This is a genomic window from Mycoplasma testudinis ATCC 43263, from assembly GCF_000687795.1.
In the GTDB taxonomy this organism is placed as follows: domain Bacteria; phylum Bacillota_I; class Bacilli_A; order Mycoplasmatales; family Mycoplasmoidaceae; genus Mycoplasmoides; species Mycoplasmoides testudinis.
Window position 1 is genome coordinate 1 of the sequence record NZ_JHXT01000008.1, and the last position, 57,671, is coordinate 57,671.

A 57,671-nucleotide genomic window follows, 5' to 3' on the forward strand; every position below is an offset into this window, starting at 1 on the left:
TGTTAATAATAAAGCAATTCTAAAAATTGTTTATTTAGGCATCATGAATTACGAACGCGACGATAGGCAAATGAAAGTTCGTAATTGGCAAAGTATAATTCAGCAACTCGAAATTCTATTTGATATAGATTTGCAACCAGAATAAATACAAACACTTAATTTATTGTTCAATCTTGACCAAGAGTCAAAGATTTGCGCGTTTAAATAATGATAAAAACGGAAAATTGCGAAAGCGTTTCCGTTTTTTAGTATACTTTTAATAACACGATGTCAATGGTTTCAAAGAAATCTAGACATTAACACACTTAAATCATTACTTCCAAAGATGATGATGAAATGTTGTCTTCTTCAAACTTTCTAAAAATAATTTTTTTATTTAATCAATTTTAAAAACGTTTCAAATTTAAAAAAACTAATTAATCAAAAATTTAAGTTTTTTAAACCAAGGAGTTTGATTAGATATAAAAGTTTTATTTGATAAATAAGCCAATTTAGGAAACTTTTCAGAATCAATTTCTGGAAACTCTATTTTATATGCATGTAATGCTTGATATTTAAATTGCTTATTTAAATCACGATATTGTGGTTGTGTGTATTTTGTTTCGCCAACTAACGGATATCCAATAAAATTGAAATGTGCCCGAATTTGATGGGTTCGTCCAGTTTTTAAATCAACATCTAAAAGGCTCATTTGCGCTTTAGTATATAGCTTAATAACTTTATATCCAGTTATAATTTCTTTTGCACCAACAAAAGTTGATTTTGATATCCTAACTAAATTTTGATCACTATTTTTTAATAAATAAGCTTTTAAAATCGCCTGATTTGGAGAAACTAACCCATAAACTAAACATTCATATTTTTTTTGAATTATTCGTTGCTTTAGTAATTCATGCATTTCTTGTAAGGCTAGACCATTTTTTGCAGCAATCACTAATCCAGTAGTATTCTGGTCTAAACGATGACAAATACTTGGTACAAACGTCGTTGATAAATCTAATTCGTTTTTAGAATATAAGTATTTTAAAAATAGGTTTTGCAAAGTTTGAATCGCTTCATCTTCACTAGGCTGGCAAAGTAAGTTAACGGGTTTGTCTAAAATTGTTATGTTTTCATCTTCGTAAACAATATTAAGAGCGCCTTTTGCTTTTAAAAAAGGAAGTTCTTTTTGAAGAACACGCTCTTGTTTAGAAGGAAAATTAAGATGGTGAAAAATTTCAATCTGATCATTTGCTTGAACGGTGTTACCAATTTTCGTTCTCACACCATTGATTTTTACTTTTTTAAGACGAATCAGCTTAAAAATAAATGGTCTAGAAAAATCAGGAAATTTTTTTAACAAATAATTTTCAATTCGCTGAATTCCTTCACAAGCATTGACAACAATTTTTTTACTCATTTTAGTTTATTTTCTGATTCAGTTGATATAAAACAATCGCGCTAGTAGCAGCCACGTTTAAAGACTCAACTTTTGGATTTATAGAAATTCAAGTTTTAGCATCTGCGGCTTTTAAAACTCGTTCGCTTAACCCGTGTCCTTCGTTTCCAAAAGCAATCATTAAACCTTTTTTGTTAGCAAGCGAAACTAATGGTGTAGTATTTGCATCGTTCGTAGTCACAATTAATTTAATTTTCTTTTGTTGATACACTTTTACAAAATTATTTCAGTCATCAATCACACTAACAGGCAATGTAAAAATTGTTCCCGCACTAGCGCGAACTAATCGGGGATTCCATAAATTAGTTCCGTTTAAACTAAATACTCCAGCAATATTAAATGCTGCGGCATTGCGCATGATGGTTCCAAAATTATTGGGGTCTTGCACGTTATCACACAGAATGTAATTATAGTGTTCGTTAAAAATAAAACTAGGTTGCACTAAAGTCTTTTTAGGATAATAAAAAAAGATATCATTTCCATTGCCGATATCATTAGCTTGATTAGTTAAAGATTCACTTAATTGAATTCAACGAATTTTTTGGTTTTTTGTTAAAATTTTAATTTGAGTCACAATCTTAGGATTAACTTTCAAACCGATAAAAACCGAATGAGGTAATCAATTAGATTGCAAAGCAGTTAAATTATTTTTTCAACCAGCTACACAAAATAAATCATTAAAGTTTTTATTTTCGCCATTTTTAATAAATATTTTTAAATCCTTATAAATAGGATTAGAAGCAGCGTTAATTAAATGAAATTTGAACATGGTCTTTATCTTTATTGAGAGTTTTTAAGTAATCGTTTAAAACGTTTATAAGTTTTTTAAAATCGTTTTTATTGTCTAAACTGAAGCCAGATGCAAATTTATGACCGCCGCCGTTAAACATTGCCGCGAACTGGTTAATTGGCAAATCCCGACTGCGGATTGAACCCTTCCATTTACCTGAAGGTTCATCATAATATAAAGCCGTTCAGATACGAACTCCTGAAATATTATTTAAAGCGTGAACCATTGTCATGGGTGATTCAATCCCAAAACGTTTATGTGAACCTTTTTTTAAGGAAACATAAGCTAAACCTTCTGGCGTAATTTTGGCGTGATTAACAACGTAAGAATAATACTTATGTTCAAGTATTGGCTTGTTATAAACAGCGTCATGAATTGATAAGCGATTAAATCCGGTTTTTAACAAATCTGAAGTCAATTCGTATGTGCTGGGTGTTGATGTTAAATACAAATAACGACCAGTATCGGTAATAATGCCAGCATATATGTATTTTGCCATTTCCGCTGTTAATTTATATTCTAAAGCTTTAATAAATCATCCAACCATTTCTGCAGCAGAAGAATAAGTTGGATCAACTCATTCAATCATTGCAATCTCTTCGGTTTTAGGGTGATGATCAATGCGAATTAATTCTTTGGCGTTTTTATGTCTTCCAGTTAAGACGCGTGCGGCATTAGCCGTATCAAAAATAATCCCTAACGAAGATGTCAAAAAAGCTTCATCAACTTCGTGGGTTTCAAACGGAAAAACATCTGCTCCAAAACTAGGATGCAACTTATATGTACCCATAACATAGGCTTTTTTATCGGGAAAATATTCGCTTAAAAACGCCTTAAAAGCAAAAGCGGAACCCAAAGCATCAAAATCTGGACGTTCGTGAACATATAAAGTGATATTTTCAAATTCTTTAACTTTGTTAATAATTTGTTTTTGAACTGGTGTTAAGGTCACTGTCTAAATCCTTTACTTTAAAAATAGTTGTATGCTTTTGCACCACCGTCGGAATTAGTATATCAATTAAATTCAGCTCTTGTTCGATTTTAGTTGCGATTGCAACTTTGGGATGAGTAACTGGATTTTTGGGCGCAAACAAACTACAGGCATCAGAATACGGTAAAATTGAAGTTTCGTACGTTCCGATACTTCGAGCATAATTAATTATCTCATTTTTATCGAATCCAAGCAAGGGTCTTAATATTAATAAATTAGGTGTAACCTGACTAATTGTTTTTAAACTCGTGATGGTCTGAGAAGCGACTTGTCCTAAAGCGTCTCCGGTTGCCACAGCATCATAACCGTACTGCTGACATAAATTTTCAGCGATTTTTAAAAAATAACGGCGCATCATCGTGATTTTATAACTTTCGGGATTGCAATGATTTAATTCGTGCAAAATAGAAGAAAAATTACAAACATATAATAAAGAAGAACAAAGGGTTCCGTTTTGAGTCACAATTTTAGTTAAGACTTTTGTTTTTTCTACTGCTTGCTTGGAAGTATGCGGTGGAGTTATGAAAGTTAAAAAATCAATATGTAAGCCCCGTTTCATTAATTGGTGGGCTGCTACTGGGCTATCGATTCCACCAGATAATAACACTAAAACCTTTCCACTTGTTCCAACTGGTAAACCATTTAAACCGCGATATTTGTGAGCGAAGACCAAAAACGTTTGTTTAGTTACTTCAATCGCAATTGTTACTTCGGGGTGATTTAAGTTAATTTTCATGTTTTGGTGGTTTCTTAAAACACTACTTGCAACCGTTTTCTTAATTTCAAGCGAATCGTATTGATAACTTTTATCTTTTCTTTTGCACTCTATAGAAAAAACTGATCCATCGTTAATGATTCCGTTGACACAAGTTTTTAAAAGTTCCAAATCTCGTTCGATTTTATAACCCAGATGTATAACACTAATACCGGGAATCTGCTGCAATTCAGTTATAATAATATTCAAATTTTCTAACGAAAAATCTTCAATTTCTAAATAATCGAAATAAGCTTTAACGCGCAATGTGTATGGCTTTAAAACATATAAAATATTTTTTTGTAATTGACTAACAAAAGTAGGTTGATTTTTACCTTTTAAAGACAATTCGCCATATTTAACAACGATAATCGGACAATTAGTTTTAACTTCCATATTTATACTTTCAAATACTGTTGTAACCAAACTTCATCTTCGTTAGATAAAAGTGGACTAACTCCTTGGCGGATATATTGTTCATATCACTCTTTAGCCTTAGTAATAAATTTAACAATATTATCTCGTTTCATATGTAAGCTCACGAGGTGAACCTCACGTTTATGAACATCACATTTTTCTGGGTTTTGATAATCTTGCGTTTCTAAAAAACAGATGGCAAACAAACCGTTTTCAATTTTTCTTAAATATAAATACAAACCTAATTGCAACTTGTATTCATTCGGAATCACAATTTTATTTTGATCATTAAATCAACTTTCTTTTTTTCCTCCGGGTTTTTTAACTAACGGCATTCCATTTTCATCTAAAATCATACGCATTTCGCCATTGATTTGTTTATATACAAGACTGTCAACAGAGGTGGTTTTAATTTCTAACATTGGTTGATTTGGATAATCTAAAGTACCGTCTTTTGTGATGGGTTCACCATCAGGAATTCCCCCAAAAATATCACTTTCTTTTGCAAAAACATCCCAATGAACTTTCATCGGATCATAAACTCGAAAGTTAATTTTGGTTTTTTGTGAAACATATTCACGAATTTTTGGTTCAACAGCATTACCAACTTTAGATAAAATCGGGTCCATCGTATCTTTAAAAATACCAACCATATTAGCTCATGTTTGGACTGGGGTTGTATATTTATTGAAACCTAAAATACTAGACAAACGAGTTCCCGTAATTTTTTTAAAACGGGATTTTTGACTTGCTAAATATCCTGGTGATAATTCAAGACGATTGTTGATTATTTTGAAATCAACATTTAACTTTTTAGTGAATGGCATTTTGTGTAATAATTGTAACATTATTACTAAAACAAAAACGATCAATTAATCAAGTAAACGTCAATCATATAAGATCTTTATTTTAGATTTTTCTTAATGTTAAATTTTAAATACAGCACTGAAGTTTTTGAAAACAGTAGTTTACTAAAGAAAACAGATATAATTATTAAAAAGCAATAAACTTGGAGAAGTAGTAATGTTTCGTGAATATTATCAGATTAATAGTTTTTATGGTTTGCGAAAAATTGACTGACGTGATTTCAACGAAATTTATAAACTAACAAAAAGTAATCTTAAATTTTTACCTTTTTTAAAATGAGCTAAAAATAATAATTATAGTGAAGCAAATGCCTTTCAAAATATTGCTACTAATTTAATTCAATGACAAGAAAACAAGGCTTGAAATTATGAAATTCTGCGGTTAGATAAAATCATTGGTAGGTTTGAAATACGAACCACAAAAATTTTAGACAGTGTCGAGTTAGGATATTGAATAGATCTAAAACATCGTTTACAAGGTATTACTAAAACAATAATTAATTTTATTTTTCAACAGTGCAGAATTTTAAATGTCAAATCAATTGTAGTTGTAATTAATCCCCAAAATATTCCTGCTATAAATTTAGCCAAATCATTAGGATTTACTTTATTTAATTCACCATCTAATCCTTATAATGAAGCATCTAATATGGCAACATTTATCAAGTACTTATAAGTTCATAAATAGGTTGATACTAAAGATTTTATTTATAATTTTATCCTCATGAACGATTAAAATAATATGAGCACAACATATCAAGAATTTTATCAAATTAATGAAAATTTTTCGTTACGTAAAATTGATTTGCGTGACAGTTTAGAAATTTATCAATTAACGAAATCAAACTTAAGACACTTGCAATATCTTGAATGAAGTCATTTACCAAATTATAATGAAACCAATGCAACTTTTGGAATTACCAATGCCTTACTCAAATGAGATGCAGGCAAACAGTGAACATATGAAATTTTAGAGCACAATAAAATCATTGGAGACTTTCAAATTCGCCCTACCGCACTTGAAGAAGCCTTTGAAATGGGATATTGAATTGATTATAAACATCGCTTACAAGGAATTGTAACAAGAGTCATAAACTACGTTTGCCAAATTAATAAAAAGATGGGCAAAAAAATTGCTGTTCTTTTGATTCGGCCCGATAATATTCCGTCAATTAAATTAGCTTATTCACTAGGATTTATCCAATACACAAACCAAAATAACCCATTTGCTTTGGCTTCTTACAACACTTTTGTTAAACAAATTTAAATTTATTTAACTGAAATAGTTGGTTCTGATAAATCATGAATTTTTAAGTATTTAAAATCAATTTGAGTTACAGAAATTAATCGTTTAGCACGGTCTTCGGGAATATTGTTAAATAATAAAGTAAGAGCAAACTCAGGAAATAATTTATTTAAGACATTACAAATCTGTAAAATGGTCCAACGTGCATCGTCACTAAAAATTTCCATATTTTCGACAAGACAAAATGGTGGAACTTTTTTGATTTTGCCTTTAATAATTAATTTTTCAATTTTTTCTAAAGTATTTTTTTTGACATTTTTTTGAGCGTTGATAAATTTTTCCCAATTCAAAATAAAACTTGTTTTGTAAATCACATAATCTTTTAAAGAATATTTTTTATTAACTGCAACAACTTTACGAATCAAATACAAATAAAACATTGCGATTCCAAAAGTCACAAATGCAAAAACTAATAAAACAATTGCTGTTGGATTACCAAAACTTTTATTTAATTCTTCGGTTACACTGTTCAAATTAAAACGAATGGCTTGAGTGATAGCTGCAGCAATTGGTTGTGCAATTCCAGAAATTAAACAACCAATAAATGCAAATAGACATAACCAACAAAAAATATCAACAAATCAAACCCAAAAAGGTTTTCCGTTAACGATGTCTGTTGAATGTTTGTAATTAGATGAACGGAACAAAAACGCCACCATAAAAAATAAAAAACGTGAATACTTTCGTAAGTTTAATTCCAAATAATCATTAACGATAGTATAAACCCGATCCTCACTAAATGCATGACCATAATCACGAGCAGATTTTAATAACTGATCAGTTGATAATTCGATTTTCTTTCCAGTAATTAATATTTTCATATGTTTAACAAAAATTTAAATAATAAATTGATAAAACTTTCTTGTTTAAAATCATTATGTAATGATTGAACTGCACAACAATAAAGGAAGTGTGCAATTAACTAACGTATATTATATTTTCATTATTAAAAATTAGCAAAATTTGTTCACAAATTAAAAATAAAAAACAATTTATCATTTAATTGTTGGACGAAAAAAGTTATAATATAACACGATGTGCGCCCATAGCTCAATGGATAGAGCGTCTGGCTTCGGACCAGAAGGTTATGAGTTCGAGTCTTATTGGGCGCGCCATTATAATTAAAAAAGCAAGCCTCGCGGATTGCTTTTTTTCATAATAATACCCAAACTAATGGATAAAAACTTTATTTGTCTGCAAAGATATCAGCTGCTGCATCTTCATCAAATTGAGATAACCAATCATCTGCGTTTACGCTATCTGTATCAATTCCCTTAAAGATTGGAACATCGTTAGTGATGTCATAATCTTTAGCGGCTTCTTCGTCACGTTCGTATACTGATCAGTTTCCTTCTTCATCAAAGTCTCCTTCATATCAGTTTCATTCTTTGTTTTCGTCGTAATATCCAAAGTTTTCGTTACCAACATATTTATCGAAATCAATCTGACCGTTTTCATCAGCACTAATAAAGTTTTCACCCTCAATAGCTTCAATAATTTCATCTTCAGGTTGTTCAAATTCTTCTTCACCTTCAGCTGCTGGTTCTTCATCATCTGTAGGTTCTTCAAGTTGGGCTTCAACTTCTGGTTCAGGTTGAGTTTCAACTGCAGGTTCTGATTGAGCTTCAACTACTGGTTCTTCGGGTTGAGCTTCAACTTCTGGTTCTTCAGGTTGAGTTTGAACTTCTGGTTCAGGTTGTTGTTCAACTACTGGTTCTTCAGGTTGGGTTTCGACTTCTGGTTCAGGTTGAGTTTCAACTACAGGTTCTTCAGGTTGAATTTCGGCTTCTGGTAGTTGTTCAACTTCTGGTTCTGGTTGAGTTTCAACAGCTGGTTCTTCTTCTATCACTGGTTCTTCAGGTTGGGTTTCAACTGCAGGTTCTTCAGGTTGAGCTTCAACTACTGGTTCTTCTTCTACCACCGGTTCTTCAGATTGAGTTTCAACTTCTGGCTCTGGTTGAGTTTCAACTACAGCTTCTTCAGGTTGAGTTTCAACTACTGGTTCTGGTTGAACTTCAACTGCTGGTTCTTCTTCTACCACCGGTTCTTCTGGTTGGGTTTCAACAGATTGTTCATTAGGAACTCATGTGTGGTTTTCATCTTCTTCAAAGTAACCGTCTCATTGTCAATCACCCGCATCGTCGTAATGACCATAATCATTGTTGCCAACATATTGTTCTCAGAATGCAACCTCTTCGGCTTCTGGTTCAGGTTGAGCTTCAACTACTGGTTCTTCTTCTACCACAGGTTCAGGTTGAGTTTCAACTTCTGGTTCAGGTTCAGCTTCAACTTCGGGTTTTTCTTCTACCACTGGTTCAGATTGGGTTTCAGCTTCTGGTTCAGGTTGAGCCTCAACTATTGGTTGTTGTTCAACTTCTGGTTCTGGTTGAGTTTCAATAGCTGGTTCTTCTATCACTGGTTCTTCAGGTTGGGTTTCAACCACTGGTTCTTCAGGTTCTTGAGGCTGATCAATTTCTTCTTGATGACTATCTTGCAAATCACCAAAAGTTTCTTCAGCATTTTGGTTAGATTCAAATGCATCTAAACCAGAATCAAACACCGGTTCTTCTGGAACGTTATCAAACATCGCTTGGGTGTTTTCTTCAATCGAAGGTTCTTTAAATTCTTCTTGTTCAATTACTTCTGATTGAGGCAAAGATTCATCTGATTGTTGTTGTTTTTCAGAAACCCATGTGTGGTTTTCGTCATCTTGGAAATAACCATCTCATTGTCAATCGTTTGATTCATCAAAATGACCGTATTCAGGATTACCAACATATTGTTCCCAAAAAGCTACTTGTTCAGGTTCTGGTTGTTGTTCAACCGCAGGTTCTTGAAGTTCAGCTTCAACTTCTGGTTCAGGTTGGGTTTCAACTTCTGGTTGTTGTTCAACCGCAGGTTCTTGAAGTTGAGCTTCAACTGCCGGTTCTTCTGGTTGTTGTTCAACTGCAGATTCTTCAGGTTGAGCTTCAACTGCCGGTTCTTCTGGTTGGAGTTCAATTTCTGGTTCAGTTTGTTGTTCAACCACAGGTTCTTCAAGTTGAACTTCAACTACAGGTTCTTCAGGTTGCGTTTCAACTTCTGGTTCAGGTTGAGCTTCAACTTCAGATTGAACTTGCTGTTCAACTGTTGAGTGATCAACATTATTTTCGTGGAATGGGATAAATTCTTCGTCAACTGGTTCACTAAGTTGTTCTTGAACTGTAACGTCTGAATCTAATTGCTGTTCAACTACATCAACAGGTGCAGAACTGATTGTTTGTTGATTATCTGGGACAAATGTATGTTCTTCATTATCTTCAAAATACCCGTCTCATTGTCAATCATTATTGTCATCATAATGACCGTACCCTGGATTACCTATAAATGATGTTCAGAAAGGTTCATCTGCTGGAACATCAGTTGATTCAACATTTTCTTGAATTTCGTCAGCGTTTTCTTGACTAATCGATTCAATTTCAGATGCTTGTTCATGAACTACATCAATTGGTTCTGATTCAGGGTGTTGGATCGGAACTAAAACTTCATCAATTGGTTCTTGTTCAGAAACTGCAACTGATTGTTCAATTGGAACTAAAACTTCTTGAACAGGTTCTTGTTCATCGTGAGATTGAACTGGTTCATGAAGCGGGATTAAAACTTCTTCAACAGGTTGTGCTAAATCAGTCGCTTGGGCTTGAGATTGCTGTTCAGTAACTGCTTCTTCTGGTTGAGTTTCAACTTCTGGTTGCTGTTCAGATTCAGTCAACGATGGAGTTACTTCTTTATTAACTGATTCGTGAGTCTCAATAACTTGTTCGTCTGCTTTTTGAGAAGGTTGATTCGGAACTCAAGTATGTTGTTCATCGTCTTCGAAATAACCATTTCATTGTCATTCACCGTTCGCATCAAATTCACCATATTCACGATTGCCAATAAACGGTTCTCAGAAAGCAACTTCTTGTTTTTCTTCGGCAACTTCTTCAGCTTCTTTTTCAAACGGAACAAAATTTTCGTTTTCATCAAACGCGCCATGTCAAATTCATTCGTTATCACTGTTCACATGCCCGTATTTTGGATCTCCGACATATTTTTGTCAGAATGGAGCATCTTCATCAACTTGTTGCTGTGTAGCTTCTTGAAGCGGTGTTTCGTGTTCATCAATGACATCTACAACAACGTTATCAACTTGTTGTTCACTTACTTCAAAAGACACATTTTCAGATTCAACTGCTTGTTCAACTGGTTGTTGATGTTCACCAGCTGGCATCATTTCAGTTTGTTCATCTTCTAATTCGATAACTTTATCTGGTAAGAAAATTGGTTCAATAACATTACTAGTTGACGAAGTTGCATCTAATGTAACTTGTGGTTCATGATGCATTTGATCTTGGTGCTTAGCAATAAATTCTTGAGCAGCCTTCATCAATTGTTCATCGTTTTTCACGTAAACAATTGGATTGTATGCGTCTGGTTGATCAAGTTGCGGATGATTTGCAATAAATTTATCTGTATCTTTAATTAATTGTTCATCTTTTTCAACACTAACAACAGGGGTATAAGGTTCAAGTTGATTAATTGGTAAGCTTTCACTTGATACTGAAACTGATTGTTCTTCTTGAACTTGGACATCAACGTAATATTGTTCAACTTCTTGTTGAGAAACTACTGGAACATAAGCGAGGTCTTCATCATCTGCTAAATGAACAGAGTCAGCATAGTCTTCTTGTTCAAGTTCAACAACTTCATCAGCTTTAATTTCGGGTTCAATATTGTCTGATTCAAGTTGTTCTTGAGCAACAAGATTTTGTTCATCACTAGGTGTTTCAAAAACACTTTCATAATGTTTTTCAGAAACGATTGAATCATCAATAATTTCTGGTTCAGCGGCTTGTTCACTATGTTCAACTTGGAAGTTTTCATCGTGGTGGGGAATAAATGAAGGAACATGTTCTAATGATTCATCTTTTTCATGTCATTGATTTTCTTCATCGAAATAACCGTGTCAGATTCAAACATGGTTGTCGTCGTAGTATCCGTATTTTGGGTTACCTTCATTCAATTTTCAAACTGAATCTTGGTCTTGTTCAAGAAGAGAGTCATCTTTTTGTTCAACTATTTCTGCTTCGATTGCTTTAGTTTTAAATTCGACTGGTTGACTTTCTTCAACAACCGCAAACAATTCAGTTTGTTCAGCATCTTTTTGATCTGCTACATTGCTAAATTCACTTTGGCCACTATCTTGTTCTAATATAGTTTCTTGTTCAACTTTTTCATCCAAAACAGGTAATGGAGGTAAATCAACAACTTGTGGTTCAACTGAGAGTGCATGCTTATCGTTAGTTGGTTTGGCTTTTTTAAGTTTTAAAACTGGTTTAGCTGGAGTGAACGCATCCATATCAAAAATCGGTTTTGCTGTTTGTTCAACAATATCAAAGTTGATGCGGCGGTATGAAGATGTTTCTTCTTGTTTTTGACTTGAAATTTTTTCTTCTGATAAAACTTCAATTGTATGGTCTTTAGTTTCACCATCGTCATGTCACTTTTCATTTTCATCAAAATAACCATCCCAAATCCAATTATGATTTTCATCATAATGACCATAAGCTTGGTTACCTTCGAAACGAGATCAGAAAGGAAGATTTGATGGTGAAGCTGTCAATTCGTCATTAACAACATCATTTTTTTCTTCTACGATTTGAACTTCTTGTGAATCGAAACTAGCATCTAAAGGCTGAGTATCAACGTGATGTTCGTAATTTACTTCAATTTCTGGTTTTTGATCAGATTCGTCAGTATCTTCATCTAACATTGGTTCAGCACTAATACCAACAGAAGGAATTGGTTCGGTTGTTGATGGTTCAAAACCAATATCAGTAGTTTCAACTGGTAACAAAGTATAATCTTCATCCATTTTAGGTTGAACTTCAGTTGTTTTTACATCACTAATGGCTTTAGTTTCAAAACCAACATTGCTATTTTCAACAATTACATCATATTTGAAAATATCTTCATGTTCATTAGTTGCTTTAACAGATTCTTCAGCACGTTTAGATTTAGATTCTGGTTGAATAACATGAAACAAGTCATTTTCGTGGGTTTCACTAGAAGTTTCATGATTTAAATTAATTGCAGCTTGATCTAAATTTGTTGTTGGCTTGTGGTCTGGAATAAAAGTTCCATCTAAAGCAAATGTTCCGGTCCAAACTCATGTGTGGTCGTCATCGTAATATCCATAGTATTCATCACCGATAAATTCACTATATAGATCGTTGGTGTTGTCAGGTTCTTGATGGTTTTGAACTGCTTCATTTTCATCAACTTTTTCTTGTTCATTTTCTGTTTGTAGATTAACTGGTTCTTCAGGTTTTTTAGTTTCCACAACGTGAATAACCTTGTCTAAAGTTGGGTCAGGGATTCAGTTTAAATTTTGATCAAAGACTCCGTCCCAAACTCAAATTCCGCTTTCACGATGACCATAGTCAAGATTATCAACTAATTTTTTTCAGAAGGTTGCTTTATCAGCCTTAGTTTGAATTAAAATTGCATGAGCTGTTGGAACTTTTGGAGCAAGTTCAGCATCCTTATACGGAATCCAGTTCATTAAACGATCAAAATAACCTGTTCAATTCCAAGATTTATTATTGTAAAAACCATACTTAATTTCGCCAACTAAAGTTTCTCAAAAGCGCTTATTCGGACTTAGTTTTTGTGATTGAGCACCAACTGGAGTGATAGCACTTTCTGGAATTTCTTTTTTAGTCACATCTTGTGCATCAAGTTCTAAGATATCATCTAATGGTTTACCAATATCTTCAGTTTTAAATTCATCGGTTAAGAATTCGGTGTATTCTTCATCTTCATCTTCTTCGTCTTCATCAACTTCTTCCAAATTTTCTGTATTCAAAGGAACTTCAGCACTTTGAGCCGCTTCAAACGCTGCTAGTGAATCACTTAATTCATCAGTAATTAAATCGGTATATGCTTTATCATCAGCAACAATTTTTTCTGTTGAAAGCTTTTCTTCTTCACCAAAAACATTATCACCTGATTCTTCGACAATTGTGGCTTCTTCTAAATCTGATTCTTCATTAACATCATGATCTGCAAAGTCTGTATATTCAACAAGTTCAGTTGGAGTTTCTTCGCTGTTTTGTTCTTGTTCATGATGAACTGGAGAAGGAGCTACGAATTCTTCAACATTTTGTTCGGCTTGTTTCGCTTTTTGGATTTTTTCTAAATCAGCAATTTTTTCAGTTAAAGCTAAATCAATCAAGCGCTTAACTTGATCTGGAGATATTCCTGGTTTAGATACAGATACTGGTTCAGCTGGTTTTGAAACTTCAGCTGCTGGAGTTTGAACTCTAGGTTGTTCACTAACAGTTTGTTGTTCGGGTTCGTTAAGTTGTTGTTCTAGTGTATCTAAGAAATCAGATGATTCAACTTCAGGACCTTCATTATCTTCAAGATTGAAATCATTTACTTCATTTTGTTCAATAATTTTTGTTTGTAAACGTTCAATCATTTCTTGCTGACGTTCAACTTGAGATTGTTGGCGTTCAAGAATTATTTGTTGAGTAGCAGCTTGACGTTGAAAAACGTCAATTAAGCGAGAAATTTGATCGTCAGACCCGATTTGAGAAGGGACAACTAATTGATTTGCGTTTTCAGCTTTAGACAGACCCGGTTTATAAGACGCGTAATCTAATGGATCAAAGTCGAGTAATTGTCGCGTACTAGGGTCGGCATTATTTCAAGGATTAACAGGAGAAGTAGGAATTAAAGCATTTGGATTGTTGTAGTTAAATTCAGGGAAATTTGAATTAACTGGATAAGCATTTTGAAGAAATGGTTTAGGATAACCAAAAGGCGGCCGAACAAAACCATTTGCTTGGTTAGCAAAAGGATTTTGTTGAGGCCGATAGATATTTGAAGGACGGAAATTTTGTGAGGGATTATAAAACCCATTAGGTTGGTTTTGAAATTGTGGAAATTGTTGAGGTCCATAATATCCTGGTTGGATATTTTTAGCAAAAACGTTAGGGTTAATTGGCTGTGCTGGCATTCCGTAAGTATTGGGACGAACGTAACCTGGCTGATTTACATAAGCATTAGGCACATTTTGGGGGCGTTGGTTATATTGTTGCGGAGCAATAGGTTGATTTCCATATGCACCAAATTGTGGAGCATTTGCTGGCGAAAATGGGCGAGCTTGGGGTCCAAAAGCAACTGCTTGATGTGGAGGAACTTTAGGTCCAGAGAAAACTTGTTGAGTTGGTAAATTGACGGGAGCTTCTGGCAAAATCTTAGCAGTCGCTGCACCTGGAGTTACAAAATGTTTACCATACGGATTAGTTGCTACTTCGTGTGTATAACTAATAGGTTCAGAACGTCCAAAAAGACGGCCTGAAGTTTGCTTAGGTGCACCAAAACCGCCACTCTTCTTGGCAAAAGGTGATGATTTTTTCGTTTTTGGAGCACTCTTTTTAGATTCGACATAGGTCTTATAGTAATCAGAATACGATAAATCCTTTAGTCCTTTTTCAGATACTTCTTTTTTAGTTCCGCCTAAGTTAATTACTGCAGGAGAAGTTTTATCTGCAGTTCTCTTTGCATTACCAAAGACTTTTTTTGCTTTCTTCGCAGTAGATTCACTACTAGAAGAAGTTTTGTTTTTCTTTTGAGCCATTTTAATTCCTCTTGGTCCACTTCAAAAGCACCGTCCTAATTGGCGTGTTCGAAGTCAATATATGAATACAATTATAAATTTAAGAACTGTAAAGTCATATAAAAAAGGGCTTATTTATGTGGATAACTATAAAAATTTGTGGAAAATTAAGTAATAAGACCTTGAAAAATGACCAATTAAGGCTTTGGGGAGGCTAATTTTGAGAGTTTTGCTTTTTCTCAAAAGACAAACGGGAGGAGTTTTTCTTGTATTTTTTAAGTAAATTTTGTTTAATTTGGCGCTCAATTGCGGCATGTTTTGCTTTTTGCTTAATTTTTTTAATTTTTAATTTTAGTTTTTTTTGATGATTTGGTTGGACTCGTGAATCTTTAGTTGCTCGTAAAAAGTTAATTTGATTTTGCATTTTCGGGTCTAAAGTTGGTTTTTTCGGCTTTTTGAAAACGATTTGAAACTTGCTAAAAGTTTCATCTCGATTCACTTTTAAAGGGATTCAAATAATCCCTTTTCGTTCAAGTCGTTGGAGTTGAAAATCATCTTTAGGATCATACAAAACATATGATTCACCTTCATAGTTAGCCCGACTAGTTCGTCCAGAACGGTGGACGTATCAAATGTCGTCATTAGGCAAATTCCACGAGATAACATGACTAACACCTTCAATATCAAGGCCCCGAGATCCTAAATCAGTAGTTATTAGGTATTTTTGTTGACTATTATGAACTGCTTTAAAAGCTTGCTTCCGAGCCGTTGGTGACAGTTTTCCATGCAAAACAAGTGGAGTAATGTTTTGGGTATGAAATCATGCCTCAATTTCTTTAATGTGCTTTGAATCGTTAACAAAAATTAAACACAAATAAGGATTTATTTGTTTAACTATAGCACCAAGACTACTAAACTTGTCCATGCTTTTATTAGTTATTAAATAATGTTTAATTTTAGTGTGAACTCAAATTGAATCTGTGACATCAATAATTTTGGCATTTTTAATTACTTTTTGAATTTGATCTGTAATTGCTTGATGCAATGTTGCACTAAAAGCAGCTTGAACCGGGTTTGATTTAGTTAAACGTTGCTGGATTTTTTCTAACGAATTTCAAAAACCTGTATCAATTAACATATCAGCTTCATCATAAACAAGATATTTTAAAGTGTCAAAATTTCAGTTAAATCCTGTTTTAAAAGTATCAATTATTCGTTGGGGAGTTGCAACAATAATTTGACCTTGAGAAAAAGTTAGTTGTTTCAATTGCTTATTGTAATCGCTTCCACCCACAAGCAAGCGACAAACTAAACGTTTTTCGTATTTCATAAAACGGATAATAACATTTTTAATTTGACTTGCCAATTCCCGCGTCGGACTTATGATCACGGCTTGAGGATAAGGATTTTTGAAATCTAAATTTTCCAAAATAGGCAATAAATAAGCTAAAGTTTTACCCGTACCAGTTTGCGATACTCCAATAATGTTTTGCTTTTTTAAAAGATTTGGAATAACCTGTTCTTGAATTTTTGTTAGTTTTTTAATTTTGAGGTCATCAAGACCTTCTTGAATATATTTTTTTCATTCCATTATTATTACCTGTTTTTTAGTTGTCTTTATTATAAAAAAAGACTGGCAGTCTGTAACCACAAACTGTCAGCCCTTTTTTAAAAAAATAAAATATTTATTTTTTAACTAAAGTTGGTTTAATGTTCTTGAAAGTCTTTCATCCCAAGTATTTAGCACGTTTACCTAATTCTAGTTCAATACGTAACAAGCGGTTGTATTTAGCGATCCGTTCTGAACGAGACATAGATCCGGTTTTAATTTGACCAGTTTGCAAACCTACTGATAAATCAGCAATGGTTGTGTCTTCTGTTTCACCTGAACGGTGTGAAACAACAGCGGCTCATTTTGTATTGTGGGCTAAACTAATTGTTTTTAAAGTTTCAGTAACTGTTCCGATTTGGTTTAACTTAACTAATACAGCATTAGTTGTTTTCGCTTTAATTCCCTTTTCAACAATCTTTGGATTAGTACAATATGTATCATCACCAACGATTTGCACAGCACCACCAATTTCTTTAGTTAACAAAGCCATTCCTTCTCAATCGGTTTCACTTAAGCCATCTTCGATTGAAACAATCGGATAAGTTTTCACTAATTTCTTTAAATAATCAATCATTTGTCGTGAAGTAAATGTGGCTTCTTTTTCTGACAAGATTTTAGCTTTCAAGGCTTTCTTTAAAATATAAACTTTTTTAGTTTCATCATAGAATTCACTAGAAGCGCAATCCAAAGCGAATGCAACATCTTTTCCGGGTACATATCCAGCCTTTTTAACTGCTTCTACCATGAAGTCTAAAGCTTCTTCAGCATGTTTTAAGTTTGGCGCAAAGCCACCTTCATCACCTTTATTAGTGTTGAATTTATTTGCTTTTAGAATACTTTGTAAACTGTGGAAGCATTCACTAGCCATTCGCAATGCAGCAGTCAATGTTTTAGCGCCTAAAGGCATAAACATAAATTCTTGGAAATCAATAGTGTTGTCTGCGTGAGCTCCACCGTTAATAACATTTAGCATTGGAACTGGTAAAACATAAGTTTCGGTTGAAGTCTTCTTAAGATCTTTAGCGAAATAACGGTATAATTCTACACCTAATGCACTTGCAGCTGCTTTAGCAACAGCAATTGAAACTGCTAATGTTGCGTTTGCTCCGAGTTTTCCTTTGTTTGGTGTACCATCAATTTTTAACATGATGTTATCAATTTCTTCTTGCTTGCTAGCATCTTTACCAATTAGTTTAGGAGCAATTAATTTGTTAACGTTACTAACTGCTTTAGAAACACCTTTACCATTGTATTTTGACTTATCACCATCGCGAAGTTCTAAAGCTTCTTTTTCTCCGGTTGAAGCACCAGATGGAACCATCGCTTCACCTTTATGACCGCTTGCTAATTCAACTACACAAGCAACAGTGGGAAACCCGCGAGAATCGAATACTTCATAAGCAAAAATTTTCGCAATTTCTAATGATTTTTTTTTCATAATTATTCCTTATATTTTTTAAATTTATTTTTCTTAAAACTTAAATAATTAACAAAATTATAATATGCAAAAAATAAAATATTACGAAAATCAATAAAAATATTAAGGCAATGATTTTTCAAATTTTTTTTAAGAAAAATATTAGTTCAATTTATAAATTAAAACGAAACAAAATAATGTCAGCTATTTTTGTTTTAGCTGACATTAAAAAATTAAATTAGTTATAAGTTTTTGTGAAACAAATAATCTTTCTATTTCGAAGGTACAAAAGGATTATTTTGCAATTGATTTTCAGATTTATGAAGATGCAAAGCTTGTTCTAAACCATGTTGCTGAATGGCTTCAGGGGTTGGTAAATTGTGGTGCATTGCTTCTTCTGTGAAATATCTAACTTCTAACATTGCTAATTTTGTTTTCTTTTTAGGTTTCGCCAAAATTTCAGGTTTCATATTGTGGTATAAGAAACGAATCGACATTCCAAAAATAGCAGAACCCGAAATCAAAGCACTCATCGCATACCCAGAAACAAAAACTCATTTGCTAGTATTATCAGTTGGTGGTAACGATCTTCCAACTGCAATACTAATTCCATAAAAAATGCCAAAGATGATATAAGCAACAAAGAAACCTTCCATCGAAGTTGAAATTGTCGACCGGGGAATATTGCTTGTTCCTTGAAATAATGTCATTCCTGGTAAAGCAACCGCAAAGAATAAGGCTCGAAGCATTAAGATTCTTAAGTATTCAGCAGCATTATAAATATTTTGAGCATTATTAAATTGTACGGTGCTACCTGCAGCAGGAGGATATTGGAACCCGAAAATAGTTAAAAATGGTTCGGCCGCTGAAGCAACAATAACATAAGCCAAAATTGCATAAGAAAACGAAACAATCATCGTTCATCAGTAAACTTGACGACACCGCTCAATATTTCGCAGCGAATAGTTATATGACATTGCCGGCCTTGCGCCATCTGAAACCCCAAATAAAGCATAAAAGAACAAGGTCATAATCGGTAGTGAAGACGCATGATAAACTTGGAAATCTTGACCCGCAATATTGATCAAAATCTGGTTATAAGCAATAACTATTATGGCAAATCCGATTGTTCTTAAAAATGAAGACCCACCTAAAGCAATACTTGGAAAAACAATTTTTGAATTAAAATGGAATTTAAAAATACTAGAGACTGATAATCATGTTTTATTTCGTCTGTACGCATAAAGGATATAAGAAACATAAGCAAACAACAATACAATTCACCCACATAAAGTGGCTAATCCACTTCCTAAAGATCCAAGATTTGCATAACGAATGAACACAAAATCTAAAATAACATTAATTACATTAGAAATTAAAGCTCAATAAGTAACGAAATTGTTTTTTCCTTCAGCTCGAATGAAATAACTTAAAACCGAATAAGTACCAGCAATTACTAAACCACCAGAATAAACATAACTGAATTCTTGACCTCAACGCCCTGAAATATCAGCAACATCATTTTGGTAATTGCCAATGGCTTGAACGTATACAGAACTATTAACAGTTGGTGTCGTCTGACTTAGCTCGCTTAGAACCGAAGTTCCGCCAGCGGTTGTTCCACTTCCAAAAACATTATCTAAATTAACCGTCCCAACCATTGCTCGTTGGAAAGAAAAACCAGTCATTAATAATGTTATTAACGAACCTATCAGACATAAAAAAACAGACATTCAAAAAGCTGTTCCCCAAATATTGCGTCCGGTGTCTTCATAACTATAACTAATTGCTTTAGTGTAATAAACACTAGCACCTAAAGGAACGATGAATAAAATGGCATTAGCAATCAAAGTTACTGAAGAGAAAGAGTTAACGGCTTGTCTGGCGATAATTGAAACGTCTGTTAGCGCTACACTTTGAATGTTATTTGTATCAAATCCGTGAGATGTATTATATCCATTTTGTAAAGAACGCATTACAACATCAACCGCATTTGAAGCAACCCCTGTTGGAGTAATTTCGCTTCGGTTCGCCATTCCTGAACCAATTGGACCAGTAAATAAATCAGGAAATATCGGAATAATAGGGCTTGTGGTAATATCAACATTATGACTACTAAAATAAGCAATAACCTGTGGTGAAAATCCTTGAGCTACTGTTGCTGAAGAATTGGATCCCGATCCAGCTAATGATCCATCCGCTAAGAAATTAGGAATTGCTGTAATGTTGTGGCTGCTAAAAAAAGTATTTAGATCATCAAAAACGTTAGTTCCACCATAAACACCTGCGTAAACATCCGCAATCGAGCGAGATTGCGGAACTAATATTTGGATTAATACTTGATCTAAAAATGAATATAAACCAACAAAAAAATAAGTTAATAAGCCAGGAATTGCAATTAACCAAATAGATTTTCGAATTGGCATTTCAGCAAAGAGTCTTTTTGCTCTTGCTTGCCGATCAGGGGATTTTGAAGATCCTAGTCGCATAAATAAGATAAAACCCCGCTAGAGATAAAAAAATAAATTAAAACGATAAAAACAGTATTTTTGAAATAAAAACAACTTAAATTATGGTATGTGCAACTGTGCCACTTTATCAAAAGCAACAATTATTTTTATTAGTTTAACAATAAATGTATTTCGATTTAATTAATTTATAGGTAAAAAAAACATTCATTAGTTTTAATAACTAATCTAAAAATCAATAATTATTTTATACCTTTTATTCATTTTTTATAAATGAATTTGCAAGAGGCGTTTTATTTTTCAAAAACCTAATAAAAAAACTACTACATTTTATGGTTAAAAAAACGGTATATTTATCGTTTTACAAAGAATAATATTTTGCACTAAAATAATAACGATTATCAATTCAAAAAATATTAAGCGTAACTATTTATGAAAAATCAATTAAATCACAATTTAAACGAAAAAATTGCTTTATTACAACTGTTCTTTAACGATGCTAAAAAAATCGTTTTCTTTAGTGGTGCTGGGATTTCTACAGAAAGTGGAATCCCAGATTTTCGGGGTCCAAATGGACTGTATTCACAAACTTATGACAATAAAAGACCTGAGGAAATTTTGTCACACAACAATTACATTCATCATCCAGAATTATATTTCAAATTCTTTTTTGAAAAGAAGGTTTTTTTAGATGCAAAGCCAAATCAAGCCCATTTAGCGATTGCAAAATGACAAGAAACTAAGGACATCAAAGTTGTTACACAAAACGTTGACAATCTCCATCAATTAGCGGGATCTAAAACAGTTTATGAACTTCACGGATCAAATTACCGAATGTACTGCTGGAAAAACCATCATCAATACAATCTTTTAGATGTTATTAAAATGAAAGGTGATGCCATTATTCCGATTTGCCCAGAAGATGGATCAAACATCAGACCCGATGTTATTTTATTTGGAGAACCTTTAAAACAAGATGTTCTAGAAAACGCTGTTAAAGCAATCAACGAAGCTGACTTAATAATCGTTGGGGGTACTTCATTACTAGTTTATCCAGCTGCTGGATTAATTAATTATATGAACCCTAAAGCGAAATTAGTTATCATAAATTATCAACCTGAAAATATAATTTGTGACTTACAAATCAATGCAAAATTAGGTGACGTTTTATCTTTAATAAAATAATTATTTTGATAAATAAACGATTTTGACCATGCCATAAAAACTGATTACATAAAAAAATAACTCCCATAAAGGAGTTATTTCGTTTTGGTAAATAGCTAAAAATAAAACTAACGTTTTGCTTTAACTTTTGCTTCAACTACTTCTGCAGTAACTGATTTCGGCGCTTCAGCATAATGACTAAATTGCATGATGTAATTACCCCGGCCTTGGGTAAATGAACGTAAGTCAGTAGCATAACCAAACATTTCTCGTAACGGAACTTTTGCTTTAATTACTTGAACGTTATCACGTTGTTCAGTTCCTTCAATGCTACCACGGCGGCTACTAATATCACCCATCGTATCACCAAAGTATTGTTCTGGAACAGTTACTTCAATGCTCATTACTGGTTCAAGTAATACTGGATTACATTTTTTGCCAGCTTCTTTTAAGGCTAATGAAGCAGCAATTCTAAATGCCATTTCATTAGAGTCAACTTCGTGGTACGAACCATCGTGTAATGTTGCTTTAATATCAATCATTGGATACCCAGCCAATGGTCCGGTATTTAAAGCATCTTCTAAACCGGCTTTTACTGGTTTAATGTATTCTTTTGGAATTTTTCCACCAACAATCTTATCTTCAAATTCAAAACCTTTATCATGGTTAGGACTAAACACAATTACAACGTGACCGTATTGACCACGACCACCAGATTGTTTAATGTATTTTCCTTCAACATCAGCTTCTTTTGTGAAGGTTTCACGATAACTAACTTGAGGCGCACCAACGTTAACTTCAACTTTGAATTCACGACGCATCCGGTCAACTAAAATATCCAAGTGTAATTCACCCATTCCGGCAATAATAGTTTGACCTGTTTCTTCATCAGTAAATGTTTTAAACGTTGGATCTTCTTCAGCAAGTTTGCTTAAAGCAATCCCCATTTTTTCTTGGTCTGCTTTGGTCTTTGGTTCAACTGCAAGACTAATAACTGGTTCGGCAAAGACCATTGCTTCAAGTTGGGTTTCAACACCTTCTTTAGCAAGAGTATCACCAGTTGTTGTGTCTTTTAAACCAACTATAGCACAAATATCACCAGCCCGAACTTCGTCAATTTCAGTGCGTTGTTGGGCGTGCATTTTTACAAGTCGGGAAACCCGTTCTTTTTTATCTTTACGAACATTGGTTACATATGAACCAGCAGTTAATACACCAGAATAAACTCGAACAAAGGTTAAACGGCCAACAAAAGGATCAGTTGCAACTTTAAACGCTAATCCAACAAATGGTTCGTTATCATCATTTTTAACAATTGATTCTTCTCCTGTTGTTAAATCAGTTCCTTTAGCTGGGGGAACATCTACTGGAGATGGTAAGTAATCAACAACAGCATCTAACAAAGGCTTAACACCTTTATTACGATATGCTGTACCACATAATACAGGGAATAAAGTTGCAGTGATTACTCCTTTACGGATACAACGCTTAATTTCATCAACTGTTAATTCTTTTCCTTCTAAGTATTTTTCCATACTAGCATCATCAAAGTTAACAACTTCTTCAATCATGTGAGAACGCATTTGTTTTGCATGATCTAATAAGTCTGCTGGAATTTCTTTGATTTCATAATCTTCGTGTTCTTTGCCATCAAAAAATAAAGCCCGCATTTCTACTAAATCAATAATTCCGACAAAGTCGTTTTCAGCTCCAATTGGTAATTGGATTGGAACGGCTTTAACGCCCAAACGTGAATGAATCGAAGCAACTGCCCGTTCAAAATTTGCACCAGTTTTGTCCATTTTGTTTACAAAAACAATACGTGGTACGTGATAACGGCTAGCTTGTCTTCAAACTGTTTCAGTTTGTGGTTCAACACCCATTTGGGCATCCAAAACAGCTACAGCACCGTCTAAAACCCGTAAAGAACGTTCAACTTCGACAGTGAAGTCAACGTGTCCAGGGGTGTCAATTAAGTTCAAATGACAATTTTTTCAAGTAACAGATGTCGCTGCAGAAGTAATGGTAATACCACGTTCTTTTTCTTGTTCCATTCAGTCCATGGTAGCTTGACCTTCATGAACTTCTCCCAGTTTATGTGTTTTTCCAGAGTGGAATAAAATCCGTTCTGAAGTCGTTGTTTTTCCGGCATCAATGTGTGCCATAATTCCGAAGTTCCGGTAACGTTCTAGAGGAATCGTTCGAGCCATATATTAATTAATTTCCTATCTAATCCTTCAATCTGAATTGGTATGTTGGTTGTCTACTAAAAACGCATGTGAGCAAACGCTTTGTTTGCTTCAGCCATCTTGTGAGTGTCGTCGCGTTTTTTAACAGCTGCACCTGTATTATTTGATGCGTCGATTAATTCATTGGCAATTTTTTCTAACATTGTTTTTTCATGTCGTAATCGAGCATATAAAACAATTCAACGTAATCCTAAAGTAATTTTACGTTCTGGTGAAACATCAGTTGGTACTTGGTAGTTAGCGCCTGCTACACGTCGAACTTTAAGTTCTAGTTTAGGCATAACATTATCTAATGCTTTAGTAAAAACTTCTAAAGGATCTTTTTGAGTCTTTTGTTTGATCAAATCAAAAGCACCATATAAGATTTTTTGAGCTAAACCACGTTTTCCAGAGTACATAATGGCATTGATTGCCCGTGTTACTAAAGGAGAATTGAATAATGGGTCAGGTAATACTTTTCGTTTTTCGGCTTGATTCTTACGCATAATCTATTTCTTCTTTCCTTTAGCTGCATCTGCGGCTGCTCCCGCTGCACCAGCTTTTGGTCGTTTTGCACCATAAGCTGAACGTTGTTGTCTTCTTTTGTCAACACCTTGGGTATCTAAGGTTCCGCGAACAATGTGGTAACGTACCCCTGGAAGGTCTTTAACCCGACCACCACGTAATAATACGACACTGTGTTCTTGTAAATTATGACCTTCGCCAGGAATATACGCTAAAACTTCAAGCCCATTAGTTAATTTAACCTTTGCATATTTCCGCAATGCAGAGTTTGGTTTTTTGGGTGTCATTGTTCCAACCCGAGTGCAAACACCACGTTTTAATGGTGAAGAAACGGTTGTTACTTTCTTTTCTAAAGTATTCAGGTTTACTAGCAAAGCCGGAGATTTAGATTTTTTAATCTTGCTTTTTCTCGGCTTTCTAATTAGTTGTGAAATTGTTGCCATGAGGCCTCCATTTTTAAGCAACGATTCCCGGTGTATCCAACCGGAAATAACAAAGCGACTAAAAGTATAACACAAAAGTGATTTTTTTACAAAAATAATTGATTAATGGCATTAGGATAAATATGGGATAACTTTCATAAAACGGTTTATAAATTTCCAAGCCTTATAAAAAGTAATCAAAAAATAAAAATATTCTTGTAAACAAGTAGTATTAATTTTTTTTCGAAAAACCTTGACAAAAAAAAAAAAAAAACATAATTGGAAACGTATAGTTTTAAAGTTAGATATAATAGGAGAAATTTGTTTTTTTATGTTTAAGAAAAGGTCGTGGAGCATTAAACAAACGGCAATAATTAATATTATTTCATTTTTACTTTTTCTAGTTTTTTTAATCACCTTTGCTGTATTAATTAGTAATTATTTTACTAATAATCAGGATTCTGCTAATAATACTTCCATCCAAATGTATAGTTTCAGTGTGTATCTTAATAGTTTCATTGTGTATCTTATTTTTGCAATCGTTTTTATTTTTGTAACAGCAATTACCAATCGTAAAATTTCTAAGTTTTGCTCAGAAAACTATGATGCATTTACGTCAAATTATAAATTTGCTGAAAAATGACCTAAAATAGTTTCAGCATTCAAACTGTTTAATAATCAAGATAGTATAATTTTGAAAATAATGAAGTGGTATTTGTTACCCGGTATTTTATTAGGATCGTTTTTTGCTAAATGCTTAATATTGTCTCCATCTTTGCTTGTAGCTTTATCAAAAAACAAAGATATAAATGAAAATTCTTCAAAAATTAATTCAAATAAAAGTACAGCTCCAACAACTAATCGCTTTAAAATCCCTACGGATTTAACAAAGATTCCTGCAATTCCGGCACCTACTGTTAATCCCACAATTAGTCCTGCATCCCCTTCGCTTAGCAAAATTCCTTCCGAAGAATTATCTAGCAATTTGACTTCACAACCGACAAAAATCGCAAATCCACCACAAACAACCCCAGCGGTTCCAGTAATTCAAAAAAATTTAAATAATAATCCTGATGTCATTCAAAAACCATTGCAACCTCCAGTAATTAAACCACATACAGAAAGTCAACCAAATCTTATGAACAACCAAAACATTAACCCAGCAAACGGCCCATTATTTAGCAATTTTGAAGATATAACTGATTTAGCCAGCAAAGCAATTCAATCAATGCAACACGTGCAAACTAGTCCTTTTGATGAAAATTTGTTCCAAGCCTATCGCGCTAACGTTAATTTTTTAGTTACTTATTTAGCGGGTCAAATTGACGAATATTCAAGTTTAATAGCCCCTTACTATAGTAAGTATGGAAATATGTCATATTTATTAACGGAAAAAGAATACGTGATGATTAAACGTTTATTCTTTGGTGTTTATTGTATTGTACCAACACGGACCCTTTCTGCTTCAACTGCATCTGGTGGATTTAGTTTTAGTAATCTTTTCTCAACCACTGTTGGTAAAACTGTTCCCTCCATTAATTTTTCACCTGAATACTTTATTAATAACTTCGTAACAAGCAGAACCACAGATCTTAATACAGGGGTTGGAGTTACCTTTAATCCTTTAGAAAATGTTTATCAAAACGCTTCTGTCCCTTTTGAATTGATTAAAGACAAAATTTATATTTTTAATTATCAAACTGGAGAAAATGATTACTTCTACAATGCAGATACAGAAATCGAAACTAGAGAAAATTTAGGATATTCTATTCGCAGATTTTACCCAGGGAAAAAAGAATACTTTGATTTTGGACCGGGAGCTGTTTTAAGCGATATTTATAATCGGCCAGACTGAATCCGAAAAATGGTTTTAGGTTTTTATATGTTTTATGAAACTTTTTTGTGTCTCCCATACCTTTTTGCACATTCACCAGAACATGTTGAAAAATACTGAAAATTATTTTTATTAAATTCAAAGGTTTTGTATTTAATGAAAGTTATCAGTAATCGCCTTTTAGATGACAACACTCCTTCTAAAGCAACTGAAATCTATTTTGTTGAACGGGAATCAGAACTTGTGGATGATAAACAAACAACGACAGATTTAAACACGCTTCATCATAAAGGGATACTTCAAAAGGGTTATTACAAAACTACTAAAAACGTTTCTTATAAAAAAGCTTATGCTTACAAAATTGATAAATTTAGTTTAAAAGATACTCCAGCCATGTTAACTTTAGAACCTTTATTTGAAATTATCAATGCCTCATATACAGTGCTTGAAAATATCCTAAAAGAAAGAATTAGAATCAAAGAAGAAGCAGAAAAACAACTAGCGGCTGAAAAAATAAAAGAAGACTTTGGGGTTTAATAATTTAAAAAAACCTTTAATGATTGTACTTTGCATTCAATTTACTCCGTTGTTTAACGTAAAAGTATTACATGAAAGGGTATTTGAGCAAAGTATTTTATTACTTATTTAACATTAATATAAAAAAAGCATCTGATCTTTAAATATCCATCAAAAATGTTTCAAGGAAAAATAGATTATGAATCATCAACCAAGTTCAGAAGGAAATTCTCCTCAATATACCCAAGACTTATCCCATCTTTTAGAAAAATATACTAATGCCTATAATAATAAAAAAACGAATAATAAATTCAGTGATTTTGTATCATCAATTGATTGGAATTCATTAATCGCAGGTTTCGTTCTATTTTTAATATTTGTCTTTAGTCAAATTATCTACGCACTTTCTTTCGACGCATTTAATTCTCTTCCTGACGAGGGTAACAATCTAAAAACAATTAGTTCAGTTATCGTGTATTGATCATTTGCTTGACTTCCTATTTATTTACTTATGATGGGTTTAGCAGTTCTTAAATCACCAAAAAACACAAGAACTCAACGTTTAGCAAAACAACAAAAATATCCTTCGCGCTTTAAATTAATGATATTAAAATTTATGAGAAATATTTCCTCAAATAAACTATCCACTTTTCTGAGCGGGACTAATAAATCTATAAAAACTTTTTTATCAATTATTTGAATTGTAATGTTCACTTTTCCCATTGCTTATTGCTTTGCCTTTGGTGCTTTAACCGCTCAAGAAAGTTTAGAAATTTATAGTAATAGTACATTGGGTCCAATCAATGTCTCGGTTTTTTCTCATTTAAATGATTTATCAGCATTTTTTGGCGTCGGTGGATTAGTTTATATTGGTTATGCAATGTTTTCCCAATATAAATCAAAAGGGTTTTATAACGGCATTTTTTTAGGTCTTATAACTTTTGTCATAATTAGTTTAGTATTTTTGTACGCAGGAATATACCCTTCAAAAGAAGATGCATATGTCGCGGTTGGTGCATCTGGTGCAGCGGTTATATTTTTTACGCTATGAATTCTAGCTATTAAAAGATACAGATGAGAACCTTTCTGAGCAATGAATTTTTTGTTTATTGTTTTAATCTTTATGCTTGCTGTTGTTGGGTATGTTTCGTGATTTATCCTCAGTGGAGCCTTGGCTTTAGTCACACTAATTCTTTTAATAGTTTTCCTTATTGTCATACTTGGTAGTTCTACCACCGTTGTGGTAATCGTTTATTAAAAAAAATACAAAAAGAGGATAAATTAGAGTCTAAGAAAATAAAAGCGTTTTAATTCCTTGCTCTGATAATGCTTGACGATACGATTTTGTCATATTTGGTGCTCCAGTGATTAAGTTATAAGATTGCATCCCCTGGTTAATCAATCGGGAGCCATTCGCACTATTTGGATTTATATTCAAGCTAATAGCATCAGCTAATCCAATTGGAACTTCATTTTTGATCCCATTAATAGTTCTTGAAATTGTTCCCCAATAAATTCCCATAATTTTATTATCCTGGTTAAGTAAGGCGCTTCCTGACGAACCTTTACCTAAGTTACTATTTTCAATAGCATAACCTACCCCATAGCCTTTGTAGTCATTTCCGTGATAAACTTGATGACGACTTTGAGAAATTAAATTATTGGTCATTCCGTTCACCACTCCACTATTACGTCCACGGTTTAAAAATTCATTATTTTCTAAATCAAATCTTTGTCCACTTAACCCACGAGAATCAGTTTCATTAGAATTAGAATTAATCGTCCATAATGAAGAATCGCTACGTAATAATCTTCGTACGCGATTAGATGAATTTCAAACTCTTGTGCCTGGATAAATTGATGGATACCCTCCAAGATAGGCAGTTTGCTGATTTAAAGTATTTGATTCTGTGTAATTTGTCAGGTCGAATAAACTTTCATTTTTTGCTTTTAAATCATCTAGAATTCTGGTCGCTGGCAAAATTCATCCACTGTATGCTGCATTCTCAGCAATTTGACTAGTTGTTAAAGCATTCGTTGTAATTTGGAATTTAATTTGTAAAACAGCAAAATCAATATACGGGTCTTGACCATTAATTTTTGATTGGGTAAAATTTGTTGCTGCAAACATTGTTTTAGGAATATTTTGTAACCTTACAGATGTTAAATCTGAACGATTACTAACTGATGATAATAGGCTGTTATCAGACGAATCATAACGACGCAACAAAAAAGATTGAGTGGTATCTGTTTTTGTTGCTTGATTTGGATTTTGAGGTGGTTGATACAAGGCGTTATCGTTCGGATTTAACAAGCCTTCAGCCACATGTAAGTTCGTAGCAAAATAACCAGTTCAAACTTTTCCTAATGAATTGTTTTTTAAAGGCTCATAATCAAACAATCATCCGGTTCCAACAAGACCATAAGGATCATCATTTCTTTTCTCTCCTTTTGCTTCAGTAGATGCGTTATAACCGCCAGAATTATTGAATTGTAAACTGAAACTTAATTTATGAATAAACTCATATGGTGAATTAACTGGAACTTCATTTGTAGCAAATTCAAAATCATCGCTAACACTTGTAATATCACGCGAATTTTGATTTGCATAACCTACAATTTTAATGATCTTTCCGGCTTTGTTCATATCATTAACTAAATTACCATTAACATCATAAAATGCTCTATTAAGATCTATTCTTTGGATTAAAATCACTTTTAGATTAAAACTTCCATTAGCCACATCCTCATCGCTTTTAACGAATTCAAGAAAATAATTATTATTGAGAAGTTTTCTTGGCAGATCATTTAGTTGGTTCGCAACAGATAGCATTTTATTGATGTTTTTTAACGTCGTTGATGAATTGATGGTAACATCACTTACAAGTTTTGGTTTTTCATGACTAGCTATCTGATAACTGCGGTCATTTAATACACTAGAGTAATAATCTTGAATCACTTGTTGAACGGTTTTCAAAGTGTTTTGACTTTCAAAACTATCTGGTGGTGGAAGAGTTCGAGTTTTACTAGGATTTGAATCTGTTGTTTTATCGGGATTTTGTTTTTCTTTGGATAAATTATCGGTTGCTGACGCACATGAAGAAACAATTAAACTTGCAGACGACAAAAAAGTAAAACCTAAAAACATAAAACTTATTTTTTTATTGGATTTTTTGTTGATATGTTTAGGCATAATTTAACTAACCTTATTTAAAATATTTCAAAAGAATTCAATTGCAAAAAAAATTATTTATTAACCAAAAGAAATGATTAAAGAATTCTAACAATTATATATTAGATGCTATGAAATTAATAATTATAATCTCTAAAAACCAGAAGAACGAATAGATAGTTATGTTATTAAATAAGGTTTTAAACCAACTTTATAACTGTTGTAAACCTAATAAACACTATTCCTTAAATCCTCTTTAATTAATATCGAACATCGCACAGTAAGATTTATTACTAATTTCATTCATTTGTTTATCTAACGCGCACAATTCAATTCACAAATTTTTATGTTTTTCAAAAAGAGTTTGATAGTCAGTAGAAAGATTGTGAAGTTCGTTTTGTTTGGAACTTATTCAGTTTTCGTTTTCTTTAATAAATTCATCAAGGATTTTTTCATATTGATTTTGTCACTTTTGGGAAAGTGATGATTTAAATTTAATTTGTTCATTTATATAATTTTGCAAGGCATCATTTTTAGCACGTCGTTTTTCTTCGATGAACAAATTTTTCTTTTTAATTAATTCGTTAACTTTAGCAGCTAATTCTTCGAGCTCATTAGTTTTTATTTTGAGGTTTTGGAATTTCTTTTTATTAACTAAATGAATGTGAAATCGATAAAACAGTCCAGGAATTACCAAAGCTAATAACATATTAAATTCTTTAGCTTTGTCAATTAAAACAGGAAAACAATGTGCTTTAATAGCAGATACTTGGTTAGAAAAATTTTTATCGATTTCATTAACTGCATCAGCAATATTATCTAAAGTTTTATTAAGTTCTTTACGAACCAAAAAATACTTATCAGGATTTGATACTAATTGCAATGTTAATTCATCAGCGATTTGTTTAAGAATTAATCTACATTTTTTATCATAGCTTTCTTTTTCTGCACGAATGAGTTTTTTAAAATCACTAATTAAATTAGTCTTGAAATAATTTAGTTTATTTTCAAGATTATGATTGTGGCTGTGAGACAAACTATTTAATTTTTCAAGTTCACCAATAACTTGATTATATTGTGTACAAAGTTGTTCGTATTTTTGTTCAAAACTAATCAATTGAGAATGATTTGTTGCATTGGTATCACGACAGAAAATAACTCTCCATACTGGAATAAATTTATTTAAATCTGGATCATATTTTTCTTTGGACAAAACCTTTAAATCGTAGTATTGTCACCCAAAAGATTCATTCTGTTCAACTGCTTTAAGTGGATCTAGAACATCTAAAATTTTATATTCAAATTTTGCTGTTTGATGCTCGTCATAAATATCCTTGGTAAAAAAATTAAAAGAATTGTTCGGTGTTTCCACACCTTTGCTTATTGATTTAGGCTCTTGCAAATTTCAATTGTTTAATTGCAGTTCTCGAACTTTGTTAACATAGTCAGCTTGATCAAGGCGTTGCTTTAAATCAGTCATATTTTGACCAGTAAAAGGCCTTAGAGTTTTCGAAAATGATTTCGAAAATTGCGTATTTAGTCAAATCATTGTTCCGGCTAATGGAGCAGTTGTTGCTAACACTTCTTTTTTTATACTTTCGGAGACATCATTAACTAACAATGTTTTGTTCTCGTTGAGATTAACTAAAAGAGCATTGTTAGATACCGTAAAAAAATGTAGCCGCGATTCAACAACAATGCTTTTATCGTTTCGAATCTGCATAATTTTAAAAGCATACCTATTAGACTCTAAGTTTAAAAACATACAATTTTGTTCGTTGCTATTTAAAATTTTTTTGCTTATTAAATCTATCTTTGGAATTAGTATTGAATCTGTAAAATCTGCACCAACATGAAATTCGATTTTATTGCTATCTTCATAAGATACCAATCCCGATTTATATGCTGCGGGGTGGATACTTTTTAAATTAACTGAATATAAATTTATTACGGTTTGTTCGACTGCTGCAGATACGGGTTTTCAACTGATATTAACAACTCCATTTGTTACAGATATCTCGCAATTTAAACTTTCAATTAGATTGTTTAATTTTTCTTTAACTATTTTATTTTTTTCATGAAAAGAACTACCTGGTTCATGAAAAATTTCGTTTCGTTGTCTTAGCCCTATATCTTTAATCGAAGATATAATAAAAAGATCTTTTGAACCATTTAAAAAATTATCTAATTTTTCTTGTACTTGTACTTCATATTTTTTAAAAAGATCTTCTTGTAAAAGCAACTGTTCTTTTTTATCATGAGAAGTTCAAATTTTTTGTGAAGCGTAAGAGATATTTTGATCAAAATTTATTTTTTCTCGATCGATATCATTAACGTGCTTTTTGTTTTTTGTTTGTAATTCATCTAAATGATTATTCAACTCAGAAAATCTGGTTTTTCAGTTCATGTAAGATCCTTATGAAATTATTGTATGAGAAGTAGGTGCTTGTATAAATTTTATTCTTTAATCAACATTTGAATAACCCGTAAAAAATATCTATTTAAATGAACTTTTAATATACAGATAAATAATACAACGAGATTTTATTTATTGCATACTTATCTCTCGCATTTCAAATAAAAACTAAGAGTAAAAACTTTTGAAAATAACATGAATAAAAATTTTCAAAAATAATTGCTTGGCTAAAATCACCCATCCTATTTGTCAAAATCGATCATGGTGTTAATAAAAGTAGCTACTCCAGAAGTATTGTTATTGCCTGCAAAGTAGTTCACTAGATTTTTTAATTCTGGTTTAGCATTATCCATCATAACTCCATATTTAGCCCCAGTAGCTATTAATGCATCGTTATTGTTATCTCCGATAAAAAGCAAATGATTCCGATTTACTAAACCTTTTTGTTCTAAATATTTAAAGGCATGTCATTTTGACGAATTTGCAACTGAAATAATAAGTAAACTACTTCTTCACACACCCAAACTAACTCCTTGGATATCTTTAAAGTTATCAAGCGTTTTAACTAGCAATTGTTCGTCATCAATAATTGTCAAAACTTTAACAATTTGTTGTTTAAAAACATCTTCAATAGCTGGAAGAATGGTTTTTGGAGCTTGAACAAACTGTTCAAATGAACTTAAATCATCAAGAACTTTTTGACCACAAATATAAATTGAATTTGCACCATATGAAGCAAAACTAATTTGATTGACCGAAAAAAAATTAACAATCTGTTTTAAAGCTTTACTATTGATTTCGCTAATAACTATACTTTTTTGGGTATGTGCGTCATAAATTTCTGCACCATCGTTATTGATAATTGGTAAATCTATTTTCAATTTATTGATAGCTTCTTCAATAGAAAAATGAGAGCGGCCAGTAGCAATCCCAATTTTTACTCCAGATTTTTGTAATATATTGATTGCTGCAACGTTTTCTTGAGATATTTCTAAATCATCATTAAGCAATGTTCCATCCATATCAAAATATGCATATTTGATATTTGAGATATTAATCTTCTTCATGTTCAATCCTTTAATAATTTCTATAGCATGAAAAAAACTTGCTGAAAATTAGCAAGTAAAATCAATTATTTCATTTATAAATTGTGCGACACCAAACTCAGCGCAAGGTTTGGCAAGATACTTGGCGTTTTGCTTTAAAACGTCTGTAGCATTTTCCATGATGACGCCATACTTGGCTAATTGAATCATCAAGCGATCATTTTCGTTATCACCAAACGCTAATAACTGATCTAAGGAAATAATTTTCCGATCTTGTAAAACTTTTAGGGCATTACCTTTGGAAGTCCAATCAGGCGTGACATCGAGTAAAAAGTTATCTGAATTTCTTAAAAAAATATTTGGAATCTTTTCGAAAACTTTTCAAACCTTTTGAAATTCTTGAAAATCCCACATGATAGTCATCATTTTTACAATCTCAAGCTTTATTAAATCGTTTAAATTATTCAAAATTATCTTCGGATAATTTGCCGAATCTGGATTACCTTTATGTTCAACTGGTCCATTAGGCATATAAGCATAAATACTATTGGTATTATACGCTTTGAAACCTAATTTATTTTCAAAAAAATAGGTTCCCAAAGCTTTTAACGCTTGCGGATTTATTTTTCCAATTAATTCGCTTTTTTGGGATTTTAAATCATAGATTTCAGTTCCATCATTATTTATTACTGGTAAATCCAGATTAATTGCATTAGTCACTTGATTAATTAAATAATGAGGACGCCCGGTTGCTATCCCAATTTTAACACCTGCTTTTTGCAATCTTAAAATCGCTTGCAAATTTTGCGTTGGTAATAATCCATGACTGGTAAGGATTGTTCCATCCATATCAAAATAAGCATAACGGATTGAAGATAAAGGAATTTTAGTACTCATTGCTAAATTTACTCTCTTATCATTAATCTAATTTTTGTTGTGTGATAAACGCTTCAAGTTCATTTCTAGTTGGATAACCGGCATTATCACCATAAATGCTTACGATTTTAGCGCCAATCCCATTAGCCCGGTAAAGAATTTGTTTTAGATCGCCAAAACCATCATATAAACTACTTAAAACTCCAACCGCAAAGCCATCGCCAGCTCCAACCACATCAACAACTTTATCAACTTTGAAATTATCAACTGTAATTGCGTGGTTCATCTTATTTTTAGCAATTGATTTTCCGTGATAACTTTTCATGAAAACAGTATTAACTCCACTTTTTAAATAAAAGTCCATGATTTCATTAGGGTCGGTTAATCCAGTTAATAATTTTGCTTCATTATAACCTGGCAAGAAATAAGTTGCTTGTTTTGCAATGGTATTGATTGTTGTGGTTGCTTGTTGTTCATTAGCTCACAATTGCATGCGAATATTAGGATCGAATGATAATGGAATTTTATGAATTTTTGTTTGGTTAATTATTTCGTCAAATACAACGCGATTATTTAGGGTTGCAGCTAAGCTAATTCCAGTTAAATGAACTAGAGCAATTTCGTTCCAATCAACGTGTTGTAAGGCTGTTAAATCTATCGCTTTAAATGCAGTGTTGTTACGTTCATAATGAATGTTAGGTTCACCTGCACTAACAGTTTGTTTAAACATATATCCAGTCGTTTTATGGCCATTTTTAAGTAAACAAGAAGCATCAACTTTTAGTTCAAGCATTCTGTTAACAATACATTGACCATGAAAATTATCTCCAACTGCGCCGACATATAAACAAGGGATTTCTAATTTTGTTAATCCTACAAGAACATTAAATTCAGCACCGACAACACTTCGGGTAAATTTTGTAGCACTTAACAGCGGTTCATCTAACTGATCAGCAGTATACAAAACAAGGGGCTCACCAAATGTTAAAATCTTTTTTTTATTCATAGAAATTAAAGACTATATTTTTTCAAAGCTTCTTGATAAGCGGTTACGAATTTTTGAGCATTTTTAACAATACTTTCAATGCCTTTTTCTTTAACATCTGCAGTTAAAGCACTACCAATACTAATGGCAAAGGCTTTGTTTTTGACTCAAGCATCGATGTTGTTCAAATCAACCCCACCTGAAGGCATCATCATAACTTTTGGAAGTGGTCCGTGCATGTCTTTAATAAATTTGGGAGTTAACAAACTTCCTGGGAAAATTTTAATAACTTCACAACCAGCCTTTAAAGCGGTAACAATTTCAGTTGGTGTTGCACATCCTGGGAAATAAGGTACTTGATATAAGTTACATACTTCTGCAGTTGCTAAATCAAATGAAGGACTAACAATAAATTGTGCACCTTCTAAAATTGCAATTCTTGCTGTCATGGCTTCAAGGACTGTACCAGCACCAATTACAACATCTTTATTGTATTGATACTCAGCCCGCAAATTTGCAATCACACGATCATTGTTAGGTGTTGTAAAAGTAGCTTCGATGGTTTTAATATCACCATCAATTATTGCCTTTGAAAAAGTTACGGCTTCAGCAGCTGAACGTCCCCGAACAACGGCAACAATTCCGTTAGCTTTCATTCTTTGAATTACTTGGTATTTCATATTGGACCCTTTATAGTTAATTTAACGTTAAACAATTTTAATTTATTTGTTTTTGCATTGCTAATAAATCAACATAATAACATTTCAAATTGTGAACGAAAAGATTTAATAAGCAGTTTTAAAAACTTCAAATCAAAATTATAAAAATTTTGTAACTAAATGGATTTGAAAAGCAACTCATTTTTCTGATAATCACCAAAAATCGGCAGATTAACAAAAAAAATAGGGTAAACCCATCACGGTTCAACCCTATTTTTTGCATTTGGATAAACAGATTATTTTAAACGCCAGAATAAGCGCTAAATCCGCCATCGATTGGAAGAATTACTCCTGTAATAAATGAAGCATCTTCTTGCGAAGCCAAAAATTGAACTGCACCAAACATTTCTTCAGGATCACCATAGCGGTCCATTGGAGTATTGCGTAAAATCTTTTTAGAACGTTCAGTTGGTGTCCCATCTTTGTTAAATAATAAATCTTTGTTTTGAGCAGTTACTAAAAATCCGGGAGCAATGGCATTAACGCGAATTTTTACTTTCGAAAAATGAACCGCCAACCATTGAGTTAAATTACTAACTCCTGCTTTAGCGCTTGAGTAGGCCGGAATTTTAGTTAATGGTGTAAATGCGTTCATACTACTAATATTAATAATGTTTGAACCTTCACGATCAACCATATCTTTAGCAAACACTTGGGTTGGGATTAAAGTTCCCATAATGTTTAAATCAAACACAAATTGAAAACCAGCTTTATCTAAATCAAAGAAAGTTTTAACTCCAGTTGCTGCTTTGGAATCGTGAAATTCAAGATCAGTATTCGCCCGAGCGCTATTACCACCAGCACCATTGATTAAAATGTCACATTTACCTAAATCCTTAAGAATTTGTTCGTGAACTTTTTCAACTTGTTCTTTTTCTAAAACATTGCAAGCGTACGCAAACGCTTGATTTGAATAAGAAGTATTAATGGCATCAGCAGCTTTTTGAGCAGCGGCTAAATTTAAATCTAACAACGCCACCTTTGCACCTTGTTTGGCAAAGTTTTTAGCCAGTGATGAAACAATTACACCACCAGCACCAGTAAGAACAACAACTTTATTTTGAAATTTTAAATTCATAAATTATTTTTTTCCTTTCTTTGCTAATACTGATTTCACAACTTTTATTTTTTTGGTGGGATGTAATGGGTCATGACCTTTAATTAATCCTTTTTGTTTCAAAATGGCTTCATAAATTCCGTTGATATATGTTACGCCTAATGCACGGTCATATAATCCATAACCAGGTCTTCCTGTTTCACCCCAGATAAATCGTCCGTGGTCTGGACGTGCGTAGCCTTGATAATTAGTTTCTACTAGTGCTTTAATGGCTTCATAGAAATCTAAAGAACCTTCAGCTGATAAGTGCCCGCTCTCATTAAATGAACCATCGGGATGAATCTTAATGTTACGTAAGTGAACGAAATGAATTCGATCCATTGCTGAATACTTTCGCAATAATGAAACAACATCATTTCTAGCACTACATCCAAGCGATCCAATACATAAAGTTAATCCATTGTTTCGCGAATCATATAATTTCAAATAACGTTCTAAATTTTTATCACCTGTAATTATTCTTGGGATGCCAAAAACTTCCCAAGGTGGATCATCCGGATGAATTGCCATCAAAACATTATATTTTTCAGCAACTGGAATAATTTCATTTAAAAAGTACTTAGCACTTTCTCACAAACCTTTTTCGCCTTGTTTTTTATAAGCATCAATTAATTCTTTAATTTCGGTTGGTTTATATGATGCGTCCCAACCAGGTAGCGCTAATTTTGTTGGATCTAATTTTTTAAAATCTTTATCAAAATAAGCAAGTGCAGATGACTCATCTTTTAATTTGTAATCAAGGTTAGTTCGAAGCCAATCAAATACTGGCATAAAATTGTAGCAAACAACTTTAACTCCAGCATTAGCACAGCGACGGATATTTTCTTTATAGTTTTCAATATACTCTTTATATTTACCACGACGCAACTTGATATCTTCGTGGACTGGAATTGATTCAATAACATCAAATTTTAATCCAGTTTTTTCAACAGCTTTTTTTAATTTTAAAATATCTTTTTCGGGTCAAACTTCACCTACAGGAACTGTATATACAGCTGTAACGACACTATAAACATTTGGGATTTGACGAATGTATTCTATTTTCGCTTTATCATCAAATCCGTATCATCGAAACGATAATTTCATTAAACGTTTCCTTTCTCTTAAATTTATAATTTAAAGTTTAGTTTTTATTTTTTAGATTTGCTAATCGGTGCAAAGAAATTTTCACAATTCTTGTAACAGATATTTGCTACCATTTCTTTAACTAAATCAATCGAACCAAAGAATTTATTTGATTCCACAGCTTCGCCAATGTAATTACATAAAATACGACGGAAATAATCAAAGCGCGAATATGATAAGAAACTACGGGAATCGGTTAACATCCCTAAAAACTTACCAAACACGGCTTGATCACCATAAGATTTCATCAAATCAAGCATTCCGTTTTCAGTATCTTGGAATCATCATGAAGTACCAATTTGGACTTTTCCGCCAATATTTGTATCTACATTAAAGTTATTTAAAGTAGCTGCAACAACGCGATTAACTAAATGGTTAACATTAAAGATTACCATGTTCGGTGTTTTGTTGTAGGTTGAATAAATGGCGTCTAATAATAGGTTTAAATTTAAAGCAACGTCACTTTGATCATAAATCACATCAAACCCTGTATCAGCACCAAGTTTTTTAAACATCACAGAATTGTTATTACGAATTGGCCCAAAGTGAATTAACATCTTGATATCTTCGCGAATGTATAAACCTGCTAAATCCACTAAAAATTGAGTTACAAATTGGTTTTTTTCTTGGGCAGTTACTGATTTATTAGTTAATGCTTTTTGCAAAACTTTATTAGCTATCGCGGCAGAGGTTTTTTCATAATTTAAAGTCATTAATCCGTGGTCGGCTAACTGCATTCCGTGTGCTTTAAAATATTTAATAACTTGGTGAAACAATTTAATAAATTCAGTATAAGATGTTACTTTGGTTTTGTATTTTTTTTCCAATTTGTCTAACATCTTTAAAAATTTAGGTTCGCCAATTGCAAATGCTTCATCAGGGCGTAATCCTGGTGAAACCTTTGTCTCAAAGGATTTGTCTGCGGCAATTTTTTCATGCCATTCTAAATCTTCGTAAGGGTTATTAGTGGTTGCAATGAATTTAACCTTTGACAGAGCTATCAATTTTCGTGGCGAAAGTTTTTTTGCTTTAATATAATCGTTCGCTTTTTTATAAATTTCCTTTGCGTTTTTTGCAGTTAAAACGTCATCGATTCCAAAAAACATTTTGAGTTCTAAATGGCTTCAGTGATAAAGCGGGTTACCTAAAGCAGTTTCAATTGTTTGTACGTACTTGACAAACTTATCTTCATCACTAGCATCACCGGTAATATATTTTTCTGCAACTCCACAAAAACGCATTAAACGTCATTTGTAATGATCACCATACAATCATACTTGAGTAATGTTTTTAAAAACCTTATCTTCAAATATTTCTTGTGGAGATAAGTGGCAATGAAAGTCAAAAATTGGTTGATCTTTAGCGACTTCATTGTAAAGTTTAAGTGCGGTTTTATTGCCTAACATAAACTTATCTAAGTTTCATTTCATAAATTATTTCCTTTCTAATTTAAATTTGCTTTTAACTCATGTGTAGCCATTTTTTTAAGCGGGGAAATTTCATGTGGTTTTCTTTAAAATGCTTGAAAGAGAAAGCAATTTCATCTTTTGAACGACTTAAGATTAATAAGAAGAAAACGGCTGACAGCAATGGCACTACTGCAATTACGATTAATTGTGGGACATATTGACTAGTTATTTTCGATGCTGATACGCTTACAAGAAAATCAGCAGGGTTAACGTTTCACGCCTGAGCAGTAAAAGTAGCTCCGTTTATTGCGGTTGTTGGAACCCAACCAATTAGATTGTTACGAACGCTATTAAATGTTTCGATATTGCTACCTAAAGCACTATTAAATAAGGACGGATCGTTAACAATTAAATCTGCATATGTAGCGGGATTTGCAGTCACACCAGCACTTCCAACAAACGAAGTAATAATGTCCAAAACAGAATATGCAATATACAAGAAAGTTCAGTTAAATGAGGTGTAATAAGTAACTTGAGTAGTATTAAAACCCCATTTATAGATAATCACTCCTGATGTTACTTGAGCACCAAAAATAAAGGTTGCTCCAAGTAATCCAAAAATTAAGGTGAATGCTGCGATTACGGGTATTTCAAGCCCTAGCGAACCAAGACCATATGAAACGCCTCACAGCCCTAAACCAACAATGGTAACAACGCCAGCATATGGTGCTACTGAGTACTTAGTTGATGTTCATTTACCAACTGTTGCTAATCCTGTATAAAGTCCTACCGAAAATAAAATTTGTCAAGCAAACTGATAAGTAGCAATATTTGATGTTCCCAAAATTTGCCCGGTTGCTAAATCTCACACTTGTCCAACATTTTGCGGATTGCGGTTTCAAAAGTTTGACAAAACACCACTAGCTGGTTCGATTCCGGCATATAAAGTAAATGCACCAGCTAAACATAAGAATCAAACGCGGCGTTGTTTTAACACATATCCTAATTTATCTTCGGTAACCTTATCTTCAATTTGTTTAGAATTATGTGTTCTTGTTGATAACTTGAATTCCATTCCAAAAATTAAGTAAACAATCAACGATAAAATAACAATTCCAATTATGACACCACCAATTACTGTTCAGTTACCAGCAATATTAAAACGGGTAACTTGATCGATAAACAACAATGAAGCAATGATTCCAGCTAATTGAGCAGGTGCACTTGAAAATTTAACCGCCGCATTTCGTTGTTTAGGTTCGACAAAGAATTTGGCAATTACAGGAGCAGAATAAATTAAAGTTGCAGTTCCACCAATTGCTAAAAAAATACGGAATAACAAGAATAAACCGTAAGATATTTGACTTGCTTCACTAGGGGATGATCCATGAGCTAACAATGACGAACGCATTTCGGGAGTAAAAACGAAAGGAAGCGACAAAATCATTAATCCTAGAGCAAAAATGATACCATTTTTATGACCAATTTTTTGAACCAAAAAGCCTAACGAAACTGCGGTTACCCCGCGCGCTAAAGTAATTGATCAAGTTGATATTCTTGAAATGGTTGGATCTGTAGCAGATAACGGATATAATGTAGCAACGGGTCCATTTCCAGTAGAGTTTGCTTGGTTAACACTATTAAATGCTAATTGAAACATTGCATAAACTAAAAGAATCATTGAGAACATAATCCAAGCCCGAATTTTCATAACGCGCTTGTCCATGTTGGGGTTATAGTGTCACAGCCTTCAAGACTGCTTTGTACTTAGCAGCGGGATTGTGTTTGTATTCATATTTTAGAATATCCTATTTTTTATTTAAATTATCTTCTTGTTTCTCATAAGTTACATCAAACATTTTCATTTGGTGTTCCTTTAAATTCAGATTTCCCAATTATTTTATCGATAACTTGTCGAATGGTTTCCTCGTTGTTATGATATGCATTAATAAAAGTTTTAACCATTGGGACATCAGTTAAGTGAGTTGTTTGATTTAATGAAACAAAGACTGTTGGAACTTCTCAGACCATTCACGGAATTTCATTAGCCATTGCGGCCGATCAACGAATCCGGTAATTATTTTCAGCTGCATATCCACGAATATCACTAAAAATCATCGCGCAATCGTAATTTTTCTTATAAGCTTCAACCGAGCCTTTTTCTCTAACACCACGTTTGTTAATGGTTACTTTGAAACCAACTTTTTCTAAGGCTTGTTTAATGAGATTAGCTGTTTTACTATTCATGTTGTCATACACGCCAATTTCTTCGTTCGCTAACACATATAACATCACGCGAGGATATTTATCAGGAGTAATAGGCAATTGATTCAATGTGTTTTTAACAAGTGTGATTCCAAGATCTGCGGCTTGTGAACGCATTTGTAAATGTTCTGGGCAACCAATGATACTTAATGCTTCTCGCTTTGGATTTAGTTCACTACGAGCAACTTTATTTAAACCAAGTTTTGCTTTTAATCCCAAAATCCGTCTAACAGCATCTTCCAACCGTTCTTTTGTGATGATTTTATTTAAATATCCATCCATCATGTATTGGAAATCTTCTTCTACATCGTTCAAAAATAAAAACATGTCACAACCTGAAGCAATGGCTCGAGGTAATTGATCTTTTCGAGGCATTGCTGCAAACATTCCTAACATATGACTTGCATCAGTAATTACTAATCCATTGAAATTAAGTTGGGTTTTTAGCAAACCATTAATCAATTCCGGAGCTAAAGTTGCTGGCATGATGTCATTGTAAGTTAAACATGGATTAAGATGTTTAGAATAATTGGGCAAAGCAATATGACCAGCCATAATAGTGTCAAGTCCGTTATCAATCATGGTCTTAAAAACTTTTCCGTATGAACGATCTCAGTTTTCGACTGAAAGCTCGTTAACTCCTAATACTAGGTGTTGATCACGTTCTTCACTACCATCGCCAGGAAAGTGTTTGATTGTTGATAAAATATTACTTTCTGTTAAACCATTAACATAAGCTTGAATATTTTTTAAAACAGTATCAGCATTAGTTCCGTAAGCTCTAGTGTTTACGATTGTGTTTCGTCAGTTAAATAAGATATCAGAACATGGGTTAAAGTTCCAATTGCAACCGATAGCTACAGCTTCTCGACCACTTACCAAACCTGCATGATAAGCCACCGTAGGATCATTGCACGCTTCACATTGAGCGCCACTAGCAATGTAGGTTCCATCACTACAAGCGCCGTCACCGCCATTATCACAATTACATGCAATAAACATCGGCAAACGAGAATATTTATTTAGATTAGTAACTAAATCTTGAACTTCTTTGGCGGATTTGGTGTGATATCTCGCACCGCCTAAAGGAATTTGTTTTAATAAATTTTTGACAGCATCTTCAGAAAAATCCATAAACAATTGAAAAAACAATTGCCCGATTTTTTCTTTAAGGGTCATCCCTACTAAAGTGCTTTCAACTCATTGGACATCAGCATCAGATAAGTTGTAAGGCATCTTTCGCAAATCAACTTTTATTGGCATAAATGATCTCCAAAAAATTTTTAAAAATAAGATTTACATTACTTGTAAATTGGCTTTGAACTTCGAAAAGTAATCAGCTGCTAATTTAGAATTATATTCACCACTAGCAAACTGTTGCAAAACGCAATTTTTTAAGGTGTTCCAAGAATCTTGTTCATGATTACAAAGAATGGGATAAAATAAAACACCATTCGCTTCTGCTGCTTCGTAATCACCTGGCGAATCGCCAATCATCAAGATTCTATCTGTTTTCAGATTTGAAGTTTTCAATAAGTCAGCAATTGCAGCTTTTTTAGTACCTTGCTCTTGTGTATAAAAATGTTCAACATAATTTAATAAGCCATTGTGTTGTCATTCTTTTAAAACCGCTTCTTTATTAGCACTAGAAACAATAGCGATTTTAATGTTCGCATCTGCTATTGCTGTGAATGCTTCTTTAACTCCGCGATATGCTAAAGCAGGTACATCATTTGCTTTAATAGCTTCATTTACCACATAACTTCAATGCAAAGCTTTTTGTAATTGGTTTGACGGATTCAAGGCAATACTTTTTTCTAAAGTTGTATTTGATAGTGATGAAGAGGTTTCACACCATTTTTTTAGTTCATCTAATAATTCAACTTCAGGATCAAATTGATGCATTAATTCAAATGTACGGTATAAACCAATGAAACGATTGCAGCCTCGTGTTCAAGAAAACAAATTAACTTGATTTCAAAACATCAAAAATTGTTTTTGATTAGAGATCTTTCATTCTTGAACAGCAAAAGGACCAAAGTATTTAAAATGCTTATCATTCATCGTGTCCATTGCACAGCCATCTGAATCAATACAAATAATTCCATCCAAAAGTTGCAAATTATTATGCGACATTTTATCCGTTTCCTTATTACTTAAAACTTTTACACTAAAAAATTTTAATCTCTGAAATAATTTTCAAAAAATAAAATTTAAAAAATAGGTTATTTTTTGTTTCCCGTAAACGTTTACACATTGAAAATATTATTCTTAATTATTTGCTTTTTATGGTACTGAATTATTTAAATAAAAAACAATCACAAAAACGGTGTGATTGTTCATTTTTAATTTTAAGGCTTTTGAATCCTTCTGGTTTGACCAGAAGGAATTGGTCGTGCTGGTTGAGCCTGTGGATATGGGTATTGTTGCGGATATCTAACTTGTCTATTAGGCTGTCGTGGTGGTTGCTGATAAGCTCGAACAGGGCGTTGACCATAACCATAAGAGTCACGTGGTTGCGGGCCTGGAGATCCGTATCTTGGGTTTGGATATTGTTGTGGATATGGATTTGTTAAATCTTGTGGTTGGGCAGTAGCGGGTAAAGGTTCTAATGGTTTTTTGACTGTTGGGGTTCCAAAAACATTTTGTGGTTTTTCTTGAAGATCAGAACTTGAAGAAGGCATTTCTAGTTTTTTAGAAGAAATTTTGTTTTTTGATAATCATTGCAGATGGTTTTCTTTAAAATGCTTAAAACTAAATCTTTCATCGTTGGCGGTGCGCCGCACAGAGAACAAAGCAATCGCTGAAATGATAGGAATAACGGCAATAAATATTAATTGCGGTTGATATTGTTTTGGCAAATTAGTTGCTGATTGTGCAAGGTAAAATTGGATCGCGGCTTCGCTGCTTAAACCATTATTAGGACGGTTTCATGACGCACCATTTCAATTGGCTAACGCATGAGCATATGCTGCTTCAAATGCTGGAGCTTGACCAGCCGGAACCGTAGCTAAGGCGCTATTGTAAAAAGAAGAACCCATAGCTGGTAATTGTCAACCAATCATGTTTTGACTAATAGCTAAATATAAATTTACATTGCCACTTAAAAGCCCCGTAAACAGACTTGAATTTTGAGCTACTAAATCAGAATAAAGAGCCGGATTAGCATTCACACCAGCTGTTCCTATATAAGAAGTAATAATATCAAAAATCGAATAGATTACATACATGCACGTTCAACTCATTGAAGTGAAATTAGTCATTTGAGCTGTGTTGTAACCCCATTTAAACGGAACAACAAAACCAACTGCCATTGCTGCCATTACAAAGGTTGAACCTACTAAACCAAAAATTAAGGTAAACGTTACAGCACCACCATTGGCCAAATTGGTTGCGCCAAGACCATATGAAATCCCTAAGAAAATTAAACCAATAATAGTAGTTCAGGCCATAAAACGGGCTAACGAATATTTTGTTTTAGTTCATTTAGCTAGGGTAAATAATGCAACGATAATTCCAATTGAGAATAAAATTTGTCATGCAAATTGGTAAGTTGCAATAGTTTCGTTAGTAATTCTTGCCCCAGTTGTTAAATTCCAGACTTGATTTACATTTCCATCTGTTCGATTTCAAAAATTAACTAAAACCCCAGAAGACGGTTCAATCGAAATATAAGTTAAAAACGCAAAACCAATAAATAATGCATACACTCTAGGTTGCTTCAACAAGTAACTCATTTTATTTTCAGCATTGGCTTTTTTAGGATCAGCAACATGCGCATCAGATAGTTGGGTTACTGTCTTAACCGGGTTTACAAGGGGGAATTGCATCCCCAAATAAAGATATAAAACCAAGCACGCGGCTAATGAGCCGATGATAATGCCACCAATTAATGGTCAATCTCCAGCTATCCCTCTTGCTGTTGCCGCGTTAATAAATATTATAGAAGCGATTACTGCAGCAATTTGAGCTGGTGCATTGGAAAATTTTACAGCTGTATTTCTTTGTTTTGGGTCAGTAAAAAACTTCGAAATAATTGGCGTTGTATAAATTAAAACCGCTGTTCCGCCAATCGCCAAGAAAATTCGAAAAATTAAAAAAATTGAATAGGATGCTTGTGATGCTGTTAGTTCATCAACACCATTTGTAAGCATTGAAGATTTCATTGCTCTAGTAAAAACAAAAGGAATTGAAATTACCATTAGTGAGAAACCAATAATAACGCCATTTTTGTGACCTACTTTATAAACTAATAAGGCCACAAAAATTGCAGCGAAACCTCTAGTTAAAGTGACAGATCAATTAGAAATCCGGGCGATTGAAGGGTCAGTTGCTGAAGTTGGAAACAAATCAGCAACTGGTCCAGCCCCAATCGAATTAGCCTGGTTAACACTATTTCATGCTAGTTGAAATAAAGCATAGCCTAATAATCCTAAGCCAAACATAATTCAGGCTCGAATTTTCATCACTTTGTGATTCATTTTTTCATCGTAATGTCAAATTCTTCAAGACTGATTTGCACTTAATATATTTTGATTTGCGTGCATGGAATTAATATATCCTTTTTTCAAATAATAATGATGAGAAACTTATCAAGTAAATTTGTTCACTTACAAAAAAATTAATAAACTATATTAGTTTATTAATCAATGTTAAACAATTATAACAAAATGAAAAATCAACAAACGGAAATAATTTATCTTAACAAAATAAAAATGGGCATAACACCCATTTTAAATTAAATTATTAACGAATCTATTCCCATCCGATGTGACTAAATGAGAATCCTGTAGTTGGAGCTCCCATCATAAAGTAAGTCATGTGGTTATGAATTTGTTGAACCATTTTTGGTGCTTGAGGATCTGAAATATCTAACACTTTATATGGAAGATATGTAACCGAATCCAACATTCGAATTTCATAATCCATACTTACTGATAAATTTACGTAAGCAATTATTCTTTTGAAGATGACAGCCCCTGTATCCCCACGAGCATTATTAATGGCAAAGTTGATTTTGCTTGGTCCACTACCATAAAGATTGATTGCATTACTTGAATAGCGGCCGCTTAAAAAGCTTGTTAAACCATCACTCATACTAACGTATTGGTTAACTTCAGAAATAGCTGCATCTGATAATTTTGGTGTCGTTCCATCATATGATCAACCCTTGTTCATAATGTCTTCTTTAGTTGCTGCAATATGTTGAACATCATAAAGCGAACTTTTAGCAACTGTAAAGTTATTTAAGTAAGCAAATGGCGCAACGTTTTGTTGGGGATCTGAAATGTCAAGACTATAATAAGGAACTGTTAATCCATTAACGGTTTTTGTTGGTAGTAAATAAACGTTAGCAGTAGTGTGATAAATTCTTCCAGCTGTATATTTGATAAAGTTTTGAATCAAGCCTTGGACTGAGTTATATAATTGTTCACTAATGTTTTTAAATGTACCTGCCATCGTTCGTTCTGCATCAGTAGCCTTATATTCTGATGTATGTGAAGAATGAGCGGCAATATCAGTTGGATCGATTGTTAATTTAGCACCAACAATTTGATAATTAATAATGGTTTTACCGTTACCTGCAACATCATATGCTGGTAAGATAATTAAGTTATCGCCTCCATAATTAACTTTAATATTTCCATTAATAGTTAGGAAGGGAGCACTTGCTATTGGATTTAAATTACCAAATAATAATTCTTTAACAAAATCCTGAATTGTAGCATTAGCGCGAATCCCACTGAGAAGGTTATTAATAATGTAATCCACAATACTTGGATTAGTTTCATTCCCTTTTAAAATGTTGTCCATTGTGCTTTGGGGAACATATCAAGGTTTAGCTTTGTTACCTTCTGTAATTGCTTGCTGACGAATTTGATCAAGCAATTGTGGAGTCATAAAGTTATCTTGAATAAATGATCTCAATTTCGCTGATGGTAACAAATTAACTACAGCTTCTACAAAACTATTAGGAATAATGAAGTTGTTAACACTAATTTGATAGCCAACATCCAAATGTTGAATAACTAAATCGTTGTAATCGTTATAATTTGTCACAATGTTTGGCGAACTAAAGTTAGCGGCATTAATTTTAGTTAAAGTAATTTTTGCTAAGTTTTCATCACTAAACAATTTACGGGTTTGGTCGAAAAGATTATAAACTCGGGCAACAGTTGCATCATCGTCTTGTAAACTTTGATTTTTTGTAACAAAGACATCAAACATTTGTTTTAATTGTGGGGTTAATGAACTAGCGCTAAAACCAACCATATTTAAAATATCTGTTAGTGCGGCTTTATTATCTTTGAATAATCCCTTAACAAAAGCGTCAATCGGGTCGTTTGCGTTAGTTAAAACGTTAATGAATAACGATTTATATTTCTTCAAGAAATCAGTTAACGATAATTTGGTTAATCCACTTGGGTCGTTTGCAGCAGGAATGATTGCATCTTGCGGTTCAGTCGTAGTTGTATTATCCCCACCACTCAATAAAGAAGCACCATTTCCCGACAATTGCACAATCATATCAAAAATTGTTGGAGCTAATTTAGGATCGGATAATAAATCTAACACATAAACACCTTTTGAAGAAACCAAAGCATCGAAGATAACTTTGATTGGCTGTAAAGCGGGTGATGTTAACAAGCTGCTAATTGTACCTTGTAAACCGCTCAAACGATCAAATACTTGATCAGGAGATGATAATCCTTTAAAGAAGTCTGTCATGACTCCACCCAAACTACCAGCTAAAGGAACGTTGTTAACTAAATAATTAATTATGGCGTCTTTATCTTTGTAAACAATTTGATAGAAGGTTTTTCCATTAGGATTTGATTTTGAACTTGTTAATAAATCATAAATCAAATCACGAACAGATGCTGTTCCATTCACTTTTTGGGTTAATGATTTATTGTTTAAAGTTAACAAGTCTGCAATGTTACCAGCATTCTTTACTAAAACATCAGATAATTTATAATTTCCAGCATTGTGCATGTCATACATCGATCCAAATAAACCACTAATAGTTTTGGCAATCTGTTTAGCCAAATCAAACCGGTTTTCAAAAATATTAGCTAAATCAGTTCCAACCCGGTTTCCAGAAACGGTATTGTAGTTTAAAACTTTACCATTTTTACCAACGATATATTGTTGGGCAGTATACGGATCAATTCCAGGAGCAACATCACTTAGTAAAACGTTAATGTTAGACTTTGCTTTATTAAAAATAAAGTCAGATAAAACTGTAGTTTTGTCGTCGATTGTAATTTGCAGTGACTTAATCGATCAATTTAAATACGGTTTGTTAGTAGTTGGGTCAACGGAGACAATTGCTTTTAATTGTGTACTATCAGTTGAAGAATTGGTAACTGAATCTTGCAGATTCAAAGTTGAAGCACTTTGGGTTGATGCAACTATTGTTGGGTTGTTTGTAAAACTAAATTTAACGATAGCGTTGGGAGCGACATTTTCTAGTCCAGGAATAACATTCCCATCAAGATCATGAAACGCTTGGGGTTCAGTATTAACATTAGTGAATTTATAATCACCTGAGATTTGCACGTTTAACTTATCAGTTCCCATTTGCTTAAATACTGGAGCATTACCTGTTAACGAAAAGTATTGACTATTTGCTTTAAACAAATTATCTAAATAAGAGTTAACGTCAGCAACTAATGGTGCATAATCAACTTCATTATTTTTAGATAGTTCATTAGCTAATGTTTTATTTAAACTATCTCCTAAAGAATTTGCAGCAACTTGTAACCCTTTAGTGTTAACGGTTTGTCCTGTAAGGGAATTGATTTTCGGAGCCGGATATAAACTAGAACTTGATACTACAGTTTGTTTTTGGGTCTCAATTTTATTTAAAAATGCAGGTTTTGTGCCTTGCTGTTCAATGACGATATTTGCTGGTGCATCATCGCTAGCGGTTTTGCTGTTATTAACAGCACTACCTGACGCTGATTGGGCAGAAATTATTCCGTAGGTTGCCCCTGGGATAATTATTGCCAAACTTGATACTGCAAAGCAGATACTGATTAGACGTCTTTTTTTTGTCATGGTGAGTCACCTCGATTACTGATATTAATTACTGATATAACAACGTTAATAAAAAACACTATGAAGTTAAAGCTTCATTGTATTTAAGTAATTAGTTCCAGAACCGGAAGTAAATTTTGCCAATCTGAACCGAATAGTTTTTAATTGCTAAGCAATTATAAATATTGGTTTTTTCAAGATTGATAGATTGATAAGAAATTTTATGTTTTTGATTTTCAGGACGTAAAGCATATAAACTAAGAGAACTTAGTTCAGGGCAAATTAAACGACCTAAATGATGGAACAATTGACCAATATAGTAAGCGGCTTTATATAAAATAAGAAGGCTTAAAAATACTGGTAAAGACCAAAATCAAACAAAACAAAATAACCGCGCGTTTGTTTTTAATGAAGCAATCTTTTCTTTCAGTCTTTTAAAAGACGTTTGTAAAGAACTTGCCACAAATAAAAAGGCATAGGCTGGTAAAATGAATATGATAACGAACAAATAACGAATTGTTCTTTCAAATAATTTCTTCATATTGTGCTTATTATTATACCAAAATGCCACAAAAAGGCAAATGTACTATATTAAAAAGGTATTTGAATAATACTAAAACTATCACAAAGTTAGGCTTTGGAGTTTCAAATTTTCCATTTTTTCAAGTATTTTTTTACGAGTGGGGTCTTTTTGTAAAGTAGCAATTTCTAATTTGGCTTTTTGCTTACGCGCTGTTAAATCCCTAGAAAAAGATATTTTTCCAATAACAAATCCCAAAACTCACGCTAGCCAAAGTGATATATCAATAGCTGCTGAAACCGTTCCTAAGATCAAAAAAATGGCACCAACATTATTCTGACCATCCGAAAACCCAATATTTAATGTAAGAACAAAAAGGCTAAAAACGCAACACAAATAAAGCAAAATGGTAATTCCAATAAAAACATACCCTGCTATTTTTGTTCGGTCAAGACTACTAGATTCAAATCGTTGAAATTCAACACTTGCTTCTAATTGTTCAATTCTTTTTTGGTATTTTTCTTCCAATTCTTTTAATTCAAAGTACATTTTTTCATTCGCCACTAATTCTAAGTAATTTTCTAGCGAAGTATCACGTTGCAAAAAGTATTCACTTTCTTTCCATGAAAAAACGTGATGTCCCGAACCACTTACTGAAGTAGATTTCGTAGCATCTATCAACACTCAACCAAAGCTAGCATAATCCTTAGTTTTTTGGATGGTCTCAACCACCTTTGTTTCAATCGCCATTTTGCAAATCCTTACAAAAAAATAAAAATAATTATTTAAATAATAAATTATTAAAGGTGAGATTTTAAAATACTTTGACGTTGACAATAAAAAATCCAGCTAATCGAGCTGGAAATTTTGTTTGGATAAAAGCAATAAAACAAATTTTTAATATTCGTTTTTAGCGGCTTCTTCACCTTGTTTAATAATTTCTTCACTTGATAAGTAACCAGTTCCGGCTGGAATTAAATTACCTAAAATGACATTTTCTTTCAAACCAATCAAGTTATCAATTTGGCCACGAACCGCAGCATCAGTCAAGATTTTCTTTGTGTCTTGGAATGAAGCAGCTGATAAGAATGAGCCTGACTTACTTGGAGCTTCATCTAAACCAAAGACTTGGTTAATAGCAATTGCGGGTTGTTTTTTTGCCATAATCAACTTGGTGTTTTCGTTCCGGAAGGAGTTAATATCAACAACTTGACCAACAAAGTAATTTGATTCGCCTGGATCGGTCACTTGTAACTTACTAGTCAACTGTCGAATAATAACTTCAATATATTTATCAGAAATTTCAATCCCTTGAATCCGGTAAACTTTTTGAACTTCCCGAATCATGTATTGACGAACGGCATCAATCCCAGCAACCCGAAGCAAAGTTTTAATATCGACTGAGCCTTCAGTTAATTTACTTCCAGCAGCAACAACATCACCGACATTAACCCGTAAAACGTGATCATAACTTAATTTGTATTCACGGTTATCATATTTATTTTTAATAACTAAAGTTCGACCTTCATCGGTGTTTTCAATTTTTTCCACTTTTCCGGGTGTTTCAGCAATAATTGAACGTTCTCAAATTTTTGGAGTAACAACATCGAAAATTTGTTTTAACCGTTCGAACCCTTGTGCAATGTTAGTTTCTGTGGAAACCCCACCAGTATGGAAGGTTCTCATAGTTAATTGAGTACCAGGTTCACCAATGGATTGAGCGGCAATTACACCAATAGCTGTTCCTAATTCAACTAGTTGATTAGTTGTTAAGTCATTACCAAAGCAACGTTGACACAATCCCTTAGTAGATTCACAGTACATTGGCGAACGCATTTTGGCTTCTTTAACTTCAGCATTTAAAACTTCTTGTGCTAAATCTGGAGTAACAACGCTATCAGCAGGAACAATTACTTTTTTAGTTTTTGGATGAACAATCGGATCAACTGTAAACCGGTTTACAATCCGGTCAGCAATGTTTTCAATTAAACCCTTATTATTGGTTTCACGAATTTCTTCAACGATAATCCCTTGTTTGGTACCACAATCATCAAAGCTAATAATAACTTCTTGACTAGCGTCAACTAGTTTTCGAGTCATATAACCCGACTTGGATGTTTTCATGGCCGTATCTGTCATCCCTTTACGGGCCCCATAAGAAGAATTAAAGTATTCATTAATACTTAAACCTTCGATAAACGAGTGTTTAATTGGAACTTCAATGGTATCTTTAATAATTTTGCTTTGTTGTTTTTGGTCATAGTTATATGATTTACTCATTAAACCCCGCATCCCAAACAATTGGGTAAAGTTCGAAGTATTACCACGAGCACCAGAGTCAGCCATTACTACGATCGAGTTATCTTTAAACTTATCTTCTTGAATTAGTTTTTTAATATCATCAGCCACTTGGTCTTTGATTTTAGTTCATAATTCAACAACCCGAACATAACGTTCGTCATCAGTTAATAATCCCTTTTGGTATTGTTGTTTTAAGACAGCAACTTTTTCGTCAACTTCTTTAAAGTAATTTCATTTTGAACTATAAGAAGGAATATCAAAAGCCGAAACAGTTGTAGATGATAAAGTTGAATACTTAAAGCCTAATTCCTTAATCTTATCAAGAATTGGTGGAACATTTTCAATAGCATAACGTTTGTATAAGATATCAATGATTTTAGCAACCGCTTTTTTATCAAAAGCTTTATACAAAGTTCGGTTTTTCAAAACCTTCATTGGATCTTCACCATGACCAACAATGTTTTGGATATCAACACCAGCACCAAAGTTATTTGGATCTTCTAGATAAATCATATCTGCAGGCATAATTCCATTTAAAAGGATTTTGCCAACTGTGGTAATTAAAATTCCTTCTTTTGGAAATTCTTTTTTAGGGAAAGCCTTTGTTGAAATTCCCACTAGTGCATGAACGTGAGCACGGTTTGCTTCGTAAGCATTAAATGCTTCTTGAACACTTGCAAAAATTGAACCTTCACCAACTTGACCACGTGATTCTGTAGTTAAGTAATAGTTTCCTAGAACCATATCTTGGGTTGGAGTTACTACTGGTTTACCATCTTTTGGTCCAAGAATATGTCACGAAGCTAACATAATAGCCCGTGCTTCACCAATGGCTTCTTTCCCAATTGGAACGTGAACGGCCATTTGGTCACCATCAAAGTCTGCATTAAAAGCCGTAGTTACTAACGGATGCAAACGAATCGCTTTTCCTTCGACAATCCGGGGTTCAAAAGCTTGAATCCCCAAACGGTGTAAGGTTGGCGCCCGATTTAATAATACCGGACGTTCTTTAATAACTTCGTGAACAATATTTCAAATGTATTCGTTTTGGTCTTTAATCATTTGTTCAGCAACTTTAATGTTGCTAGCAATTGGTTTAACTTCAGTTCCATTTTCATCATAACGCTTAATTAATTCGCGAATAATAAATGGTTTGAACAATTTTAAAACCATGATTGAAGGCAAACCAACTTCGTACATTTTCAATTCTGGACCAATAACAATAACTGAACGACCGGAGTAGTCAACCCGTTTTCCTAATAGGTTTTGACGGAATAAACCTTGTTTTCCTTTTAAGCGATCAGTTAATGATTTTAACGGCCGTTTGTCTTTTGAAACAATTGGTTTCTTTCTTGAAGAGTTATCAAATAAAGCGTCTACTACTTCTTGCAACATGCGCTTTTCATTATTTAAGATAATTGAAGGTGCTTTTAATTGAATAACTTTTTTTAACCGTTCATTCCGGATAATAATCCGGCGGTAAAAATTATTGATATCACTAGTTGTAAATCGAGCACCATCTAATTGGATAATTGGACGGGTGTCAGGAGGAGTTACAGGAATAACTCTTAAAATCATGTTTTTAGGACTATTCCCGGATTCTTTAAATCACTTAATTGTTTCCAACCGACGTAAGGTTTTCTTAATTTTTTGTGGATCGTTAAATTCTGGTGTCTTTAATTCAGCATTAATCTTTTTGTATTCAGCATTCAAATCAACTTTTTCAAGTAATTCTAAAATTGCTTCAGCACCAATTCCCAAACGGATTCCAGTATGCTTAGCAATAAAGGTGTTAACTTCTTCAATCGAAAAAGGTAATGAAGAATCAACTAAACGGTTGTAATAATTTCGGGCCCGTTTGTAATCGACTGAATCTTTTTCAACTTTATCAAAGATGGCCCGCAAAATTTTCCGGAATTTAGTCCGTGCAAGTTTTGAACCCTTACCAGCTAAATCAATAACTTCTTTGTATTTAAAAATTTTATCTTTTAAGTTACCAGTATCTAAAACAATATAATTAACAAAATAAATTACTTGTTCAACTTCTTTATAAGAGATATCTAAAACTAAAGAAATTTTTGATGGACAAGGCAATTCTTTAACCATTCAAATATGAGCAACGGGTGCTGCTAATTCGATGTGCCCCATTCGTTCCCGACGGACAATTGATTCAGTTATTTCCACATTACATTTTTCACAAACTTTACCGCGGTGTTTGATCTTCTTGTATTTACCACAAGCACATTCGTAATCTTTTACTGGACCAAAGATAGCTTCATCAAATAAGCCTTCGGGTTCAGGTTTTAAAGATTTGTAATTAATGGTTTCAGGTTTAGTAACTTCACCACGGGATCATTCACGCATTGTTTCGGGAGAAGCAATGCTAATTTGTAAACCCCGAATTCGTTTAATTTTGCTATTTGTTTTAGCATCAACTTTTTTATTGGTATTTTCCATAAATTAATAGCTCCTGAAACTAATATTCTTCATCATCAAGGGTAAAGTTTGACGTCATTGCAGGATCAAACTGTTCTTCATACTCATCTGGTGCATCATTAACTACAGTGTATGAGTTAACATCATCTTTCGTATTATCGTCATAAATAATATTCACTGCAAGTCCAAGTCCTTGTAATTCCTTAGTTAATAACTTGAATGATTCAGGAATTCCAGGAACGGGAATTTCACGCCCCTTAATGATTGCATTGTACGTTAAATTTCGACCACGAACATCGTCAGATTTAATTGTTAACAATTCCCGTAGGTTGTGAGCAGCTCCATAAGCTTGTAAAGCTCATACTTCCATTTCCCCAAAACGTTGTCCACCCATTTGTGATTTTCCACCAAGGGGTTGTTGGGTAATTTTCGAGTAAGGACCGACCGCACGGGAGTGAATTTTATCGTCAACCATGTGATCAAGTTTTAACATGTACATCACTCCGACTGAGATTGGTTTTTCAAATGGTTCTCCAGTTCGACCATCAATTAATTTGAATTTTCCATGGGTCTTTTCTGAATCAATACCAGCTTCGGCCATAATGTTCTTCAAGTCATTCATGTTTACACCTTCAAATACTGGTGTAGCAATTTTGTAACTCAAATCGTCATATGTCATTCCCACAAGTTTCAAAATAATGTCGATGTCAATTGGGCGAATTCTAGCTAAAGCATCATCAACGTTTTTAGCTGCTTTGCCCTTACAATAATCTTTAGTTGTACTAATTAAACTTTTAGCAGCAACAGTTGATAAGCCAAATAATTTCTTTAAGGTTTTTTCACCGGCAGTATCATATGCTGCTTTGATTAATTCTTTCCGAGCAATGCCACGGGCAGCCAATCCTAAATGCAATTCAAAAATTTGTCCAATATTCATCCGGCTAGGAACCCCTAGTGGATTTAATAAGATATCAATTGGTGTCCCATCTTCCAAGTGTGGCATATCTTCACGCGGCACAATTTTAGAAACAATTCCCTTGTTTCCGTGACGTCCAGCCAACTTATCACCAATTTGAATTTTCCGTTTTTGAGCAACATAAACTTTAACTAATTCAATTACGTCATCACCAAGTTCGTCGCCTTTAGCAATGCTAAAACGACGGACCGCAGCAACAACACCATCTCCGCCATGAGGAACCTTTAATGAAGATTCGCGAATGTTTTTGGTTTTTTCTCCGAAGATCGCTTGTAGCAATTTTTCTTCAGCACTTAAATCAACTTGACCTTTTGGTGAAATCTTACCAACTAAAATGTCACCTTCTTTAACTTCAGCACCAACCATAATTACGCCGTCTTCATCCAAATAACGTTTAGCATCATCTGCTACATTAGGAATGTCTCGTGTAATTTCTTCATCACCATTTTTAGTGCGGACACATTGTACGGTGTGTTCGTTAATATTAATTGAAGTATAAACATCTTCTTGCAATAACCGGTCTGAAATGATAATGGCATCTTCATAGTTATATCCGCGTCATGTGGTAAAGGCTGCAAGAATGTTTTGCCCAAGAGCTAATTCACCATTGCGCATTGCAGCACCATCAGCTAATATTTGGGATTTCTTGACTTTTTCGCCTAAAGCAACAATTGGTGTTTGGTTGTAACAAGTATTTTGGTTTGATTTTAAGAATTTTGTTAATTGGTAAGAATCGATTTTACCATCTGATCCCTTAACTTTGATTTCAGTACTATCAACATAAACCACTTCACCATCGCGTTTAGCTAAAATAACCATTCCTGAATCATGCGCAATTTTATATTCGACTCCGGTTCCAACAACAGGTGC

At 33.2% G+C, this 57,671-nt stretch carries 36 protein-coding genes and 1 tRNA gene (1 of these 37 running past the window's edge); 6 read left to right on the forward strand and 31 right to left on the reverse strand.

The features are described from left to right. Positions 1–412 precede the first annotated feature (412 nt). From T384_RS0102545 to T384_RS0102565, 5 genes are read right to left on the reverse strand one after another with little or no spacing between them, the layout of a single operon-like run. Positions 413–1,399 (reverse strand): RluA family pseudouridine synthase, encoded by a 987-nt coding sequence (locus tag T384_RS0102545; RefSeq protein WP_027119711.1) that lies wholly within the window; start codon positions 1,397–1,399, stop codon positions 413–415. 1 nt (position 1,400) lies between these two features. Further along, entirely contained in the window at positions 1,401–2,207 is an 807-nt protein-coding gene (locus T384_RS0102550; RefSeq protein WP_027119712.1) for a TrmH family RNA methyltransferase, read from the reverse strand. Further along, complete coding sequence (locus T384_RS0102555; protein ID WP_052663453.1) at positions 2,185–3,180, reverse strand: DHH family phosphoesterase; 996 nt, start codon at positions 3,178–3,180, stop codon at positions 2,185–2,187. Before T384_RS0102555 ends, T384_RS0102550 begins: the two co-directional genes overlap by 23 nt. After that, positions 3,146–4,369: a tRNA uracil 4-sulfurtransferase ThiI gene (gene thiI, locus T384_RS0102560; protein WP_036498923.1), complete on the reverse strand. Its 1,224-nt coding sequence runs from the start codon at positions 4,367–4,369 to the stop codon at positions 3,146–3,148. Before thiI ends, T384_RS0102555 begins: the two co-directional genes overlap by 35 nt. A 2-nt stretch (positions 4,370–4,371) precedes the next feature. Continuing rightward, on the reverse strand, positions 4,372–5,238 hold the full coding sequence (locus T384_RS0102565; protein WP_245595153.1) for an MPN551 family DNA-binding protein: 867 nt from the start codon (positions 5,236–5,238) through the stop codon (positions 4,372–4,374). A gap of 175 nt (positions 5,239–5,413) precedes the next feature. Between T384_RS0102565 and T384_RS0102570 the strand changes: the two genes are divergently transcribed. Both T384_RS0102570 and T384_RS0102575 read left to right on the forward strand, forming a co-directional pair. After that, positions 5,414–5,932, forward strand: a complete 519-nt coding sequence (locus T384_RS0102570; RefSeq protein WP_027119716.1) for a GNAT family N-acetyltransferase — start codon at positions 5,414–5,416, stop codon at positions 5,930–5,932. Positions 5,933–5,998: 66 nt separating this feature from the next. Continuing rightward, a complete protein-coding gene (locus T384_RS0102575; RefSeq protein ID WP_027119717.1) occupies positions 5,999–6,523 on the forward strand; it encodes a GNAT family N-acetyltransferase in 525 nt (174 codons plus the stop codon). 2 nt (positions 6,524–6,525) lie between these two features. Here T384_RS0102575 and T384_RS0102580 read toward each other — a convergent pair whose 3' ends face one another. Further along, complete coding sequence (locus T384_RS0102580; RefSeq protein WP_027119718.1) at positions 6,526–7,383, reverse strand: hypothetical protein; 858 nt, start codon at positions 7,381–7,383, stop codon at positions 6,526–6,528. 218 nt (positions 7,384–7,601) lie between these two features. On the opposite strand from T384_RS0102580, the gene T384_RS0102585 reads away from it, so the two are divergent. Continuing rightward, a tRNA-Arg gene (locus T384_RS0102585) sits at positions 7,602–7,677 on the forward strand. A 71-nt stretch (positions 7,678–7,748) separates the two neighbouring features. On the opposite strand, the gene T384_RS06250 is transcribed toward T384_RS0102585, so the two are convergent. The 4 genes from T384_RS06250 to T384_RS0102610 form a co-directional block, all read right to left on the reverse strand. Next, a complete protein-coding gene (locus T384_RS06250; RefSeq protein ID WP_036498912.1) occupies positions 7,749–15,230 on the reverse strand; it encodes an EAGR box-containing protein in 7,482 nt (2,493 codons plus the stop codon). A 193-nt stretch (positions 15,231–15,423) separates the two neighbouring features. Continuing rightward, complete coding sequence (locus T384_RS0102595; protein ID WP_036498915.1) at positions 15,424–16,800, reverse strand: DEAD/DEAH box helicase; 1,377 nt, start codon at positions 16,798–16,800, stop codon at positions 15,424–15,426. Positions 16,801–16,894: 94 nt separating this feature from the next. Beyond that, positions 16,895–18,259 (reverse strand): phosphopyruvate hydratase, encoded by a 1,365-nt coding sequence (gene eno / locus T384_RS0102600; protein WP_027119720.1) that lies wholly within the window; start codon positions 18,257–18,259, stop codon positions 16,895–16,897. Between the two features lie 251 nt (positions 18,260–18,510). Further along, entirely contained in the window at positions 18,511–20,727 is a 2,217-nt protein-coding gene (locus T384_RS0102610) for an MATE family efflux transporter (RefSeq protein ID WP_027119721.1), read from the reverse strand. Between the two features lie 411 nt (positions 20,728–21,138). Between T384_RS0102610 and T384_RS0102615 the strand changes: the two genes are divergently transcribed. Then, positions 21,139–21,891 (forward strand): NAD-dependent protein deacylase, encoded by a 753-nt coding sequence (locus tag T384_RS0102615; protein WP_084266112.1) that lies wholly within the window; start codon positions 21,139–21,141, stop codon positions 21,889–21,891. A gap of 107 nt (positions 21,892–21,998) precedes the next feature. Here the strand turns inward: T384_RS0102615 and fusA are convergent, their stop codons facing one another. From fusA to rpsL, 3 genes are read right to left on the reverse strand one after another with little or no spacing between them, the layout of a single operon-like run. Then, positions 21,999–24,080, reverse strand: a complete 2,082-nt coding sequence (gene fusA, locus T384_RS0102620; RefSeq protein WP_027119723.1) for an elongation factor G — start codon at positions 24,078–24,080, stop codon at positions 21,999–22,001. 56 nt (positions 24,081–24,136) lie between these two features. Beyond that, positions 24,137–24,604, reverse strand: coding sequence for a 30S ribosomal protein S7 (gene rpsG, locus T384_RS0102625; protein ID WP_027119724.1), 468 nt, complete (start codon positions 24,602–24,604; stop codon positions 24,137–24,139). Between the two features lie 3 nt (positions 24,605–24,607). Next, a complete protein-coding gene (rpsL, locus tag T384_RS06255; protein ID WP_036498917.1) occupies positions 24,608–25,066 on the reverse strand; it encodes a 30S ribosomal protein S12 in 459 nt (152 codons plus the stop codon). Positions 25,067–25,376: 310 nt separating this feature from the next. Here rpsL and T384_RS0102635 point away from each other — a divergent pair, with 310 nt between their 5' ends. Both T384_RS0102635 and T384_RS0102640 read left to right on the forward strand, forming a co-directional pair. Further along, positions 25,377–27,416 carry a DUF4064 domain-containing protein gene (locus tag T384_RS0102635; protein ID WP_027119725.1) on the forward strand — a complete coding sequence of 680 codons (2,040 nt, stop codon included), beginning with the start codon at positions 25,377–25,379 and terminating at the stop codon, positions 27,414–27,416. A 178-nt stretch (positions 27,417–27,594) separates the two neighbouring features. Next, positions 27,595–28,653 carry a hypothetical protein gene (locus T384_RS0102640; protein ID WP_027119726.1) on the forward strand — a complete coding sequence of 353 codons (1,059 nt, stop codon included), beginning with the start codon at positions 27,595–27,597 and terminating at the stop codon, positions 28,651–28,653. Positions 28,654–28,683: 30 nt separating this feature from the next. On the opposite strand, the gene T384_RS0102645 is transcribed toward T384_RS0102640, so the two are convergent. From T384_RS0102645 to rpoB, 18 genes are all read right to left on the reverse strand, one after another. Next, complete coding sequence (locus tag T384_RS0102645) at positions 28,684–30,588, reverse strand: MIP family Ig-specific serine endopeptidase (protein WP_027119727.1); 1,905 nt, start codon at positions 30,586–30,588, stop codon at positions 28,684–28,686. A 235-nt stretch (positions 30,589–30,823) separates the two neighbouring features. Then, positions 30,824–32,974: a hypothetical protein gene (locus tag T384_RS0102650; protein WP_027119728.1), complete on the reverse strand. Its 2,151-nt coding sequence runs from the start codon at positions 32,972–32,974 to the stop codon at positions 30,824–30,826. Between the two features lie 251 nt (positions 32,975–33,225). Continuing rightward, a complete protein-coding gene (locus T384_RS0102655) occupies positions 33,226–34,050 on the reverse strand; it encodes a Cof-type HAD-IIB family hydrolase (RefSeq protein WP_027119729.1) in 825 nt (274 codons plus the stop codon). A 48-nt stretch (positions 34,051–34,098) separates the two neighbouring features. Next, positions 34,099–34,926 carry a Cof-type HAD-IIB family hydrolase gene (locus tag T384_RS0102660; protein ID WP_027119730.1) on the reverse strand — a complete coding sequence of 276 codons (828 nt, stop codon included), beginning with the start codon at positions 34,924–34,926 and terminating at the stop codon, positions 34,099–34,101. Between the two features lie 22 nt (positions 34,927–34,948). Then, positions 34,949–35,911 (reverse strand): sugar kinase, encoded by a 963-nt coding sequence (locus tag T384_RS0102665; RefSeq protein ID WP_027119731.1) that lies wholly within the window; start codon positions 35,909–35,911, stop codon positions 34,949–34,951. Between the two features lie 5 nt (positions 35,912–35,916). After that, a complete protein-coding gene (locus T384_RS0102670) occupies positions 35,917–36,570 on the reverse strand; it encodes a bifunctional 2-keto-4-hydroxyglutarate aldolase/2-keto-3-deoxy-6-phosphogluconate aldolase (protein WP_036498919.1) in 654 nt (217 codons plus the stop codon). Between the two features lie 280 nt (positions 36,571–36,850). Beyond that, complete coding sequence (locus T384_RS0102675) at positions 36,851–37,687, reverse strand: SDR family oxidoreductase (protein ID WP_027119733.1); 837 nt, start codon at positions 37,685–37,687, stop codon at positions 36,851–36,853. A 3-nt stretch (positions 37,688–37,690) separates the two neighbouring features. Further along, positions 37,691–38,812, reverse strand: coding sequence for a mannonate dehydratase (locus T384_RS06260; protein ID WP_084266113.1), 1,122 nt, complete (start codon positions 38,810–38,812; stop codon positions 37,691–37,693). Positions 38,813–38,856: 44 nt separating this feature from the next. Continuing rightward, on the reverse strand, positions 38,857–40,281 hold the full coding sequence (gene uxaC / locus T384_RS0102685; RefSeq protein ID WP_027119734.1) for a glucuronate isomerase: 1,425 nt from the start codon (positions 40,279–40,281) through the stop codon (positions 38,857–38,859). Positions 40,282–40,312: 31 nt separating this feature from the next. Then, entirely contained in the window at positions 40,313–42,055 is a 1,743-nt protein-coding gene (locus tag T384_RS0102690) for a hypothetical protein (RefSeq protein WP_156933120.1), read from the reverse strand. 29 nt (positions 42,056–42,084) lie between these two features. Further along, positions 42,085–43,788, reverse strand: coding sequence for a glycoside hydrolase family 3 protein (locus T384_RS0102695; protein ID WP_027119736.1), 1,704 nt, complete (start codon positions 43,786–43,788; stop codon positions 42,085–42,087). A 33-nt stretch (positions 43,789–43,821) separates the two neighbouring features. Continuing rightward, positions 43,822–44,661 carry an HAD family hydrolase gene (locus tag T384_RS0102700; RefSeq protein ID WP_027119737.1) on the reverse strand — a complete coding sequence of 280 codons (840 nt, stop codon included), beginning with the start codon at positions 44,659–44,661 and terminating at the stop codon, positions 43,822–43,824. Positions 44,662–44,876: 215 nt separating this feature from the next. After that, positions 44,877–47,072, reverse strand: a complete 2,196-nt coding sequence (locus T384_RS0102705; RefSeq protein ID WP_027119738.1) for a hypothetical protein — start codon at positions 47,070–47,072, stop codon at positions 44,877–44,879. A gap of 208 nt (positions 47,073–47,280) precedes the next feature. Continuing rightward, on the reverse strand, positions 47,281–50,589 hold the full coding sequence (locus tag T384_RS0102710) for a P116 family lipid acquisition surface protein (RefSeq protein ID WP_027119739.1): 3,309 nt from the start codon (positions 50,587–50,589) through the stop codon (positions 47,281–47,283). Positions 50,590–50,680: 91 nt separating this feature from the next. Continuing rightward, positions 50,681–51,109 (reverse strand): hypothetical protein, encoded by a 429-nt coding sequence (locus T384_RS0102715; RefSeq protein ID WP_027119740.1) that lies wholly within the window; start codon positions 51,107–51,109, stop codon positions 50,681–50,683. Between the two features lie 78 nt (positions 51,110–51,187). Next, positions 51,188–51,838 carry a hypothetical protein gene (locus T384_RS0102720; protein ID WP_027119741.1) on the reverse strand — a complete coding sequence of 217 codons (651 nt, stop codon included), beginning with the start codon at positions 51,836–51,838 and terminating at the stop codon, positions 51,188–51,190. Positions 51,839–51,985: 147 nt separating this feature from the next. After that, positions 51,986–55,846 carry a DNA-directed RNA polymerase subunit beta' gene (gene rpoC, locus T384_RS0102725; RefSeq protein ID WP_027119742.1) on the reverse strand — a complete coding sequence of 1,287 codons (3,861 nt, stop codon included), beginning with the start codon at positions 55,844–55,846 and terminating at the stop codon, positions 51,986–51,988. Between the two features lie 19 nt (positions 55,847–55,865). After that, positions 55,866–57,671 carry the 3' end of a DNA-directed RNA polymerase subunit beta gene (gene rpoB, locus T384_RS0102730; RefSeq protein WP_052663456.1) on the reverse strand. Its footprint extends 2,415 nt past the window's final position, so the window shows 1,806 of its 4,221 coding nt (coding positions 2,416–4,221); its start codon lies off the right edge, out of view; the stop codon is at positions 55,866–55,868.